53 protein-coding genes and 2 pseudogenes (2 of these 55 running past the window's edge) are annotated in these 55,265 nt (G+C 72.2%); 35 read left to right on the forward strand and 20 right to left on the reverse strand.

The genetic code is table 11. The features are described 5' to 3' along the window. Positions 1-570: the 3' portion of a LacI family DNA-binding transcriptional regulator gene (locus Ade02nite_RS05940; RefSeq protein WP_203760493.1), read on the forward strand. Its footprint begins 441 nt before the window's first position; 570 of the gene's 1,011 nt are visible here — the last part of the coding sequence; its start codon lies beyond the left edge, outside the window; its stop codon occupies positions 568-570. 4 nt (positions 571-574) lie between these two features. On the opposite strand, the gene Ade02nite_RS05945 is transcribed toward Ade02nite_RS05940, so the two are convergent. Both Ade02nite_RS05945 and Ade02nite_RS05950 read right to left on the reverse strand, forming a co-directional pair. Continuing rightward, complete coding sequence (locus Ade02nite_RS05945) at positions 575-1,966, reverse strand: serine/threonine-protein kinase (RefSeq protein WP_239168564.1); 1,392 nt, start codon at positions 1,964-1,966, stop codon at positions 575-577. 63 nt (positions 1,967-2,029) lie between these two features. Further along, positions 2,030-2,743: a laminin G domain-containing protein gene (locus Ade02nite_RS05950; protein ID WP_203760494.1), complete on the reverse strand. Its 714-nt coding sequence runs from the start codon at positions 2,741-2,743 to the stop codon at positions 2,030-2,032. A gap of 135 nt (positions 2,744-2,878) precedes the next feature. Here Ade02nite_RS05950 and Ade02nite_RS05955 point away from each other — a divergent pair, with 135 nt between their 5' ends. Both Ade02nite_RS05955 and Ade02nite_RS05960 read left to right on the forward strand, forming a co-directional pair. Further along, positions 2,879-3,238, forward strand: a complete 360-nt coding sequence (locus Ade02nite_RS05955; protein ID WP_203760495.1) for an STAS domain-containing protein — start codon at positions 2,879-2,881, stop codon at positions 3,236-3,238. After that, positions 3,235-3,624 carry an ATP-binding protein gene (locus tag Ade02nite_RS05960; protein WP_203760496.1) on the forward strand — a complete coding sequence of 130 codons (390 nt, stop codon included), beginning with the start codon at positions 3,235-3,237 and terminating at the stop codon, positions 3,622-3,624. Before Ade02nite_RS05955 ends, Ade02nite_RS05960 begins: the two co-directional genes overlap by 4 nt. Position 3,625: 1 nt before the next feature. Here the strand turns inward: Ade02nite_RS05960 and Ade02nite_RS05965 are convergent, their stop codons facing one another. Beyond that, positions 3,626-5,122, reverse strand: a complete 1,497-nt coding sequence (locus Ade02nite_RS05965; protein ID WP_203760497.1) for a PP2C family protein-serine/threonine phosphatase — start codon at positions 5,120-5,122, stop codon at positions 3,626-3,628. 196 nt (positions 5,123-5,318) lie between these two features. Here Ade02nite_RS05965 and Ade02nite_RS05970 point away from each other — a divergent pair, with 196 nt between their 5' ends. Further along, entirely contained in the window at positions 5,319-6,104 is a 786-nt protein-coding gene (locus tag Ade02nite_RS05970; RefSeq protein WP_203760498.1) for a hypothetical protein, read from the forward strand. A 67-nt stretch (positions 6,105-6,171) separates the two neighbouring features. Next, positions 6,172-8,073 (forward strand): tetratricopeptide repeat protein, encoded by a 1,902-nt coding sequence (locus tag Ade02nite_RS05975; protein ID WP_203760499.1) that lies wholly within the window; start codon positions 6,172-6,174, stop codon positions 8,071-8,073. An 18-nt stretch (positions 8,074-8,091) separates the two neighbouring features. Here Ade02nite_RS05975 and Ade02nite_RS05980 read toward each other — a convergent pair whose 3' ends face one another. Beyond that, on the reverse strand, positions 8,092-10,026 hold the full coding sequence (locus Ade02nite_RS05980; protein ID WP_239168565.1) for a hybrid sensor histidine kinase/response regulator: 1,935 nt from the start codon (positions 10,024-10,026) through the stop codon (positions 8,092-8,094). 66 nt (positions 10,027-10,092) lie between these two features. On the opposite strand from Ade02nite_RS05980, the gene Ade02nite_RS05985 reads away from it, so the two are divergent. The 4 genes from Ade02nite_RS05985 to Ade02nite_RS06000 all read left to right on the forward strand — a co-directional run bounded on the left by Ade02nite_RS05985 (position 10,093) and on the right by Ade02nite_RS06000 (position 14,192). Further along, complete coding sequence (locus Ade02nite_RS05985) at positions 10,093-10,938, forward strand: SAM-dependent methyltransferase (protein ID WP_203760501.1); 846 nt, start codon at positions 10,093-10,095, stop codon at positions 10,936-10,938. Continuing rightward, complete coding sequence (locus Ade02nite_RS05990; RefSeq protein WP_203760502.1) at positions 10,929-11,351, forward strand: response regulator; 423 nt, start codon at positions 10,929-10,931, stop codon at positions 11,349-11,351. The genes Ade02nite_RS05985 and Ade02nite_RS05990 overlap by 10 nt, the downstream gene beginning before the upstream one ends. Next, positions 11,352-12,944 (forward strand): sensor histidine kinase, encoded by a 1,593-nt coding sequence (locus Ade02nite_RS05995; RefSeq protein ID WP_203760503.1) that lies wholly within the window; start codon positions 11,352-11,354, stop codon positions 12,942-12,944. It begins immediately after the preceding gene. A gap of 69 nt (positions 12,945-13,013) precedes the next feature. Next, a complete protein-coding gene (locus Ade02nite_RS06000) occupies positions 13,014-14,192 on the forward strand; it encodes a response regulator (RefSeq protein ID WP_239168566.1) in 1,179 nt (392 codons plus the stop codon). On the opposite strand, the gene Ade02nite_RS06005 is transcribed toward Ade02nite_RS06000, so the two are convergent. Continuing rightward, positions 14,189-14,566 carry an Hpt domain-containing protein gene (locus tag Ade02nite_RS06005; RefSeq protein WP_203760504.1) on the reverse strand — a complete coding sequence of 126 codons (378 nt, stop codon included), beginning with the start codon at positions 14,564-14,566 and terminating at the stop codon, positions 14,189-14,191. The two genes, Ade02nite_RS06000 and Ade02nite_RS06005, sit on opposite strands and share 4 nt — an antisense overlap. 88 nt (positions 14,567-14,654) lie before the next feature. On the opposite strand from Ade02nite_RS06005, the gene Ade02nite_RS06010 reads away from it, so the two are divergent. The 3 genes from Ade02nite_RS06010 (at position 14,655) to Ade02nite_RS06020 (ending at position 18,363) form a co-directional block, all read left to right on the forward strand. Next, the gene (locus Ade02nite_RS06010) at positions 14,655-16,925 is read left to right on the forward strand and encodes a putative bifunctional diguanylate cyclase/phosphodiesterase (RefSeq protein WP_239168567.1); all 2,271 of its coding nucleotides are present in this window, start codon (positions 14,655-14,657) and stop codon (positions 16,923-16,925) included. A gap of 120 nt (positions 16,926-17,045) precedes the next feature. Further along, a complete protein-coding gene (locus tag Ade02nite_RS06015) occupies positions 17,046-17,558 on the forward strand; it encodes a hypothetical protein (RefSeq protein ID WP_203760506.1) in 513 nt (170 codons plus the stop codon). Positions 17,559-17,580: 22 nt separating this feature from the next. Then, positions 17,581-18,363: a hypothetical protein gene (locus Ade02nite_RS06020; RefSeq protein ID WP_239168568.1), complete on the forward strand. Its 783-nt coding sequence runs from the start codon at positions 17,581-17,583 to the stop codon at positions 18,361-18,363. Here the strand turns inward: Ade02nite_RS06020 and Ade02nite_RS06025 are convergent, their stop codons facing one another. The 7 genes from Ade02nite_RS06025 to Ade02nite_RS06055 all read right to left on the reverse strand — a co-directional run bounded on the left by Ade02nite_RS06025 (position 18,364) and on the right by Ade02nite_RS06055 (position 25,610). Then, positions 18,364-19,461, reverse strand: a complete 1,098-nt coding sequence (locus tag Ade02nite_RS06025) for an ABC transporter substrate-binding protein (RefSeq protein ID WP_203760508.1) — start codon at positions 19,459-19,461, stop codon at positions 18,364-18,366. 529 nt (positions 19,462-19,990) lie between these two features. Next, positions 19,991-20,755, reverse strand: a complete 765-nt coding sequence (locus Ade02nite_RS06030) for an ABC transporter permease (RefSeq protein WP_203760509.1) — start codon at positions 20,753-20,755, stop codon at positions 19,991-19,993. Then, entirely contained in the window at positions 20,752-21,531 is a 780-nt protein-coding gene (locus Ade02nite_RS06035) for an ABC transporter ATP-binding protein (protein ID WP_203760510.1), read from the reverse strand. Before Ade02nite_RS06035 ends, Ade02nite_RS06030 begins: the two co-directional genes overlap by 4 nt. Further along, positions 21,528-22,370: an ABC transporter permease gene (locus tag Ade02nite_RS06040; protein WP_203760511.1), complete on the reverse strand. Its 843-nt coding sequence runs from the start codon at positions 22,368-22,370 to the stop codon at positions 21,528-21,530. The genes Ade02nite_RS06035 and Ade02nite_RS06040 overlap by 4 nt, the downstream gene beginning before the upstream one ends. After that, positions 22,367-23,362 (reverse strand): TIGR03842 family LLM class F420-dependent oxidoreductase, encoded by a 996-nt coding sequence (locus tag Ade02nite_RS06045; RefSeq protein WP_203760512.1) that lies wholly within the window; start codon positions 23,360-23,362, stop codon positions 22,367-22,369. Before Ade02nite_RS06045 ends, Ade02nite_RS06040 begins: the two co-directional genes overlap by 4 nt. An 11-nt stretch (positions 23,363-23,373) precedes the next feature. Then, complete coding sequence (hydA, locus tag Ade02nite_RS06050) at positions 23,374-24,774, reverse strand: dihydropyrimidinase (protein WP_203760513.1); 1,401 nt, start codon at positions 24,772-24,774, stop codon at positions 23,374-23,376. After that, entirely contained in the window at positions 24,771-25,610 is an 840-nt protein-coding gene (locus Ade02nite_RS06055; protein ID WP_203760514.1) for a nitrilase-related carbon-nitrogen hydrolase, read from the reverse strand. Before Ade02nite_RS06055 ends, hydA begins: the two co-directional genes overlap by 4 nt. A gap of 215 nt (positions 25,611-25,825) precedes the next feature. On the opposite strand from Ade02nite_RS06055, the gene Ade02nite_RS06060 reads away from it, so the two are divergent. From Ade02nite_RS06060 to Ade02nite_RS50685, 8 genes are all read left to right on the forward strand, one after another. Continuing rightward, positions 25,826-27,166 carry an aminotransferase-like domain-containing protein gene (locus Ade02nite_RS06060; protein ID WP_239168569.1) on the forward strand — a complete coding sequence of 447 codons (1,341 nt, stop codon included), beginning with the start codon at positions 25,826-25,828 and terminating at the stop codon, positions 27,164-27,166. 23 nt (positions 27,167-27,189) lie between these two features. Continuing rightward, a complete protein-coding gene (locus Ade02nite_RS06065) occupies positions 27,190-28,488 on the forward strand; it encodes an aspartate aminotransferase family protein (RefSeq protein WP_203760516.1) in 1,299 nt (432 codons plus the stop codon). A 114-nt stretch (positions 28,489-28,602) separates the two neighbouring features. Further along, complete coding sequence (locus tag Ade02nite_RS06070; RefSeq protein ID WP_203760517.1) at positions 28,603-29,514, forward strand: sugar phosphate isomerase/epimerase family protein; 912 nt, start codon at positions 28,603-28,605, stop codon at positions 29,512-29,514. Continuing rightward, complete coding sequence (locus Ade02nite_RS06075) at positions 29,514-31,586, forward strand: PQQ-dependent sugar dehydrogenase (protein WP_203760518.1); 2,073 nt, start codon at positions 29,514-29,516, stop codon at positions 31,584-31,586. Before Ade02nite_RS06070 ends, Ade02nite_RS06075 begins: the two co-directional genes overlap by 1 nt. Before the next feature lie 187 nt (positions 31,587-31,773). After that, complete coding sequence (locus Ade02nite_RS06080) at positions 31,774-32,997, forward strand: inorganic phosphate transporter (protein WP_203760519.1); 1,224 nt, start codon at positions 31,774-31,776, stop codon at positions 32,995-32,997. 3 nt (positions 32,998-33,000) lie between these two features. Then, complete coding sequence (locus Ade02nite_RS06085; RefSeq protein WP_203760520.1) at positions 33,001-33,297, forward strand: hypothetical protein; 297 nt, start codon at positions 33,001-33,003, stop codon at positions 33,295-33,297. Beyond that, a complete protein-coding gene (locus Ade02nite_RS06090) occupies positions 33,297-33,617 on the forward strand; it encodes a DUF3349 domain-containing protein (protein WP_203760549.1) in 321 nt (106 codons plus the stop codon). The genes Ade02nite_RS06085 and Ade02nite_RS06090 overlap by 1 nt, the downstream gene beginning before the upstream one ends. 30 nt (positions 33,618-33,647) lie before the next feature. Further along, the gene (locus Ade02nite_RS50685; protein ID WP_203760521.1) at positions 33,648-33,806 is read left to right on the forward strand and encodes a DUF488 family protein, N3 subclade; all 159 of its coding nucleotides are present in this window, start codon (positions 33,648-33,650) and stop codon (positions 33,804-33,806) included. A gap of 140 nt (positions 33,807-33,946) precedes the next feature. Here the strand turns inward: Ade02nite_RS50685 and Ade02nite_RS06100 are convergent. Then, positions 33,947-34,783: pseudogene (locus Ade02nite_RS06100) on the reverse strand (SDR family NAD(P)-dependent oxidoreductase); the annotation flags it as partial. A gap of 29 nt (positions 34,784-34,812) precedes the next feature. Here Ade02nite_RS06100 and Ade02nite_RS06105 point away from each other — a divergent pair. After that, entirely contained in the window at positions 34,813-35,193 is a 381-nt protein-coding gene (locus tag Ade02nite_RS06105; RefSeq protein WP_203760522.1) for an acyl-CoA-like ligand-binding transcription factor, read from the forward strand. A gap of 55 nt (positions 35,194-35,248) precedes the next feature. Here Ade02nite_RS06105 and Ade02nite_RS06110 read toward each other — a convergent pair whose 3' ends face one another. Next, complete coding sequence (locus tag Ade02nite_RS06110) at positions 35,249-36,343, reverse strand: glycerophosphodiester phosphodiesterase (RefSeq protein WP_203760523.1); 1,095 nt, start codon at positions 36,341-36,343, stop codon at positions 35,249-35,251. Positions 36,344-36,543: 200 nt separating this feature from the next. On the opposite strand from Ade02nite_RS06110, the gene Ade02nite_RS06115 reads away from it, so the two are divergent. Both Ade02nite_RS06115 and Ade02nite_RS06120 read left to right on the forward strand, forming a co-directional pair. Next, the gene (locus Ade02nite_RS06115) at positions 36,544-36,933 is read left to right on the forward strand and encodes a hypothetical protein (protein ID WP_203760524.1); all 390 of its coding nucleotides are present in this window, start codon (positions 36,544-36,546) and stop codon (positions 36,931-36,933) included. A gap of 13 nt (positions 36,934-36,946) precedes the next feature. Further along, positions 36,947-37,630 carry a class I SAM-dependent methyltransferase gene (locus Ade02nite_RS06120; protein ID WP_203760525.1) on the forward strand — a complete coding sequence of 228 codons (684 nt, stop codon included), beginning with the start codon at positions 36,947-36,949 and terminating at the stop codon, positions 37,628-37,630. On the opposite strand, the gene Ade02nite_RS49080 is transcribed toward Ade02nite_RS06120, so the two are convergent. Next, positions 37,627-37,797, reverse strand: a complete 171-nt coding sequence (locus Ade02nite_RS49080) for a dihydrofolate reductase family protein (RefSeq protein ID WP_307871202.1) — start codon at positions 37,795-37,797, stop codon at positions 37,627-37,629. The two genes, Ade02nite_RS06120 and Ade02nite_RS49080, sit on opposite strands and share 4 nt — an antisense overlap. Beyond that, positions 37,733-38,032: a dihydrofolate reductase family protein gene (locus Ade02nite_RS06125; protein ID WP_239168570.1), complete on the reverse strand. Its 300-nt coding sequence runs from the start codon at positions 38,030-38,032 to the stop codon at positions 37,733-37,735. The genes Ade02nite_RS49080 and Ade02nite_RS06125 overlap by 65 nt, the downstream gene beginning before the upstream one ends. A 63-nt stretch (positions 38,033-38,095) precedes the next feature. Between Ade02nite_RS06125 and Ade02nite_RS06130 the strand changes: the two genes are divergently transcribed. From Ade02nite_RS06130 to Ade02nite_RS06145, 4 genes and pseudogenes are all read left to right on the forward strand, one after another. Next, positions 38,096-38,635 (forward strand): winged helix-turn-helix transcriptional regulator, encoded by a 540-nt coding sequence (locus Ade02nite_RS06130; RefSeq protein WP_203760526.1) that lies wholly within the window; start codon positions 38,096-38,098, stop codon positions 38,633-38,635. Beyond that, positions 38,575-38,721 (forward strand): annotated as a pseudogene (locus Ade02nite_RS50690) (NAD-dependent epimerase/dehydratase family protein); the annotation flags it as partial. The gene Ade02nite_RS06130 and the pseudogene Ade02nite_RS50690, both read left to right, overlap by 61 nt. Positions 38,722-38,840: 119 nt before the next feature. Further along, on the forward strand, positions 38,841-39,410 hold the full coding sequence (locus Ade02nite_RS49085) for an NAD-dependent epimerase/dehydratase family protein (protein WP_275409880.1): 570 nt from the start codon (positions 38,841-38,843) through the stop codon (positions 39,408-39,410). After that, a complete protein-coding gene (locus tag Ade02nite_RS06145; protein ID WP_239168571.1) occupies positions 39,403-40,056 on the forward strand; it encodes a DNA alkylation repair protein in 654 nt (217 codons plus the stop codon). Before Ade02nite_RS49085 ends, Ade02nite_RS06145 begins: the two co-directional genes overlap by 8 nt. Positions 40,057-40,116: 60 nt before the next feature. Here the strand turns inward: Ade02nite_RS06145 and Ade02nite_RS06150 are convergent, their stop codons facing one another. Then, complete coding sequence (locus Ade02nite_RS06150) at positions 40,117-40,626, reverse strand: GNAT family N-acetyltransferase (protein WP_239168572.1); 510 nt, start codon at positions 40,624-40,626, stop codon at positions 40,117-40,119. A 53-nt stretch (positions 40,627-40,679) separates the two neighbouring features. On the opposite strand from Ade02nite_RS06150, the gene Ade02nite_RS06155 reads away from it, so the two are divergent. Both Ade02nite_RS06155 and Ade02nite_RS06160 read left to right on the forward strand, forming a co-directional pair. Beyond that, a complete protein-coding gene (locus Ade02nite_RS06155) occupies positions 40,680-41,453 on the forward strand; it encodes a class I SAM-dependent methyltransferase (RefSeq protein WP_203760530.1) in 774 nt (257 codons plus the stop codon). Positions 41,454-41,477: 24 nt separating this feature from the next. Then, positions 41,478-41,936: a hypothetical protein gene (locus tag Ade02nite_RS06160; protein ID WP_203760531.1), complete on the forward strand. Its 459-nt coding sequence runs from the start codon at positions 41,478-41,480 to the stop codon at positions 41,934-41,936. A gap of 228 nt (positions 41,937-42,164) precedes the next feature. Here the strand turns inward: Ade02nite_RS06160 and Ade02nite_RS06165 are convergent, their stop codons facing one another. Next, on the reverse strand, positions 42,165-42,743 hold the full coding sequence (locus tag Ade02nite_RS06165; RefSeq protein ID WP_203760532.1) for a TetR/AcrR family transcriptional regulator: 579 nt from the start codon (positions 42,741-42,743) through the stop codon (positions 42,165-42,167). Positions 42,744-42,867: 124 nt separating this feature from the next. Here Ade02nite_RS06165 and Ade02nite_RS06170 point away from each other — a divergent pair, with 124 nt between their 5' ends. Both Ade02nite_RS06170 and Ade02nite_RS06175 read left to right on the forward strand, forming a co-directional pair. Then, the gene (locus Ade02nite_RS06170; RefSeq protein ID WP_203760533.1) at positions 42,868-44,205 is read left to right on the forward strand and encodes an FAD-binding oxidoreductase; all 1,338 of its coding nucleotides are present in this window, start codon (positions 42,868-42,870) and stop codon (positions 44,203-44,205) included. Positions 44,206-44,220: 15 nt separating this feature from the next. Continuing rightward, on the forward strand, positions 44,221-44,850 hold the full coding sequence (locus Ade02nite_RS06175; RefSeq protein WP_203760534.1) for an isochorismatase family protein: 630 nt from the start codon (positions 44,221-44,223) through the stop codon (positions 44,848-44,850). 43 nt (positions 44,851-44,893) lie between these two features. On the opposite strand, the gene Ade02nite_RS06180 is transcribed toward Ade02nite_RS06175, so the two are convergent. Continuing rightward, on the reverse strand, positions 44,894-47,833 hold the full coding sequence (locus Ade02nite_RS06180; protein ID WP_203760535.1) for a glycine--tRNA ligase: 2,940 nt from the start codon (positions 47,831-47,833) through the stop codon (positions 44,894-44,896). A gap of 45 nt (positions 47,834-47,878) precedes the next feature. On the opposite strand from Ade02nite_RS06180, the gene Ade02nite_RS06185 reads away from it, so the two are divergent. Genes Ade02nite_RS06185 through Ade02nite_RS06195 form a run of 3 tightly spaced genes read left to right on the forward strand, consistent with a single transcriptional unit; the run spans position 47,879 to position 51,815 of the window. Further along, positions 47,879-49,024, forward strand: a complete 1,146-nt coding sequence (locus Ade02nite_RS06185; RefSeq protein WP_203760536.1) for an acyl-CoA dehydrogenase family protein — start codon at positions 47,879-47,881, stop codon at positions 49,022-49,024. Positions 49,025-49,031: 7 nt separating this feature from the next. After that, on the forward strand, positions 49,032-51,140 hold the full coding sequence (locus tag Ade02nite_RS06190; protein ID WP_203760537.1) for an FUSC family protein: 2,109 nt from the start codon (positions 49,032-49,034) through the stop codon (positions 51,138-51,140). A gap of 51 nt (positions 51,141-51,191) precedes the next feature. After that, positions 51,192-51,815, forward strand: a complete 624-nt coding sequence (locus tag Ade02nite_RS06195; RefSeq protein ID WP_203760538.1) for a hypothetical protein — start codon at positions 51,192-51,194, stop codon at positions 51,813-51,815. Between the two features lie 8 nt (positions 51,816-51,823). Here Ade02nite_RS06195 and Ade02nite_RS06200 read toward each other — a convergent pair whose 3' ends face one another. Next, positions 51,824-53,335, reverse strand: a complete 1,512-nt coding sequence (locus Ade02nite_RS06200; RefSeq protein ID WP_203760539.1) for a diguanylate cyclase domain-containing protein — start codon at positions 53,333-53,335, stop codon at positions 51,824-51,826. 192 nt (positions 53,336-53,527) lie between these two features. Here Ade02nite_RS06200 and Ade02nite_RS06205 point away from each other — a divergent pair, with 192 nt between their 5' ends. After that, on the forward strand, positions 53,528-55,265 hold the 5' portion of the coding sequence (locus Ade02nite_RS06205; protein WP_203760540.1) for a LamG-like jellyroll fold domain-containing protein. The gene runs 698 nt beyond the window's last position; 1,738 of the gene's 2,436 nt are visible here — the first part of the coding sequence; it begins with the start codon at positions 53,528-53,530; its stop codon lies beyond the right edge, outside the window.

Consider the following 55,265-nt stretch of genomic DNA (forward strand, 5'->3'; position numbering starts at 1 on the left):
CTCGAGGAGCGGGGTGTGGCGACGGTACGGGCGGGCAAGCCGACGTACGCGGACCGCGGCACCTACGTCGACGCCGACAACCGGGGCGGCGCGCGCGAGGCCGTGTCCTACCTGTGGTCGCAGGGCCGGCGGCGGATCGCGGCGATCACCGGGCCGCTCGACATGACCGCCGGCATCGGGCGGCTCGAGGGCTACCGCGACGTGGTCGGGGACGGCCCGGTGGCGTTCGGTGACTTCAGCGAGGAGAGCGGCGCCGCGGCGATGTACCGGCTGCTGGAGCAGTACCCGGACCTCGACGCGGTGTTCGCCGCCTCGGACACGATGGCCTCGGGTGCGATGCGGGTCCTGCGCCAGCACGGCCGCCGTGTCCCGCAGGACGTCGCGGTGATCGGATTCGACGACTCGATCGTGGCGCAGCACACCGAGCCTCAGCTCACCAGCGTCGACCAGCCGATCGCCGAGATGGGCCGCGAGATGGTGCGCCTGCTGCTCGCCAAGATCGACGGCGACGATCCGGCGGAGAGCCAGGTCGTCCTGCCGACCCGCCTGGTGATCCGGGGCTCGGCTTGAGAGCTCACATCGTGCGGGACGCCTTGTCGAGGTCGGCGAGGCGGGAGCGGAGCACCGCGGCCTGGGCGGAGGAGACGGTGCCCTCGCCGGCGCGGTCGTCGATCTTCTGACGGAGCTGGCTGACCTGGCTGCTGACGTCGCCGCCGGAGCGGGTCAGCGGCTTGAGCAGGTTGAGCAGGTCGGTGGCCACGTCGGAGCGGATGTCGCCGCCGGCGGCGCCGCGCTCGACGGCCGTGCGGAAGCGGCCCACCGCGTCGTCGAAGCTCAGCGTGGGGGCCGGCTTCGGCGTGGGCGATGTCGACGTGGGCGGCGGCGTCGTGGGCCGGGTCGTCTCGAACGGTGCCGCCGGGGTCGAGGCGACCGCCGGCGGCGGCAGCTCGGGGTTGGCGTCGATCTTCTCTTCGCGCGGCCAGTTGACGGCGGCGATCAGGCCGGCCAGGGCCACGACCAGCGCCGTGACGCTCACGGCGAGGGCGCGGCGGCGCGCCGGCGGCCCGGTGAGGGCGAGCGTGGTGGCCGGAGCCCGCCCACCGGCGGCGCGGCCGGGCACATAAGCCCACGACGCGGCGGCCGGCGAAGGGGGCGCCGGCTTCAGCCACAGCGCCGTCAGGTCGAAGCGCACCTCGGAAGCCGCCGGCCGCGCCTCCGGCGACTCGTCGAGGCACCGGTTCACCAGGTCGCGGAACGCGGCGGGCAGCGTGGGCGGCAGCCGCCGGGGCCCGCCGTTCGAGCGCGCCTCGGCCAGTTCCTCCCACGTGTCGACCGGATAGGGCGGGTCGCCCGTGACCATCTCGAACAGGAGGACGCCGAGCCCGTACACGTCGGTGGCGGGTTCGGCCGGCATGCCGTCGAGGCGTTCCGGCGCCACGTACGCCGGGGTGCCGAAGGTGGAGCCCGACTCGTCGTCGTCCGGTTCGCCCGCCGTCGCGCTGATGCCGAAGTCGAGGATCTTCACGCCGGTGGGGGTGAGCATCACGTTGCCCGGCTTGATGTCCCGGTGGATCACGCCGCTCGCGTGGGCGGCGGCCAGCGCGTCGGCCACCGCCGCTCCGATGCGGGCCGCCTCGGGCAGGCCGATCGTCTCGCGGTCGAGCCGGGCCGCCACCGACTCGCCGGCCAGCAGCTCCATCACCACGAACGGCGTCACCGAGCCGTCCGGCCGCACCGCCTCGCGGTAGTCGTGCACCGCCGCGATGTTCGGGTGCTGCAGCTTGGCCGCCATGCGCGCCTCGCGCCACACCACCTGGGCGCCGAGCGGCAGCTTCACCGCCACGGGGCGGCCCAGCAGGTCGTCGTCGGCGCGCCAGATCTGCGACATGCCGCCGATCTCGAGGAGCTCGACCAGACGGTATCGAGAAGCGAGCAGGGTTCCCGCAATCGGCCAGTCTTCGCTCACGAGGGAACATTCGCCCGGATCGGGACGGGTGTCAACTCCGGCGCCGGCCGGGACCGGTGGCGGTCACCAGGCGTGTTCGTCCACTTCCAGCGCGATGTAGTCGATGTCGCCGGCGAAGTAGTCGCACCCGACGTCGACCTGATCGCAGTCGGTCTTGCCGCCGATCGCGATGGGCCACTCGTTGGCGATCGCCCCGGTGCGGCCGTAGCGGCCGGCGACCGTGCGCCCGTCGATGGCGAGCGACACGCCCTCGTCGGTGCGCTCGCAGCGGATCGTGTGCCAGCTTCCGTCGTTGATCGCTCGCGGGGCCGTCACCAGCAGCGCCGTGGCGGAGCCGCGGAACCAGCACTGCACGCGCCCGTTCGGGATCTGGATCTTGTAGCTGCCGCCGCGGACGGTGGCCTGGCCCTTCTGGATGATGTTGCCGAAGTGCTCGCGGGTGCGCAGCCGCACCGTGATCGCGTAGTCGCGGGTGCCGGGGTCGAGCTCGCCGTCGTCCGGCACGAGCGCCAGGTGCCCGGGGCGGGTGGGCGGCGTGTCCGGCTCCAGGCGTTCGAAGCGGTAGCCGTAGCTGCTGTCGGTGCGCATCCCGACGCCGATGTCGCGGCCGATCCGGCCGTTGAAGCCGTGCCCGCTGCCGTCGCGCATCGTCGACGAGCCGGCCCGTTCGTTCATGCCCCAGAACGCGATCTCGTGTCCGGCCGAGGCTCGGGCCGGTGCCGGCACGAGAAGGGAGGCCACAGCCACGGAGACCATCCACAAACGCCGCTTTTTCATGGTTAATCCCCGTTAGCGCGCTATTTCCATTTTGACGGCTTGAGTGTACGCAGGAGCCGGCCCTCCCGTACGGCGAAGCCTCGGATCGAGTGGACTTCGTTGGGAAGAATGCGCCCGGATGACATGATGTCGGCGATGGGGCGCTTCGAGGCAAGAACCTCCGAGGAAGCCGGCGAGGCGCGAGTGATCCTCTCCGGCGACTGCGACCTTTCCGTGCAGGACGAGCTCGTCACCGTGCTGCTGGCCGCCGTCGACGGCCACGAGCGGGTCGTGGTCGACCTCGCCGCGGTCGGTTTCCTCGACTCCAGCGGCGTGCACAGCCTGGTCACCGCCCACCACACCGCCCGCGAGCGGGGTGGCCGGGTGATCGTCGCGGGGGCCACGGGCGCGGTCGCGACCGTCCTCGACATCACCGGCGTCGCCACGCTCCTCGGCGAGGGCGCGGCCGTCGCGGCCGAGGAGCCGCCGGCCGCCGAGCGCGGGACGGGCGGATGAACGCCGAGCCCGCCACCGCCCCGTACGAGGCCACCTATGCCGAACCCGGTGACCTTGCCCCGCTGCGCGACTTCGTCCGGTTGCACGCCACCGCGCTCGGCCTGCCGGGCTCCCGCGCCGACCTGCTCACGCTCGCCGTCAGCGAGCTCGCCACCAACACGCTCCAGCACACGGACAGCGGTGGCGTCGTGCGTCTCTGGGCCGAGGACGGCCACGTCGTCTGCGACGTGATCGACAGCGGTCCGATGCGGACGCTCGGCCGCGCGATGCCCGCCGCCGACGCGCCACGCGGCCGCGGCCTGGCGATCGTCGAGCGGATCTGCGACCAGGTGGGCGTCGAGGAGTCGCCCGAGGGCACCCGCGTACGGCTGGCCCTCGCCCTCTAGATCAGAGCACCCGCACCAGGACGGTGCAGGTGTCGTCGTCCGGGCTGGCCCGGTGCGCGGCCGTCACCGCGTGCAGCGGCACCTCCGGGCCGGACGACGCCTCGGCCAGTCCCTCCAGGACGCGGGGCAGGAGCGCCGGCGCGCCGCGCCGTTCCACCAGGCCGTCGGTGTAGAGCAACAGGAGGTCGCCGGCGGCCAGGACCGGCTTCGAGATCTCGTACGCGGCCGCGTCGTCCGCGCCGAGCAGCAGCCCCTCCGGCAGCTCGAGCGGCCGGGCCGCACCCGATCGGGCCAGCAGCGGCGCCGCGTGCCCGGCCCGTCCCCAGGCCAGCTCGCGGGTGGCCGGGTCGAAGACGCCGAGCACCGCCGTCCCGGTCAGCCGCAGCTGCCCGCAGAGCCGGTTGAGGTGCCGCAGCAGCAGCGCCGGGTCGTGCACGCCGATCGACAGCCAGGCGATCAGCGCGAACCGCAGATGGGCCATGCCGTTCGCCGCGGCCAGACCGTGCCCGGCCACGTCGCCGACGGCCAGCAGCACCCGCCCGTCGGCGAGCTCCTGCGCGCAGTACCAGTCGCCGCCCACCCGGACGGTGTTCTCCGCGGGCGTGTAGCGGACCAGCACCCGCAGGCCGGGCAGCGGGAACGGCTCCCGGGGAATCGGCTGGATCATGTGCTGGAGCTGGCCGGCGAGCCGGTGCTCGGCGAGCGCGGTCATCTCCCGGGTGCGCAGCTGGTCGCGGAGCCGGTCGATGGCGGTGCGCGAGCTCTCCCGCGCGGTCACGTCCTGCACCACCGCGTTGATCTTCAGTGGACGGCCGTCGGCGTCGGTGCTCACGTCGGAGAGGATCCGCAGGTGCTTCACACCGCCGCCGACGGCGAAGCGGACGGTCACGTCGGCGGGGCTCCCGCTGTCCATGGTCTGCCAGGCCGTCTCGGCGATGCCGCGGTCGCCGGGGTCCATCGCGGCGGCCTGCTCGGCGCGCGACATCGGCCCGAGCGCCGGGTCGCGCTCGAAGATCCGGTACATCCCCGGTGACCAGTCGCTCGCCCCGGTGACCAGGTCGAGCTCGGTCCAGCCCAGGCTGCCGAGCAGCTCGGTGTTCGCCATCCGGCGGCGGTCCTCGTCGACGCGCTGCCACCAGACGAGCAGGCCGCCGAGCGCCGGCTGCACGGTGACGTCGAAGAGCGTGTGCGCCTCCACGCCGGCCTGCTTCTCGTCGTACCGGAAGTCCTTGAGCTCGCAGGGCTCGCCCGTGCGTACCGCCTCGAGGTAGATCTGCCAGAGGTCGCCCCCGACGATGCTCGGGTAGAGCTCGCTCAGCAGGCGGTCGACCCGGCTGGTGCCGCGGCGGTAGATGTCCTTGCCGCGCCCGCTCGTCGCGGCCACCCGGAAGTCACGCACCGTGCCGTCGGCGGCGTGCACGGGCAGCAACCAGGAGCAGCCCGCCGGGATGACGGACAGCATCTCACGGACGACCCGGGCCACCTCGTCGCCGGCCATGCGCACAGCGTAGTGGGCGCCATCGCACGCCCGGTGCGGCCGGTGCATCACCGAGTGACAACACCTCGCTAAGTCGCTGTTCAGCTTGGTAGCATCCCGCGGATCACGCCAGCGCCGTGCGAGTGGTCCTACCCCGCGACTCGCAGGTTCGGAGGTCTTTCCCGTGTCCGACAACCGTATGAAGGATCGTGTCAAAGTGCTGCTCAATGGGACGTCAACGGAGAGCCAGACCTCGGAGCACGCCCTCGTCGCGCCGACGCAGCAGGCCGGCTCGGCCCAGTCCGGCCCGGCACAGTCCGCACAGGGCGCCCAGCCCGGCCAGCCCGGTCAGCACCCCAACCAGGCGCTCCAGGTCCTGACCCTCGCGCAGCGCACCGCCGAGGAGCACGTCGCCCGGGCCCACCACCAGGCCGACAAGATCCGTACGGACGCGCTGGCCGCCGCCGAGCAGATCGCCCGCGACGCCCAGGTGCACGCCCACAACGTGCGCCGCGAGGCCGAGAAGATCCTCTCCGACGCCCGCGCCGCCGCCGAGCAGATCGCCCGCGACTCGCACGCCCGCACCGAGGAGGCGCGCCGCAACGCGGAGAAGATCGTCACCGACGCCCGCACGCAGGCCGAGCAGATCGCCCAGGACGCCCAGGCCAACGCCGACCACCTCAACCAGCAGGCCCGCCAGCGCTACGACGACGTGGTGGGCAGCCTCGGCAGCAAGCGCGAGGCGCTCCAGCAGCAGATCGAGGCGCTCGAGTCGTTCGACCGCGAATACCGGTCCCGCCTCACCACGTTCATGCAGGGCCAGCTGCGCGCCCTCTGGGTCGACCAGCCCCAGGTCACCGGCGACCTGCCCGAGGCCGGCCCGGTGGCCGAGCCCGGTCCTCGCCACGGCGCTCCCGACGACCGCGACGACGCGGTGCCCGCCCAGCGCCACAGCGAAGAGGACGAGGTGGACGAAGAGGACGAAGCGGTCGCCGAGCGCTGAGGTCTGACCGTTAGGTCTGACCGTTCGGGGTGCGCCCGCGCCGGTCCACGGGGTTACCGTGACCGATATGGACGAGCCGGAGAGGTTCGCCGGGCGCCGCGACGACCTGCGAACCCTGCTGGAGGCCCTGCGCCGGCCCGAGCATGCCGGCGTGGTCCTGCACGGCCTGAGCGGCTCCGGCCGGGGCAGCCTCGCCACCGAGCTGGTGCGCCGGCTGGGCGCCGAGGCCGGGCTCGTGGTGCGGGTCAGCGGCGCCGACACCGGCGAGCAGGTCCTCGACACGTTCGGCCGGCTCCTCGGCGCCGAGCCGTCCTGGCCGGACCGGGCCGCCGACGACCGCCGCCGGCGGCTCGCGGCCTACCTGCGCACCCCCGACGAGTTCTGGCGTGACCGGCTCGCCACCGCCTTCGCCGTGCTCGGCGAGCGGCCGGTCACCCTGGTCGTCGACGACTTCGCGACCGATCACCGGGGCGAGCCCGCCGATCGGGGACTGGCGGCGTTCCTCGCCCGCTGGATCCGTGAGCCCGGCTCGCATCGGGTGCTGATCACCAGCCGCCGCCCGTTCACCCTCCCGGACGGCCTGCACGAGCGGCTCACCGAGCACCACGTCGGGCCGCTGACCGAGGCCGAGGCCCGGATGCTGGGCTCGCGGCTGCCGGCTCTCGGCGCGCTCACCGCGGCCGAGCACCGAAGGGCCTGGCTCGGGACCGGCGGCCATCCCCGCACTCTGGAGCATCTGGACGCGCTGCTGCGCCGCAGCACCGCCGGGTTCGCCGCGGTGGCCGAGCGTCTCGACCGGGTGCTCGCGGCCGAGGGGACGCCCGATCCCGGCCGCTGGGCCGAGGAGCTGCGATCCGCGAGCGCCGGCGACCGCCGGGCGGGCCTGGCGCTGGCCGAGGCGATCGCGACCACAGTGAACGAAGCGGTGCTCGACGACCTGCTCGCGCTGCTCGACGACGACACCCGGCGGCTGCTCGTGGGCGCGGCCGTCTATCGCCGGCCGGCCGACGAGCCCGCGCTGATCCGGCACGCCGCGGTGCCCGGCGCGCCGCCCGACCTGTCGGCCGGGCTCGACCTGCTCACCGGGCTGGGCCTGGTCGCCGAGGTGCCGGCGCCGGCCGGGCCGGGGGTGGGCGAGGACGACGTACGCCATCTCGTGCACCGCTGGACCGCCGAGGCGATCGCCCGGCTCTGTCCCGAGGAGACGACCCGCGAGCACCGGCGGGCGGCGGAGTACTACCGTCACCGCGTACGACCGAGGGACAGCGACCCGGTCGCCGACCTGGGCGACCTGATCGAGGCCCGGCAGCACCTCTTCCTCGCCGGGCGGGTGGACGAGGCGATCCGGCTCAGCTTCCTGGTGCGCGAGCGCCTCGACATGTGGTCGGCGTGGGACTGGGCGCGCGCGGTCTGCGAGGAGACGCTCGGCTGGGTCGCGCCGGACAGCCGCGACGCCGGCAGCCTCCTGCACTACCTGGGCCTGCTCGCGCACCGGCGGGGCGAGACGGCCGAGGCCGAACGGCTGCTCGGCCGCGCCGTGTCGGTCAGCGAAGCGGCCGGCGACCGTGCCCAGCTGGCGTCGATCTGCCACAAGCTGGCCCGCCTCGCCGAGGACCGGGGCGACCACGCCACCGCCGAGCGCCGCCTGCGGCAGGCCCTGCTGGTCGACGCCGAGACCGGCAACCGGGCCGGCCTGGCCGCGGGCCAGCACCGGCTGGGCCTGCTCTGCGCGCTCGGCGGCCGGCTGAGCGAGGCGGTCGCCCTGCACTGCCAGGCGCTCGCCATCGAGATCGCGCTGGGCCTGCCCGACGCCCGCGTCGAGGTCGCCGACCTGGCCCGGCTGCGCGCCGCCCTGGGCGAGCGGGAGTTCCACCGCGCCGTCACCGCCGTCCTGCCCGAGGAGTCGGTCGGTGGCCTGGCCCGCCTCCTCGACGACTTCGCCACCGCCGCCGAGAACCGCCAGAACTGAGTCGCCGGCCGCGGCGGATCAGCGCTCCAGGGACTTCTGCACGGCGGTGAGCAGCTGGGCCTTGCTGAAGGGCTTCTCGACCAGGGTGACGTCGGGGTCGAGGGTGCCCTGCGAGGCGAGGACCGGGCGGGCGTAGCCGGACATGAAGAGGACGGCGCTGTCCGGCCGGATCTCGGCGAAGCGCTCGGCCAGGTCCTTGCCGAGCATGTGCGGCATCACCACGTCGGTGAGCAGCAGGTCGATCGGGCCCTCGTGGGCCTCGGCCAGGGCGAGGGCGGACGGGCCGTCGGGCGCGATCAGCACCTGGTGGCCGACGCCGGTGAGGATGCGCAGCAGCACGTCGCGCAGGGCGGGCTCGTCCTCGACGGCCAGGATCGTGCCGTGGCGGTGGACGTCGTCCGGGGACTCGGCCGGGGCCTCGGTGTCGACGGGTGCGGCGTCGGTGGTGGGCAGCAGGATCGTGAACGTGGTGCCCATGCCGGGCTCGGAATAGACGTTGAGGTCGCCGCCCGCCGCGGTGACGATGCCGTAGACGGTGGCGAGGCCCAAGCCGGTGCCCTGGCCGGCGGGCTTGGTGGTGTAGAAGGGCTCGAAGGCGCGCTCGATCACCTCGGGCGGCATGCCGGTGCCGGTGTCGCTGACCCGCATCCGCACGTAGCGGCCGGGGTTGAGGTGCGGGCGTCCGGCCGCGTAGTTCTCGTCGACGTCCTGGAGCTCGGTCTCGATCGTCAGCGCGCCGCCGCGGGGCATGGCGTCGCGGGCGTTGACGGCGAGGTTCACCAGCACCTGGTCGATCTGGCCGGGGTCGGCCGTCACCGACGGGATGTTGCCGGCCAGGCGTACGTCCAGGGTGATGTGCTCGCCGATCGAGCGCCGCAGCATCTGCTCGATGTCGGTGACCACGTCGTTGAGGTTGAGCGGGCGCGGGCGTATCACCTCGCGGCGGGCGAAGGCGAGCAGCTGGTGGGTCAGGTCGGCGCCGCGCTGGGCCGCCTTGCTGATCTGCTCGGCGTCCCCGGCGATCTCGGTAAGGCCGGCGTCGGCCGCCGCCTCGGCGATGAAGGTGGCGTAGTTGGCGATCACCGCGATGAGGTTGTTGAAGTCGTGCGCCACCCCGCCGGCGAGCTGGCCCAGGCCCTCGAGCCGCTGGGTGCGCTGCAGCTGCGCCTCCACCCGGGCGCGGTCGGCCTCGGCCTGGAGCTGGCGGAACCGGTCGTCGGCGCGGATCCGCTCGGTGATGTCGCGGATGACGGCGCAGCGCACGCGTCCCTGCTCGGTGGGGAGCACGCTCATCGACACCTCGACCGGCACGGTGCTGCCGTCGAGGCGGTGGGCCAGGGTCGGCGTGGGCGGCGCGCCGGGCGCGAGCAGCTCGGCGGGGGACTCCTCGCCGTTCAGCGTGGGCGCCGGGTCGTCCGGCAGCGTGGGCGAGAGCAGCGCGTCGACCTTGCGCCCGATGAGCCCGTTGCGGGTGAGGCCGAAGAGCAGCTCGGCCTGGGTGTTGGAGAGCATGACCCGGCCGTCGTCGCCGACGCCCACGAACGCGTCGGGTGCCGCTTCCAGCAGTGCCTGGAGGTTCGCCTCGATCCGTTCCCGGGCGCTGGTGGCCCGGGCCATCACGGTGAAGCCCAGCAGTTCGCCGTCGTCACTGGCGAGCGGCGACATCGAGAGGGTGACGGCGATCCACCGGCCGTCGCGGTGCCGCCGCCGGGTGCGCAGCCGTTCCAGGCGGCCGCCGGCGCCCAGGAGGCTGAACATCTCGCGCTGGTCGGCGTGCCGGTCGGGCGCCACGAGCACGTCGAGACTGCGGCCGACGATCTCCTCGGGCGGGTAGCCGAGCAGCGCCTCGGCGGCCGGGTTCCACGTCAGGATGGTGAAGTCGCGGCCGACCGTGTAGATCGCGTCGTGGGCCGAGCGCACGATGCACCGGAGCAGGTCCCCCTGCTCGGACAACCCGGAAATAGCACGCGATCCGCCCATATGACATCCACGTTAACGATCCGGGCCTACGCTCGCATCATGATCGGTGAGGCCGAGGCGCAGGCCGTGCCGGAAGTGGACATGCAGCGGCCCAGCGTGGCTCGCATGTACAACTACTTCCTCGGCGGCGCGCACAACTTCGCCGCCGATCGGGAGGCCGCGGCCGCGGCGCTGACCGCCATGCCCGAGCTGCCGGCGATCGTCCGGCTCAACCGGCGGGTGCTGCGCCGGGCGATCACCCTGGCCCACGAGGCCGGCGTACGCCAGTTTCTCGACCTCGGCTGCGGGATCCCGTCCCCGGGCGACACGCGCGAGGTGGTCCGTGAGCTCGATCCGCGGGCGCCGGTCGTGGGCGTCGACTTCGAGGCGTCCGCCTTCCTGCACGGGCGCTGCGCGACGGCCGGCGACCCGTACGCGGAGGTGCTGCTCGCCGATCTCACCGACTCGGACGCCGTGCTCGGCGCGCCGGCGGTCCGCGACCTGATCGACTTCGACCGGCCGGTCTGCCTGCTGCTGATCGCGGTGGCCCACTTCATCCCCGACACCGAGCGCCTTGGCAGCGCGCTGGAGGACTACCGTCGCGCGGTGCCGCCGGGCAGCGTGCTGGCGCTGACGCACGGGTGCCGCAAGGGCGCCTCCGACCGGATCGAGCGGGTCCGGCGGATCTACAACAACACGACGGCGCCCATGGTCATGCGCGACGAGCACGACGTCCGCACCTTCTTCGGCGACTGGCCGCTGCTGGGGCCGGGCGTCGCCGGTGCCGGCGAGTGGATGGCCGAGGAGGGGCTGGACGAGGTCGCCCGGCGGGCCTTCGTCGTCGGCATGTCCCGAAAATCGGGACATGAAGGACTTATTGGGCGCATGCTTGGTGAATGGCCGTAGTACTCATCGCCGAGGACGACGAAGATATCGCCCTGATCCTGTCCCGGCTCCTCACCCGCGCCGGCCACACCGTGCGCCACGCCCCCGACGGCGTTCGCGCGCTGGAGCTGGCGGAGGCCGAGCGGCCCGATGTCGTGCTGACCGATCTCGGCATGCCCCGGATGGACGGCCTCGAGCTGACCCGGGCCATCCGCGAGCACAGCGAGCTGCGCGACATCCCGATCGTCATGCTCAGCGGGCACCTGCACCCCGGCGACAACGCCCCCATCGCCGCCGGCGTCTGCTCCGTCCTGCTCAAACCGTGCCCCAACGACAAGCTGCGCGAGGTGATCGGCGACCTCGTGGACCTCGGCCCGCACGGCCACCACGGCGCCGACGTGGGCTGCCCCGCCCGCTGGCCCGTCTCCGCGTAGGTGGACCGCGACGCCTTCCTCGACGCGCTGCTGGAGAGCCTGACGGTCGGTGTGATCGCCTGCGACGCGGACGGCGAGGTCGTCCTCGTCAACCGGCCGGTCCGCGAGCTGATGAGCCTCAGCGAGCAGACCGCGCTCCGCGAGTACCCGGCGCGCGCCGACGGCGTCCTCTTCGACACCGACGGCACGCCGATCCCCTGGTCCCAGGCGCCGGTGCAGCGGGCCCTGCGCGGCGAGGTGATCGACGCCGACATGGTGGTCCGCGTCCCCGGGCGCCGGGAACGGATCGTGGCCGTCATCGCCCGGCCGATCCTCGGCGGCGCCGGCCGGCGCCTGGGCGCGGTGGCGATCGCCCAGGAGGTGACCGCCCTGCGCCGGGCCGAGCGGTTCCGGGCCTGCCACCGGGCCGTGGAGCGGGCCCTGCGAGCCACCAAAGAGATCGTCGAGGCGGCGCCGGGGGTGCTCGCCGCGCTCGGCGAGACGCTCGGCTGGCCGGCCACCGAGCTGTGGCTCACCGACGAGGACGGTGAGCTGGGCTTCGGCGGCCGCTGGTGCGCGCCGGGCAGCGGGCTCGAGGCGGTGCTCGACTTCGCGCCGATCCGCGGCGCCGGCATCACCGGGCGGGTCTGGGCCACCGGCAAGCCGCTCTGGGTGCCGGACATCGCCCACACGGTGACCCTGCGCAGCCCGCTGGAGCGCACCCGGGCCGCCGTCTGCCTGCGCCACGGCATCCGGTCGGTGCTGGCGGTGCCGGTCCGCGACGGCGGCACCGTGCTCGGCGTGCTGACCTGCTACGCCGCCGCGCCGGAACCGCACGAGGACCTGCTCGCCGTGCTGCTCGACGGGGTGGCCGCGCAGATCGGCGTCTATCTGGCGCTGCGCCGGGCCGAGGCGTTGGCCTGCGAGCTCACCCGGGCCAAGGACGACTTCATCGCGCTGGTGGGCCACGAGCTGCGCACCCCGCTCACCTCGATCGTGGCGAACGCGTCGATGCTCGACGAGGAGCCCGGGCTCGGCGACGACACCCGCGCGATGGTGGAGGTCGTGCAGCGCAACGCCACCGCGCTGCGCGGCGTCGTCGACAGCCTCCTCGACCTCGCCGGGCTCGACTCCGGGCATCTCGCCCTGGCGATCGGCCCGGTGGACCTCGCCGCCGTCGTCGCCGAGGCGATCGCGGCCGCCACGCCCGAGGCGGCCGCGGCCGGGGTGCGGCTCGGCACCGCCCGGGCCGCGCCGCTGCCGGTCGAGGGTGACGCGCACCGCCTGCGCCAGGTGGTCGACGACCTGCTGGCGAACGCGATCAAGTACAGCCCGCAGGGCGGCGACGTGCACGTCGGGCTGTGCGAGCAGGGCGGCATCGTCGAGCTGACCGTCACCGACCACGGCATCGGCACCCCGGCCGAGGAGCGCGAGCGGGTCTTCGACCGCTTCTACCGCGGCAGCAACGTGCGCCACCAGGGCATCGCCGGCCGGGGCCTGGGACTGAGCCTTGCCCGGGCGATCGTCGGGCTGCACGGCGGCACCATCCGCCTCACCGGTCATCTGCCGCACGGCACCACCGTGCACGTGCGCCTGCCCGCCCGCAGACCCTAAGGGCCTCGCCGAGCGGTGCCGATAGAGGCGATATCAGGGACGACACTGCTCCGACGGGTGGACGAAGAAATGACTGACACGCTGGCACGCCCGACCGTGCTGCTCGTGGACGACGAGTCCACCATCCTCGAGACGCTCGCACTCCAGCTGCGCCGCGACCACAAGGTCCTGATCGCCGAGAGCGGCGCCGAGGCGCTGCGCCTGCTCGCCGAGAACGGCCCCGTCGCCGCGGTCATCAGCGACCTGCGCATGCCGGAGATGGACGGCGTCGAGCTGCTGCGCCGCGTCCAGCTCGAATACCCCGACACCACCCGGGTGCTGCACACCGCGCAGAGCGACCTCAACTCGGCCATCGCCGCCATCAACGACGGCGGCGTCTACCGCTACCTCGCGAAGCCGGTGCGGACCGACGAGCTGCGCTCGACCGTGCAGGAGGCGGTGGAGCTGCACGGCCGCTCGACCGCCGACCGCCAGCTGCTGGACAAGACCCTCAAGAGCAGCCTGGAGGCACTCTTCGGCTGTCTGGAGCTGGCCAGCCCGCTCGCCTTCGCCCGCGGCGGCCGCATCCGCACGCTGGTCGGCGAGCTCTGCCACGAGCTCCAGCTCGACGCGCTGTGGGAGATCGAGGTCGCCGCGATGGCGTCGCAGCTCGGCGCGGTGACCCTGCCGCCCAGCGTGCTCGCGAAGCTCGACAAGGGCATGCCCTGCACCTCCGACGAGCAGCAGATGGTCGACCGCATGCCCGAGGTCGCGGTGCAGCTGCTGGCGAACATCCCGATGCTCGAGGACGTCATCGAGATCGTCCGCGGGCTCGGCACGAAGCCGCCGCGCAACCCCAGCCCGCTGGTCGAGGCGGCCGTCGCCGTGGTGCGCACCGCCATCGACTACGAGACGCTGGAGAGCCGCGGTATCGAGGTCGACAGCGCGATCGCCGTGCTCGAATGCCGCGAGGACAGCGCGTTGCAGGTCCTCACCGCCCTGCGCAAGCTCAAGGGCGTCGAGCACGTCGCCGAGACGGTCCGCGGCCTGCGCGTCGTCGACCTCGAGGTCAACATGCGGGTGGCCGAGGACATCGTCGCCGTCAACGGCCTCGTGCTGATCGGCCGCGGCATGATCGTCACCGACCTGCTGCTCGACCGGCTCACCAACTTCGCCCGCACCATCGAGATCGTCGAGCCGGTGCTGGCCATCCCGGGCGGCCGCCGCTTCGACCCCGACATGCTGCTGCCCGTCGAGGTGGCCGGCTAGGACTTCTCCAGCTCGGCCGCGTACCGCTCCAGGACCGCCGAGGCGAGGGCCTGCTCGGCGGCGACGCGGCCGAGCGTCACGTCGGGGTCGGGCACGTGGCCCTCGCGGGCCGAGTCCTCGACCTCGGCCAGGATCCCCGCCAGCGTGCCGGCGCCGATGTTCGCCGCCGAGCCCTTCATCGTGTGCGCGTGGTCCCGCACTTGCGCGGGATCGCCGCCGCGCAGCAACTCACCGAGCCGGTCCACACCGCCGGGCGTCTTCGCCAGGAACGAGCGGATGAGCCGGCTCATCAGCGCGCGCTCGGCCGGGCCGGGGTCGTCGCCGCCGATGTCCCGCAGGCGGTCACGGACCTCGTCCTCCCGGCTCCGCTCCATGCGCACAATCCTGCTCGCTTCCCGGGGAAGGAGGTGCCCTCTCGTGAAAAGTCCTATGATTTCCGGCCGATCCGCCGATGGTTCCGGGGTGGCCACCGAATCCCGCACGCCGATCCGCTACGTCGCGGCGGCCACCCTCGTCACCCTGCTGGGCGCGCTCTGGTTCGTGACCCGTCCCGGGCCGGACGCCATCGGGTACGTCTTCATGCCCGCCGCCGGCGTGCCGTCGGTGCTCGCCGTCCGCGCCCTGCTCCGCCGCCTGCCGTCCGACCCGGTCGCCCGGCGCTTCTGGCGGCTGGTCCTGACCGGCACGGCCGTGCTGAGCCTCGGCTACCTGATCCTCGCCGGGCAGGCCTTCGCCGCGATGCCGGAGCTGCCCACCATCTCGCTGCCCGCCGCGATCCTCGCCGCCGGCGGCATGCTGACGGCGCTCGGCGCGGTCGCCCGGGTGCCGCTCGGCGCCGGGCCGGCGGACCGCCGCAAGCGCCTCATCGACCGGACCATCGGCTTCGTCGGCGGCGGCACGCTGCTGTGGAGCTTCGGGCTCGCCCCGATGATCACCTCGAGCAGCGGCTGGAGCACCCAGGCGCTCGTGCTCGTGGCCCTCTCGCTGGTGCTCGGGCTCGGCGCGGTCACCAAGGTGTCGTACATCGTCGGCGGCCCGGTGGACCGGGCCGCGATCCGGCTGGTCGCGTCGTCGTCGCTGACCGCCGTCGGCGTGGCCCTGCTGTCGCTCAGCGGCAGCGACGACAACACGCTGCTCGCCCAGGCGGTCGTCATGCCCACCGCGCACATCCTCGTCGCGCTCGCCGCGCACCGGCAGTGGAACTCCCCGGGCGCCCGGCGGCGCCGGTCGGGGACCTGGCTGCCGTACATCGCCCTCTTCGCGGTCGACGTGGCCCTGCTCTCCGTACTGCACAACGGCCTGACCTGGTCCGACCGCGTCGTGGTGCTCGCCGCGGTGGCGCTCACCGGTCTCGTCGCGGTGCGCCAGCTGATGTCGGCCCGCGAGAACGGCCGCCTCCTGCGCGCTCAGCGCGCCTCCGAGGAGCGGCTGCGCCACGAGGTCACCCACGACGGGCTCACCGGCCTGGCCAACCGCGGCCTGTTCCGCACGCGGGTGACCGAGGCCCTCGAGGCCGGCGACACCACCGTGCTCCTGGTCGACCTCGACGACTTCAAGACCGTGAACGACTCGCTCGGCCACGACGTGGGCGACCAACTGCTGATCGCCGTGGCGGCCGCGCTGGGCGAGGCCGTCGGCCCGGACGGCCTGCCCGTCCGGCTGGCCGGCGACGAGTTCGCCGTGCTGCTGACCGGCGGCGCCGACGGCGAGGAGGTGGCCCGCCGCGTCCTGGACCGGTTCGCCGAACCGATGAGCGAGCACCGCCTGCTGGCGCACGCCAGCATCGGCATCGCCACCGCCCGCGCCGGCGACGGCCTGGACCCGCTGCTGTGCCACGCCGACGTGGCCATGTACGCGGCCAAGCAGCGCGGCAAGGGCAACTGGGTCCGCTACCACGACGGCATGGAACAGCCGGTGCTCGCGCACGCCCAGATCGGCGGCGAGCTGCGCCGGGCGCTCGACGCCGGCGAGTTCCGCGTGCACTACCAGCCGCTGATGGACCTGGCCACCGGCCGCGTCGTCGGCGTGGAGCCGCTGGTGCGCTGGGAGCACCCGACGCGGGGCCTGGTGCCGCCGGGCGAGTTCGTCCCGGCCGCCGAGGGCACCGGCCTGATCGTGCCGCTGGGCCGCTTCGTGCTGCGCGAGTCGTGCCGGCAGGCCGCCGCGTGGCTGGCCGAGTTCGGGCCCGCCTGCATGCAGAAGCTCGGCCCGAACGTGTCCGTGCGGCAGCTGCACGACCCGGACTTCGTCGCCGACGTGCGCGCGGCGCTGGCCGACACCGGCCTGCCCGCCGACCGGCTGGTGCTGGAGCTGACCGAGTCGGCGGTGCTGCGCGGGCCGCAGGTCTCGCGGACGTTGCACGAGTTGCACGAGATGGGCGTACGGCTGGCGCTCGACGACTTCGGCACCGGCGAGTCGTCGCTGAGCCTGCTGCGCTCGTTCCCCGCGTCGATCATCAAGCTGGACAAATCGTTCGTCGACGGCATCGAACTCGACGAGATGGGAACGCCGGAGGCGGAGGCACGGCAAGCTGTGGCACGGGCGGTCATCCAGCTCGCCGGCGCGCTCGGCCTGGACACGGTGGCCGAGGGCATCGAGAACCAGGAGCAGGCCGACCGGCTGATGCGGCTGGGATACACGCTCGGCCAGGGCTACCACCTGGCCCGGCCGATGCCGGCCGAGGCGATGACGCGGTTGCTCGCCGCCCGGGCCGGTCTGGCCGTGGCGGCGTGACGGGTTGCTCGCCGCCCGGGCCGGCCTGGCCGTGGCGGCGCGACGGGTTGCTCGCCGCCCGGGCCGGCCTGGCCGTGGCGGCGCGACGGGGGAGGGACGAGATGGGCTTAGGGTACGGCGATGGACACCGCGGACGACGGCACCCGGACGGCGCGATCCCTCGCGGAGTGGCTGGGCGAGGTGCGTTTCGCCGAGTTGAGCGCCGAGAAGGCGACGGCCCGGATCATCGACGCGATCGCGGACTGGGGCGCCTCCCTCGGATGGCGGGTATACCGGCGGGCGCCGAGCGTCTTCCCGCTGCCGCCACCGCTGAAGGGCAACTCGGTGCTCGACGTGGCGTGCGCCCGGCCGGGCGCGCCCCCGATCGCGATCGAGGTGGACCGCCTCGACCGGCCGCGCACGGTCGACAAGCTGCTCGCGGAGGCGGCCGCCGGGCGGGTGGCGATCTGGGTCCGCTGGGGCGCCGGGCCGTTCACGCCGCCGCCGATGCCGGTGCACATGGTGACCCGGCCGGCAGCCCGCAAGTCGGGCGCCTGGCACACGGTGGCCGAGCTGCCGCCACCGCGGCACTCCGCCGCGCCGATCGAGCCTGCCGACCCCGAGGAGCTACCGCTGGGGACGGATGGGGACTGAAGGTACAAGTGGGAGGACGAAAGTGAGCACGGGGGTCGTGACCGCGAGCCACCCCGCGTCGTGGTGGGGGCAGTTCCAGGAGGTATCCGAGCGCTTCGACGCCGCCACCGCGGCCGAGGGCCTCGCCGACGTGATCACGCCGAAGATCGCGTCGCCGCTGCTGCGCCGCGAGGCGGAGATCGCCGCCGAGGTGGTGGTGCGGCACCTCAACAAGCCGGCGAGCGAGGAGCTCGCGGCCCGTGCGGCGAAGGGCACCGAGCGGCTGGTGGCGACGGTAGACCGGCTCAACGAGCGGGCCACCGGCGACGCCGGCACGACGGAGGCGTACGCGCTGGTCCATGCGCTCGAAGGCCGGTTCCCCGAGGCGGCGGCCGAGATCGAGCCGGTGGTCGGCACGCCGGCGCTGATGAAGGTCTTCCTGAAGGCGCTGCGCCTGGAGCAGTTCGACTCGGAGCTGGCCCTGCGGCTGCTCCGCGCCGGTCAGCGGCCCGAGATGGCCGTGCGCTCCGGGCTGGCGGTCGGCAAGTACGGCTGGTGGCCGACCTGGCTGCTCAAGGTCGTCACGGAGCGGGCCATCGCCGGCACGCTGGACCAGGCGACCATCACCGCGCTCGACCAGTGCGCGTACGCCGACCTCAGCCCCGCCCAGGCGCGGATCGCGAAGCGGCTGCTCGCCGACGACGAGCAGCTGGTCGACGCGTCCGCGCACCGGCTGGAGAACCTCGGCGAGCACGACGCGGCCACGAAGCTGCGCCAGGGCGACCTGACCGCGGTCGCCCTGGCTGCCCGCCTCATCACGGAGTGACTACGCGCCGCCCTCGTTGAGGGTCACGGCGGCCGGCTGGAACGACGACCCGTTGACGTCCACGCCGGCCGCCTTGGCGGCGGTGATCGCCTGGTTGATGTAGTCGTTGGTGTAGGCCAGCCCCTCCGGCGCCTTGGTCAGCACGGTGTCGCCGGTCTGGTTCTTGGTGGTCATCGAGATGTCCACGGTCTGCTTCCAGTCCGCGTCGTCGACCACGCCGATGCCGCCCTCGGCCGGCCAGATCAGCTTGTTCACCTCGTTCATCTGCCACAGCTGGTGGCTCTTGCCGAGCTTCGAGCCCTTGGCCACGACCAGGTCACGGCACTTCTCGGCGTTGTCCCGGCAGAACGCCCAGCCCTTGATCGTGGCGGTCAGGAACTTCACGGTCTGCTGCTGGTACGCCGGATCGCTGAGCTTCTCGGTGTTCGCCCACACCGCGTCCTGCAGCATCGACGAACCCTCACTCTTCCAATCGATGATCGAGAAGTCGTCGGCGGTGTACAGCTTGCCGGTCTGCGGGTTCTTGGCCTCCAGCAGCTGCGCGTACTCGTTGTAGCTCATCGCCTGGGCGGCGTCGATCTCCTTCTTGAGCAGCGCCTGCATGTCGAACTGCTGCTGCACGAGGGTGACATCCTTGCCCGGGTCGAGGCCCGCCTTGGTCATGCCGGCGAACAGCTCGAACTCGTTGCCGAACCCCCAGTTGCCGACCTTCTTGCCCTTGAGATCGGCGGCGGTCCGGATGCCGCTGTCCTTCCAGGCGACCTGGTACGTGCCGGAACGCCCGAAGATCTGCCCCACATCGGTGATGCCGGCGCCCTGCTCGCGGGAGGCGAGCGCCTTGGGCACCCAGGCGACGGCATAGTCGGCCTTGCCCTGAGCGAGAACGGTCTGCGGCACGATGTCGACGCCGCCTTCGAGGAGCTGCACGTCGAGCCCCTGCTCCTTGTAGAAGCCCTGCTCCACGGCGGCGATGTAGCCGGCGAACTGCGCCTGGTAGAACCACTGGAGCTGAAGCTTGATGGGGGTGAGTGTCCCGCTGGCGCCGGGCGCGGGAGTCGCGGAGTCCTGATCGGCCGTCCCGCACCCGGCAACCACCATCAAGGACACGGCAGCAAGCGCGGCGGCCGTACGCCCCGCACCGCGGCGACGGGATCGCGCGCCGCCGCGCCCAGAGCGTGCGCCCTCGCGGCGAGAAGGCGCGACTCCCTGGCTGGACCGCGTGTCCCCGTTGCGGGAGAGCGCGCCCTCGTGGCCAATGCGCGCGCCGTCGTGATCAGAGCGCATGCCTCCCTGATCAGGTCGCGCGTCCCCCTGACCAGATCGCACCCCAGAGCGAGAAAATATCCGTATTTGTCGCATCGATACCTCCGAAAGTGGGCTGTGGAAAAGGGCGAACAGGCTGTCCACAGGCCTCCCGCAAGATCGGCCCATGTGCGGCAGGCTCACTGTGTTGGATGGCGGCCCCCTTGGGAGGGCGGGTGCTGGGTGGGCGGGTGCTGGGTGGGCGGGTGCTGGGTGGGCGGGTGCTGGGTGGCCGGGTGCTGGGTGGCCGGGTGCTGCGTGGGCGGGTGCAGCGCGACCCACTCCCGACAAGACACCGCGCCGGCGTCGCGGTGCCGGGGCACAATCAGGCGATCAACCGAGTGCGCCAAGGCATAGCCACCCGCTCCAGCACCAGCGTGGTCAGGTAGAAGACGAGGCCGAGCAGGCACGCACCCACCACGAAGGCCCAAGCTCGTGGATAGGCCGTGAAGGCCGCCGCACTGGTGATGCGGGAGCCGAGCCCGGTTTGGAGGCCGCCGAAGTACTCGGCGACGACGGCGGCGATGACGGCGAGGGACGAGGCCTGGCGCAATCCGGTGAAGACGTAGGGGAGGGCGCCGGGCAGGCGCACCTTGCGGGCGAAGGTCCAGCCGCTCGCCGCGTAGGTGTGCATGAGCTCCTGGTGGATGGGGTTGACTTCGCGTAGGCCGCGCAGGGTGTTCACGAAGATCGGGAAGAACACGATGATGGCGGTGACGAGGCGGCGGGGGATGCTGCTCGTCGACTCGAACATGTTGTTGAGGATCGGGGCGAGCGCGATGATCGGCAGCGCGTTGAGCACCGCGGCGAACGGGATGGAGACTTCGGTGAGCGGGCGGAAGCGGCTTGCCGCCATCGCCGCGAGGATGCCGAGGGCCGCGCCGGCGGCGAGGCCGATCAGCGCGTTCTCGCCGCTCGCGAGCGCGGCCTCCCAGACGTTCTGGCGCTGGGCGACCAGCTCGTCCCAGATCGCCGACGGGGCGGGCAGGATGAACGGGGCTATCCGGCCGAGCGAGACCGTCAGCTCCCACAGGACGATCGCGGCGACGCCGACGAGCACCGGGGGCAGGACGTTGCGCACCCACCTCATGGCGCGGCCTTGACGGGTGTGCCGCGCAGCGCCTGGCGTACCTCGGTGATTTTGTCGAAGAAGGCGGGGGACTGGCGGCCGGCGTCGTCGCGGCTGGGCAGGTCGACGGTGATCGACGCGGTGATCCGGCCCGGTCGTGCCGACATCACGACCACCCGGTCGGACAGGAAGACGGCCTCCGAGATGGAGTGGGTGACGAAGACCGTGCTGGTGCCCGTCTTGGCGCAGATGCCGAGCAGCTCCGACTGGAGTCGCTCGCGCGTCATCTCGTCGAGCGCCCCGAACGGCTCGTCCATCAACAGCAGCGGCGGCTGTACGGCGAGCGCCCGCGCGATCGCCACCCGCTGCTGCATGCCGCCGGAGAGCTGGGCCGGATAGTGCCCGGCGAAGTCGGCGAGGCCGACCAGGGCCAGCATCTGTTCGGCGCGGGCCCGGCGCTCGGCCTTCGCCGTGCCGCGCAGCTCCAGCGGCAGTTCGACGTTGCGCAGCACGGTCCGCCACTCGAAGAGCCCGGCCTGCTGGAACGCGATGCCGTACGCCTGCTCCTTGCGGGCCTTGCCGGCGCCCTTGCCGGCGACCGTGACCGTGCCCGTGGTGGGCGGGATGAGGTCGGCGATGAGCCGCAGCAGCGTGCTCTTGCCGCAGCCGGACGGGCCGATGAGCGACACGAACTCACCGTCGCCCACGGTCAGGTCGACATCGGACAGTGCTGCCACCTCGTCCGGGCGTCCCTTGTTGAAGATCTTTGTCACGGACGAAACGACGACCGCGCTCATAGTGTCACCACCTCCACGTGCCGGCGGTGCCGCATCAGCGGCAGCTCCAGCAGGCTGACGAGACCGGCGACGACGAGGCCGAGCAGGGCGGCGCCGAGCATCGCGGTGTAGACCTTCGCGGGGTCCGAGGTGGCCTCGCGGGAATATTCGATGATCAGGCGGCCGACGCCGCCGCGGGTGCCGGTCGAGATCTCGCCGACCACCGCGCCGACCACCGCGGCCGCGCCGGCCAGCCGCAGCGCCGGGAAGAGGTAGGGCAGCGCGGACGGCAGCCGCAGCTTGACCAGGGTGCGCCACCACCCGGCGGCGTAGCTGCGCATCAGCTCCACGCCGCTCGCCGGCGGCGACTGGAGCCCCCGGAGCATGCCGACGGCGACCGGGAAGAAGGCCAGGTACGCGGCGATCACCGACACCACCGCCCAGGCCGGCATGATCGTGCCGCCCCAGCCCGCCACCAGCGGCGCGAGCGCGACCAGCGGCACGGTCTGGCTGAGGATCACGTACGGCAGCAGCCCGCGCTCGACGATGCGGAACCGCTCCATCGCGACCGCCAGCAGCAGCCCCACCAGCGCCCCGATGACGAAGCCGGCGGCCGTGATGCCGAGCGTGAACAGGCACGCGTTCAGCACCACGATCCACACCGGCCGGCCGCCGGTGATCTCGGGGCGGCCGAGCCGTTCGGCCACCGTCCACAGGTGCGGCATCGACAGGTCGTCGGCGCGGGGCAGGACCCGGACGCCGAACAGCACCGTGCCGTCCGGGCTGCCGACCGCCTTGTAGCCCTCCCACAGCGCGGCGGCGACCGCGAGGCCGAGGAGGGCGTAGAGCGCCTTCCTCACGAGAGCGCCGGAATGATGTGCTCGCCGTAGGCGCGCAGGGTTTCCTCCTTGGCGTCGTGCTGGAGGTAGACGGCGAACTGGTCGACGCCGAGCGCGCGCAGCTCCTCCAGCCGCTTCAGGTGGTTCTCGACCGGGCCGAGGATGCAGAACCGGTCGACGATCTCGTCGGGCACGAACGTGGTGTGCGTGTTGCCGGCCCGGCCGTGCTCGGCGTAGTCGTAGCCCTGCCGGCCCTTGATGTAGTCGGTGAGGACCTGCGGGACCGTGCCGTCCGAGCCGTACCGCGCGACGATGTCGGCCACGTGGTTGCCGACCATCCCGCCGAACCACCGGGTCTGCTCGCGCTGGTGCGCCAGGTCGTCGCCGACGTACGCCGGCGCGGCCACGCAGAACTTGATCGCCATCGGGTCGCGGCCGGCCGCCTCGGCCGCCGTGCGCACCGCGTTGATCATCCAGGCCGCGATGTCGGGGTCGGCGAGCTGGAGGATGTAGCCGTCGCCCACCTCGCCGGTCAGGGCCAGCGCCTTCGGGCCGTAGGCGGCGACCCAGACGTCCAGCCGGCTGTCCGCGGCCCAGGCGAGCTGCTGCTCCTTGCCGCGCAACAGCACCTTCTCGCCGTTGGCGAGACCTCGGATCACCTGGACGGACTCGCGCAGCTGCCCGAGGGTCTGCGGCGTCGCGCCGAGCACCCGCAGCGCGGAGTCGCCCCGGCCGATGCCGCAGATCGTGCGGTTGCCGTACATCTCGTTGAGGGTGGCGAACAGCGAGGCCAGGACCGTCCAGTCCCGGGTGCCCGGGTTGGTGACCATCGGGCCGACGATCACGCGCTCGGTCTCGTCGAGGATCTTCGAGTAGACGACGAACGGCTCCTGCCACAGCACGTGCGAGTCGAACGTCCAGACGTGGCTGAACCCGGCCGCCTCGGCCCGCTTGGCCAGCTCCACGACCTGCATGGCCGGGGGGTTGTTCTGGAGTACCACTCCGATGTCCATGGGCGCCTCCCTCAGACCAGGTAGTCGGAGAGCGAACGGGGAACGTACTTGCCGCGGCCGGCCCGGCCCCGGTACTCGCCGCCGGAGACGAGGACCTCGCCGCGGGACAGGACGGTGTCGACCCGGCCGTCGATCTCCCAGCCCTCCCAGGCCGAGTGGTCCATGTTCATGTGGTGGGTCTCGACGCTGATCCGGGTCCGCCCGTGCGGGTCGTAGAGCACGATGTCGGCGTCCGAGCCGGGTGCGATGACGCCCTTCCTGGGGTACATGCCGAACATGCGCGCCGGCGTGGTCGCGATCGTCTCCACCCAGCGGGCCAGCGACAGCTTGCCGTCGACCACGCCCTGGTAGAGCAGGTCGACGCGGTGCTCGACGCTGCCGATGCCGTTCGGGATCTTCGAGAAGTCGCCGAGGCCCAGTTCCTTCTGGTCCTTCATGCAGAACGGGCAGTGGTCGGTCGAGACCACGGACAGGTCGTTGGTGCGCAGGCCCTGCCACAGGTCGGCGCGGTGGCTCTCGTGCTTGCTGCGCAGCGGTGTGGAGCAGACCCACTTGGCGCCCTCGAAGCCGGGCGTGCCGAGCTGGTCCTCCAGGGTCAGGTAGAGGTATTGCGGGCAGGTCTCGGCGAACACGTTGCGGCCCAGGTCGCGGGCGGCCTTCACCTGCTCGAGGGCCTTCGAGGCGCTCAGGTGCACGATGTAGAGCGGGCAGTCGGCGGCCACGCTCGCCAGCCAGATCGCCCGGCTGGTCGCCTCGGCCTCCAGCTCCTGCGGCCGGGTGAGGCCGTGGTGGATCGGGTCGGTCTCGCCGCGTTCGAGGGCCTGCTTGACCAGCACGTCGATCGCCGGCCCGTTCTCGGCGTGCATCATGATCATCGCGCCGTTGTCGCGCGCCTTCTGCATGGCCCGCAGGATCTGCCCGTCGTCGGAGTAGAAGACGCCCGGGTACGCCATGAAGAGCTTGAAGCTGGTGATGCCCTCGGCCGTGACGAGCTGGTCCATGGCCTTGAGCGCGTCGTCGTCCACGCCGCCGAGGATCATGTGGAAGCCGTAGTCGATGTGGCAGTTGCCGCCGGCCTTGGCGTGCCAGGCGGCCAGCCCGTCCTGCACGACCTCGCCGTAGCGCTGCACCGCGAAGTCGATGATCGTGGTGGTGCCGCCGATCGCCGCGGCCCGGGTGCCGGTGTCGAAGGTGTCGCTGGCCGCGGTGCCGCCGAACGGCAGCTCCATGTGGGTGTGCGCGTCGACGGCGCCCGGGATCACGTACTTGCCGGTGGCGTCGATGACGTCGGGGCCCTCGGGTGCCCGGCCGGGCGCGAAGATCGCCGCGATGGTCTCGCCGTCGATCAGGACATCGGCGGGGTACGGGCCGGTGGTCCCGATGACCGTCCCGCCCTTGATCAGCGTGCTCACAGCTCCACCGTCCTGGTGTAGCTCTCCGGCCGCCGGTCGCGGTAGAACTGCCAGCGTTCCCGGACGGTCTTGATCAGGCCCAGGTCGAGGTCGCGGACGATCAGCTCGGGGTTGTGCGTGTCGCCGACCTCGCCGACGAACTTGCCCTCCGGGTCGACGAAGTAGCTCTGGCCGTAGAAGTCGTCGTCGCCGAGCTCCTCGATGCCGACCCGGTTGATCGCGCCGATGTAGTACTCGTTGGCGACCGCGCTGGCGGGTTGTTCGAGCTGCCAGAGGTACGAGCTCAGGCCGCGGCTCGTGGCCGACGGGTTGAAGACGATCTGCGCGCCGCCCAGGCCCAGCTCGCGCCAGCCCTCGGGGAAGTGCCGGTCGTAGCAGATGTAGACGCCGACCTTGCCGACGGCGGTGTCGAAGACCGGGTAGCCCAGGTTGCCGGGACGGAAGTAGAACTTCTCCCAGAAGCCGTTGACCTGCGGAATGTGGTGCTTGCGGTACTTGCCGAGGTAGGAGCCGTCCGCGTCGACCACCGCGGCGGTGTTGTAGAGGACGCCCTCCTGCTCCTTCTCGTACATCGGCAGCACCATCACCATGCCCAGCTCGGCGGCGAGGGCCTGGAAGCGCTCGGTGGTGGGGCCGGGGATCGACTCGGCGTACTCGTAGTAGGCCGCGTCCTGGACCTGGCAGAAGTACGGCCCGTAGAAGAGCTCCTGGAAGCAGATCACCTTGGCGCCCTGTGCTGCGGCGTCGCGGGCATAGTCCTCGTGGGCCTTGATCATCGATTCCTTGTCACCCGTCCAATTCGTCTGGACGAGGGCGGCACGAACGACGTCGGACATGACTGCTGCCCCTCTCAATTGATCTTTATGAGCGTTCACAACCCGGAAACAAGGCTGTGAGCGTGTGTCTACTCCCCGTCATAGCCCCAGCGCTAGGGCTTGCTTGTGGCGGCCGGATGCCGTAGGACACTAACGACACAGATTCATGCGAACAATTGCCCGTACGTAACCAAATGTTTCTGAGAGGTAATTTGATCGGGCCAATAGTGGACGCTGTGGACGACCGCAGCGCCCGGGGGATCGCTGCGGCCATCAGCCGGATGATCACGGCCGGAACCCTGCCGCAGGGCGCCCGGCTGCCGACGGTTCGCGACGTCGCGCGGTCGCTCGGGGTCAGCCCGACGACCGTCAGCGAGGCGTGGCGCAGCCTGACGCGGGCCGGGGTTCTCCAGACGCGGGGTCGGTCCGGCACGTTCGTCGCGGCCCCGGCGGTGCCCCGGCAGCGCTGGCGCTATTCGCAGATGGGCGCGGTGGGCCCGGTGTCACGCGACCTCTCCACCGGCGTACCCGACCATGATCTTTTGCCGGATCTGACGGACGCGCTCAAGCGCATCGGGGACGGGCGGCTGACGACGAGCTATCTCGACGCGCCGGTGCTGCCCGCGCTCGAGGAGCTGCTGCGGTCGCGATGGCCGTGCGAGGTGGAGTCGCTGACCGTTGTGGACGGCGCGATGGACGCGCTCGATCGGATCATCGGGGCGGTCGTCCGCTTCGGCGATCACGTGATCGTGGAGAACCCGGCCTTCCCGCCGCTGCTCGACCTGCTCCAGACGGTCGGCGCGACGGTGATCGGGGTGCCGCTGGACGGCGCGGGGATGATGCCGGACCGGCTGCACGCCTGCCTCGCGGACCATCCGGCGGCCGCCGTCTTCCTCCAGCCGAGGGCGCACAACCCGACCGGGGTGAGCATGACGCCGGCGCGGGCCGCGCAGCTCGCCGAGATCCTCGACGGCTTCCCGGGCGTGCTGGTGGTCGAGGACGACCACGCCGGCGACATCGCCTCGGCGCCGCCCGTCAGCCTGGGCACGCCGCGGACCGTCCACGTGGCCGGATTCTCCAAGTCGCACGGCCCCGACCTGCGCCTCGCGGCGGTCGGCGGCCCGGCCCGGGTGATCGCGGCGGTGGCCGACCGGCGGCTGCTCGGCCCCGGGTGGTCGAGCCGCCTGCTCCAGGCGGTGCTGCTCGACCTGCTCACCGACCCGGCCGCCGTCGCCCAGGTGTCCGCCGCCCGCGAGGCCTACGCGTCGCGGCGCCGGGAGCTGCTCGCCGCCCTGCGCGAACGCGGCGTCACCGCCACCGGCGACGACGGCATCAACCTGTGGATGGCGGTCGACGATCAGCAGATGGCGATGGTGTCCCTGGCCGCGCACGGCATCGCGGTGGCGCCCGGCGCCCCGTTCTGCGTGACGCCCCTGCCCGCCGACCACGTCCGCGTCACCGCCGGCCTGGTCGCCGCCGGCTTCGACACCCTCGCCGACGTCCTCGCCGGCGCCGCCCTCCTGACCAGCCGCGGCAGCGGCCCCCGAACCCGCCCCCACCCCCGTGGCTGGCGATGACCCCGCACCCCAAGGAGCCCCTCATGAGCGACGATCTGCTGGCCCGGCACCGCGCGGTGCTGCCGAGCTGGATGCCGACCTACTACGGCGACGACGCCCTCGAGATCGTCGAGGGGGACGGGCGCCGCGTCACCGGCAGCGACGGCCGCACCTACCTCGACTTCTTCGGCGGCGTGCTGACCACGATGATCGGCTACAACATCCCGGAGATCGCCGAGGCGGTCCGGCGCCAGCTGGCCACCGGCGTCGTGCACACGTCGACGCTCTATCTGATCCGGCAGCAGGTCGAGCTGGCCGAGAAGATCGCGCGCGTCTCCGGCATCCCGGACGCGCGGGTCTTCTTCACCAACTCGGGCACCGAGGCCAACGAGACCGCGCTGCTGATGGCCACCAACCTGCGCCGCTCCAACCAGATCCTGGCGATCAAGAACAGCTACCACGGCCGGACGTTCGCCACCATGGCGATCACCGGGCACCGCAGCTGGTCGTCGAGCGCGCTCACCCCGCTCAACGTCTCGTGGCTGGCCTCCGGCGACCGGCTGCGGGGCCGGATGGCCGGCCTGTCCGACGACGCGATCCTCGACGCGGCCGTCGACGACCTGCGCGAGGTGCTCGCCACGGTCACCGCCGGGGACGTGGCGGCGCTGATCGCCGAGCCGATCCAGGGTGTCGGCGGGTTCGTGGCGGGCCCTGACGGCCTGCTCGGCGCGTACCACAAAGTCCTGTCGGAGCACGGGATCCTGCTCATCGCCGACGAGGTGCAGACGGGGTGGGGCCGCACCGGCGAGCACTTCTGGGGCTATCAGGCGCACGGCGTCACCCCCGACCTGATCACCTTCGCCAAGGGCATCGGCAACGGCTTCGCCCTCGGCGGCGTGGTGGGCCGCGCGGACGTGATGAACGCGGTGCCGGCGATCAGCTTCTCCACCTTCGGCGGCAATCCGCTCTCGGCGGCGGCCGGCAACGCCGTCCTGGACTACGTGCTCGACCGCGACCTCCAGGCCAACGCCGCCCGGGTCGGCGCGATCCTGCTCGACGGCCTGCGCGCGCTCGACCTGGCGATCGTGGGGGAGGTGCGCGGCAAGGGCCTGATGATCGGCGTCGAGATCGTCCACCCGGGAACGTCCGAACCGGACCCGGCAAGCACCCTGCGCGTCTTCGACGAGTGCCGCGCCGGTGGCCTGCTGGTGGGCAAGGGCGGGCTCTACGGCAACGTGCTGCGGATGGGGCCCGCGCTGACCCTCACCGAGGACGAGGCGCGCGAGGGCCTGCGCATCCTCGTCGATGCGCTGTCCCGTGTCGACACTGAAAGCCGCATCTAAACCCTGTTTTGTCCGGACAGCGAGAACTTTTGCTTGATCTGAAGAAACTTAGCTTCACTTTCGACGAAACAGATCGGTAACCTATCGAGCGACGTCGTTCGATAGGAGATCGCAATGCCGCAGTCACTGAACCGTCGTCAACTCCTCGGCGCCGCTGCGGCGGCCGGCGCCGCGGCCACCATCGCCGTTCCCGGGGCCGCCCACGCGGGCGGCTCCCACGGCGGCAGTCTGCACCGCGTACCGCTTGACCAGATCAGCGTGCAGCTCTACACGCTGCGCAACCAGCTCGCGATCGACCTCGACGCGAGCCTCGCCGAGCTCGCCGAGATCGGCTACAAGCGCGTCGAGCACGCCGGGTTCGTCAACCGCACCGCCGCGCAGTTCCGGGCGGCTCTCGACCGGGCCGGCATCAGGGCCACCTCCGGCCACGTCGGCATCCCGCAGCCGTGGAACGCCGACACGTGGAAGCGCGCCCTCGACGACGCGGCCATCGTCGGCAACAAGTACATCGTCCACCCGTTCTTCGGCCAGGGCCCGAACGGCCCGATCCGCGACGCCGCCGTCTACCGGGCGTTCGCGGCCGACCTCAACAAGGCCGGCGCGCTGGCCCGCAGGGCCGGGCTCCAGTTCGGCTACCACAACCACCACGCCGAGTTCTTCCGGCAGAACGGGACCAGCCTGACCGGCATGGACATCCTGTTCCGCGAGACGGACCCGCGCCTGGTGCACTTCGAGGTCGACCTCTACTGGGCCTTCCGCGGCGCCCACGACCCGGTCGACCTCATCAAGGAAAATCGCGGCCGCATCAAGCAGGTGCACGTCAAGGACCTCGACGTGAACGCGAGCTTCGCCGACCCCGGCGACGGGCTCATCGACTTCGGCCGCATCTTCGAGCACTCCAAGGAGGCCGGACTGATCGAGTACATCGTCGAGCGCGACGACGCCGGCTCCCCGCCGCGCACGCCCGAGCAGGCCCTCGTGACCGCGGAGCGCGGTTACGACTACCTCGCCGGATTGAGGTTCTGATGATCCGTAAGCTGTCCATCCTGGGTGCCGTCGGCGTTGCCGTGCTGCTGACGCCCTCCGTGGCGGTGGCGGGTGGGTCCACCGCCCCGCTGCCACCCTCGTCCGACTTCCAGAAGGTCACCCTCAACGACTTCCCGGGCGAGCCCATCGCGATCGCCGTCCTGCCGGACCGGCGGGTGCTGCACACGGCCCGCACGGGACAGGTGCGCATCCACGAGCCCGCCACCGGGCGCAACGTGCTGGCCGCGACCATCCCGGTCTACCTGCACGACGAGGAAGGCGTGCAGGGCATCGCGATCGACCCCGACTTCCAGCACAACAAGTGGGTCTACGTCTACTACTCGCCGGTGCTGAACACGCCGGCCGACGACCCGGCGACCCCGACGGTCAACGAGGGCGACGCGCCGACCGAGGGCACCCCGGCCGACTTCGCGCCGTTCAAGGGCCACCTCCAGCTGTCGCGCTTCAAGCTGATCGGCAGCACGCTGCGCCTCGACACCGAGCAAAAGATCATCCAGGTGCCGGTGGACCGTGGCCAGTGCTGCCACGTCGGCGGCAAGATCGACTTCGACAGCAAGGGCAACCTGCTCCTGTCGACCGGTGACGACTCCAACCCGTTCGCCTCCGACGGCTACGCGCCCATCGACGAGCGGGCCAACCGCAACCCGGTCTTCGACGCCCAGCGCAGCGCGGCCAACACCAACGACCTGCGCGGCAAGGTGCTCCGGATCAAGGTCGGCCAGAACGGCGGCTACACGATCCCCAAGGGCAACCTCTTCAAGCCGGGCACGCCCAAGACCAAGCCCGAGATCTACGCGATGGGCCTGCGCAACCCGTTCCGCTTCACCGTCGACCCCGAGACCGACGTGATCTACCTGGGCGACTACTCGCCGGACGCGCAGAACGCGAACCCGGCGCGCGGTCCCGCGGGTCAGGGCCGCTGGCTCGCGATCGACAAGCCGGCGAACTACGGCTGGCCGTACTGCGCCGACGCCGACAAGCCGTACGTGGACTACGACTTCGCCACCGGCACGTCCGGCGCGCCGTTCAACTGCGCGGCGCCGGTCAACGAGTCGCCGCGCAACACGGGCCTGCGCAACCTGCCGCCGGTCGAGAAGGCCGAGATCGCCTACTCGTACGGTCCCAGCGCGCAGTTCCCCGAGCTCGGCACCGGCGGCATCGGCCCGATGGGCGGTCCGGCGTACGACTACGACAAGCGGCTGCGCTCCGCGATCAAGTGGCCCGAGGCGTTCGACGGCAAGCCGCTGTTCGCCGAGTGGACCCGCGACTGGGTCAAGGCGCTCACGCTCGACCGCCGCAACCAGGTCACGAAGATCGAGTCGGTGCTGCCCGAGCTCGTCTTCGACAACCCGATGGACCTCGAGTTCGGCCCGGACGGCGCGCTCTACGTCCTGGAGTACGGCGACGGGTACTTCGCCGAGAACCCCGACGCCCAGCTCTCCCGGTTCGACTACGTCCGCGGCAACCGCACGCCGATCGCGAAGGCCTCGGCCACGCCGACCTCCGGGCAGGCGCCGCTGATAGTGCAGTTCTCCAGCGCCGGCACGGTGGACCCGGACGGCGACGCGATCCGGTACGAGTGGTACCTGGACAACGACAACCGGGTCGACTCGCGCTCGCCGAACCCGACGTTCACCTACACCCAGAACGGCAACTACCGGCCGACCCTCAAGGTCACCGACCGGACCGGCCGCTCCTCGTCCGCCGAGGTGATCCTGCCGGTCGGCACGGCGGCGCCGGTGGTCACCTTCACCACGCCGCAGGAGGGCCAGCCCTTCCAGTTCGGTGACACGGTGAACTTCCAGGTGCAGGTGACCGACGACCAGCCGGTCGACTGCTCCCGGGTGACGGTGACCTACATCCTCGGGCACGACGAGCACGGGCACCCGCTCTCCACGGCGTCCGGCTGCACCGGCTCGATCACCACGTTCGTCGACCCCGGCCACGCCGGCGCCGGCAACCTGACGGCGGTGTTCGTGGCGTCGTACACCGACACCGGCACCCCGGCGCAGACGGGCACGGCGACCGTCGTGCTCGAACCCACCTCCTGATAACCCCGCGTTCACCCGGCCGGTCCCTCCGGGGCCCGGCCGGGTGCCGCTTTCTACCCACTACGGCGCATTCGTACGCTGTCGGAACCGGAAACCCTTCATGTTCTCTCCCGTAATCGGGGTGGAACATTAAGATGCTGGTCACACGGCACTGTTGAGATCGCCTCGCACGGGTGACAGTGACCTCGTGACAGAGACAACGGTCATCCTCGTGCTGGTGGTCGTCACAGCCCTCGGCTTCGACTTCACCAACGGGTTCCACGACACGGCCAACGCGATGGCCACCTCCATCGCGACCAAGGCCCTTCGGCCCAAGACGGCCGTCGCCCTCTCCGGCGTCCTCAACCTGATCGGCGCCTTCCTCTCCGTCGAGGTCGCCCTCACGGTCAGCAACGCGGTCGTCAAGATCCAAAACTCCGACGGTACGCCGAAAGAGGCGCTCACCGCGGACGGCGGAGAGGCGCTGCTGCTCATCATCCTCGCGGGGCTCATCGGAGGCATCGTCTGGAACCTGCTCACCTGGCTGCTCGGCCTGCCCTCGAGCTCGTCGCACGCGCTCTTCGGCGGCCTGATCGGCGCCACCGTGGCCGGCCTCGGCTGGGCCGGCGTCAACTGGAACGGCGACGGCTCGAAGCTGGACGGCGTGGTCGGCAAGGTGATCCTCCCGGCCGTGCTGTCCCCGGTGATCGCCGGCGTGGTGGCGGCGGTCGGCACCTGGCTGATCTACCGCATCACGGTCGGCGTCGCGAAACGCTTCACCGAGAACGGCTTCCGCTGGGGTCAGATCGGCAGCGCCTCGCTCGTCTCGCTCGCGCACGGCACCAACGACGCCCAGAAGACGATGGGTGTCATCACGCTCGCGCTGATCGCCGCCGGCGACTGGACCGACACCAAGAACATCCCGTTCTGGGTGAAGGCGTCCTGCGCGCTCGCCATCGCGCTCGGCACCTACCTCGGCGGCTGGCGCATCATCCGTACGCTGGGCAAAGGTCTCGTGGAGATCGCCCCGCCGCAGGGTCTCGCCGCGGAGAGCTCGTCGGCCGCGGTCATCCTCGCGTCGAGCCACCTCGGCTTCGCGCTGTCCACCACCCACGTGGCGACCGGCTCGATCCTCGGCTCCGGCGTCGGCAAGCCGGGCGCCCAGGTGCGCTGGCGGGTGGCCGGCCGCATGGTCACCGCCTGGCTGATCACGCTCCCGGCGGCCGGTGTCGTCGGCGCCCTCATGTGGTACCTCGGCGACCTGATCGGCGGCCTCGCCGGCGCCATCGCCATCTTCGTGGTCCTGCTCGCCTGCGCCGCCGGCATGTACCTGCGCTCGCGCCGCACCCCGGTCGACCACAACAACGTCAACGAGGAGTGGGACGCGACGACCGCGGACACCCCGCGCGAGCCCGCCGGAACGGGAGTCTGACCCATGAGCAACCTGGGATTCGCGCTCGAGGGCGCCTGGAAGGTCCTGCTCGCCGGCCTGCTGCTCGGCGCCGGCCTGCCCGCCCTGTTCGCCCTCGGCATCCGCTCCCTCGCCTGGGGCGCGGGCGGCGACGCGGAGGTCAGCCACGCCCGCCCCAACCCGCTCGGCACGGTCCTCGGTTACGCCCTGTTCGCGATCGTGATCCTCGGCGTCCTGCTGGGCATCACCTTCATCGTGGCGAGCGGCTTCGGCAAGACGATCAGCTTCGACCACATCTACCCGACGATCGTGGACAAGTGATGACGGACAGCCGCTCCAACTTCCTCACCCGAGCCCTCGACTGGTTGCGCGCCGGCTACCCGACCGGCGTGCCCCGCCAGGACTACGTGGCCCTGCTGGGCCTGCTCCGCCGCAAACTGACCGAGGACGAGGTCCGCAAGATAGCCGCCGAACTGGCCACCCAGGCCCAGCAGACCGGCGGCGACCCGATCACCCCCGCCGACATCGAAGCCATGATCAACGACGCCGCCCTCCAGGAGGCCACTCCCGAGGACATCGTCCGGGTTTCCGCCCACCTCGCCGCGGGCGGCTGGCCCCTGGCCGACCCACCCCGCGACTGATCCGCACGCCGCCGCTCATGGCTCCGGCACATGCTGATCGGCCTACCGGCGTCTCGAGCCCCGGCGCCTCCCAGGCACTCGAGGACATCGCGCGTCGCGCTCCTGTGTTTCGAAGCGGACGAGCGCCGCTGCCACCGCGACGTGATCCTGCGCGAGCTGCACGGCCGAGCGGGAGCAGCGCAGGACTGAGGCGATCTCCAGAAGATCGGCCGCCTCCTCGGCAAGGCGGTCGATGGTGTCAACGGGCATCAGGAAAGGCGATGTGCCAGGTCTCGTCGTCGTGACCGATCAACGCGGAGACGGTGTCTCGGGCGTTGGTGCGAGACCCTTCAGGTGGGGAACCCAGCGATCTCGGGGTTGTCGTCGCCGTCGGGCTGGGGAAGGGGGAAGCGCACCCCCGTGATCTCCTCCGAGACGGTCCACAGGCGTGTGGCCGTCTGAGGGTCGAGCGCCGCGGGCGCCGGCCGCAGCTCGGTGGGGGCGCCTCGCAGCTCGCCCGGGCCGCCGGGGCCGATCAGCCGGCCCGAGGTGGCTGTGGGGCTGGTGGCGGCGTGCAGGGTCGGGCGGGCGCCCTGGGCGGCGGGGACCGCCAGCAGCCGGTTGCCGAGCTTGGTGAGGATCAGGCGGTTGAGGCTGGGCCTCATGGCGGCCTGCAGGCCCGTGGCGGCGTAGCCGGGGTGGGCCATCAGGCTGCGGACGGGTGAGGCGGCGGCGGTCAGGCGGCGGTGGAGTTCGAGGGCGAACAGGGCGTTGGCGAGCTTCGAGCCGTTGTAGAGGCCGGCGCCCAGGTCGGCGAAGTCGATGCGGCCCTTCTTGTGCAGGACCGAGGTCACGGTGACCACCCGGTCGGTGAGGCGGTCGAGCAGCAGGCCGGTCAGGGCGAAGTGGGCGAGGTGGTTCACGGCGAACTGGATCTCGTGGCCCTGGGCGCTTCGCCGGGTGGGTGGGTCCATGACACCGGCGTTGTTGATGAGGACGTCGGCGTGGGTGACGGTGGCGGCGAAGGCGCGGACCGAGTCGAGGTCGGCCAGGTCGGCGTGGCGCAGGTCCACGGACGCCGCGGGCAGGGCGGCGGTGGCTTCGCGGGCCTTGCGCTCGTTGCGGACGGGGAGGATGACGTGGGCGCCGCGGCGGGTCAGGGCCTCGGTGGCGGCCAGGCCCAGGCCGCCGGCGGCGCCGGACGCTGGGCGATCAGATGCGGGCCGAGCTGGAGAGCAGGCCCGCGGGGGAGCCGACCGCGGTGGCGCTGCGGCACGCGGTGGAGGTGGCGATCCTCGACTGCGCCGGCAACACGGAGCGGGCGCTGCCGGTCGTGCAGTTGGTGCTGCGCACGCCGTCGCTCTACGCGCGGTCCCTCGGGCAGCAGGCGGGCTGGCGGGAGGCGCTGGCCGACGTGCTCGCGCGGCGGCTCGGGCGGGACCGGGCGAGCGACCTCTTTCCGGGGCTCGCGGCGGGGATCGCGCTGACCGCGCTGGAGGACGTGCTGCGGCGGTGGGCCGCGAGCGAAGGGTCGGCCGATCCGCTGGCGCTCACCGAGCGCGCCTTCGACGTGATCGCGCCGGCCCTGGATCGCTGAGCCGGTAGGCGGGGACGCGCGCCCGCGGTTGGTGCGCGCGTCCCCCCGTACGAAATCAGTTTGTGAGGGTCCGGGAAAGCACGCCGATGTCGGGCTGATCGGTGAAGAGGCCGTCGATGCCGGTCTTCAGGAAGGTGATCTGCTCGTCGATGGCGCGGCCGTAGGCGTTGGGGTCGGTGCCCACGCGGTAGTCGGCCGGGAGGAACTGGTTCTCGGCGCGGAAGGTGTACGGGATGACCTTGAGGCCGGCCGCGTGCGCGTCCTTGACCAGCGACGACGGGGTGCCCAGCGTGCCGTCGGCGTTGCGCGGGATGACCTGGCTCTTGTCGGGGCCGATGCCGTCCACGTAGGACGACAGCTCCTTGAGGCCGGCGGGGGTCAGATACTGGGCGTACGTCTTGGGGTCGTTGAACGGGGAGCCGCTCGCCGAGGTCAGGAAGACCAGGTTGACCTGGACGCGGAACTTGGTGTTGAGGTCCTTGAGGTTGACCGCCTCGAACGACTGGATCCACACCTTCGCGCCGCGCTTGTTGAGGCGGGCCCGGTCGAGAGCGCGCACCAGCGGCGTCTCCAGGTCCAGGCCGAGCCGGCGGAAATAGGTGGGGTGCTTCGTCTCGGGGATGACGCCGATGTCGCGGCCCAGCTCCTTGGAGAGGCGTGCGCGCAGCTCCAGCACCTCGGTGAAGGTGGGCACCTCGAAGAGCTTGTCGTAGAGCGTGTTCTCCTGGCGCACGGCGGGGAGCCGCTCGATCGCCCGCAGCGTCTTGAGCTCGGCGAGGGTGAAGTCGTTGGTCCACCAGCCGGTCACGCTGACGCCGTCGAGCACGACGGTCCTCTTGCGGTCGGCGAACTCGGGACGCGACGCCACGTCGGTGGTGCCGCTGATCTCGGGCTCGTGCCGGCAGACGAGGACGTGGTCCTTGGTCGAGACCAGGTCGGGCTCGATGTAGTCGGCGCCCATGCGGGCGGCGAGCTCGTACGACGCGAGCGTGTGCTCCGGGCGGTACCCGGAGGCGCCGCGGTGCCCGAAGATCTCCGGCTGCCTGCGGCTGGTGGTGTGCGCTGCCGCGGGTGCGGCGACGGCCCCGGCGAGTGCGGGCGCAGCGGCGGCGACGGCGCCCATGCGCAGCACCTGACGTCGGTCGGCCACGAGGTCCTCCACGGGACTCGGCGCCGGCGACCGTCGCCGGTGGGTCCCTCGGCAAAGTCGATGCGACGCGATCAACGTCGCGGCAACCTCGACGTGGCGATCACGGAAACTGCACGAAAAGGGCGGGGCGTTCACCCTGGGTTCACGCTGAGTTGGTGCCTTGCGGTTACGTTGCGCTCCTGGACTGGGGAGAGGTCGCGATGCCGACGAACGGTGACCTGACGCAACTGCTCGGCCACAACCTGCTCGAGGGCCGCGCGCTGGCCACGAGTCGCGAATACGGGCTGATGGCCCGGCCCGGCGCCCGCGCCTATGAGTCCCGCGAGGCCGGCGTCGAGGTTCTCGTGGACGACGCCGACCGGGTGACCACCGTCGTTCTGCACTTCACCGGCGACAACGGCTTCAAGCCGTTCCAGGGCATGATTCCGGGGCGCGGCGGAACGATCGGGCGGCGCAGCAAACTGTGGGCGGCCCTGGGCCGGCCGGTCAGCAGCGGCGACGTCGACGAATGGCCGTTCCCCTCGTTCGTGATGCGGGCACAGTACGCACCGGACGGCGAGACATTGCTTCGCCTGGTGCTCGGCCGGTAGGTACGCTCGGGCGATGTTCTCGCCCCAAGGCCCGTCGCTGCGCGAGCTGACCGTCCAGGCGCTGTCCTCGGTCGAGCGCGGCTACGACCTGCTGGCGCCCAAATTCGACCACACGCCGTTCCGGACGCCCGCCGGCGTGTTGTCCGCTTCCGCCGAGGCGCTGGGCGGGCCGTACGAAAGTGGCCTCGACGTCTGCTGCGGCACCGGGGCGGGCCTCGGCGTTCTCACGTCGCTGTGCTCGTCGCGGGTGACCGGGGTCGATTTCAGCGAGGGCATGCTCGCCGAGGCGCGCCGCGCTTTCCCGTCGGCCACATTGGTGCGAGCCGATGCTCGGGCGCTGCCCTTCACCGAGGGCTTCGACCTGGCCGTCTCGTTCGGCGCGCTCGGGCACTTCCTGCCCGGGGAGCGGCCGGCGCTTTTCGAGGGCGTGCATCGGTCCTTGCGCCCGGGCGGGCTCTTCGCCTTCGCGATCGGCGAGCCGCCGCCGGTCACCTCGGTCGCCCACTGGGCCACTGTCGGTTTCGACGTCGTCATGCGGGTGCGCAACGCGGTCTGGCGGCCGCCGTTCGTGATGTATTACCGCACCACGCCGCTGCCCGCGCTGCGTGACGACCTCACCGCCGCCGGATTCACCGTCAGTGAGGTCGCCCTCGAGACGGTCGGTTGCCGCCTCGTTCTGGCGCGCAAGGAGCGTTAGCCTTCCGCCCTCGCCAGCGCGTACGTGACGTGGGTGACCAGCGACGCGGCCCGCGAGGACACCTGCCGCAGCTGCCGCGCCGGCACCCCGTCGAAGAGCCGCTCACCCGCGCCGAGGACCACCGGGGCGATGTGCAGCCGCAGCTCGTCGATCAGGCCGGCGGCCAGGAACTGCGCCCAGGTCCCAGGCGCCGCGGCCGGGACCGAACATGTTGCGCCCCATGATGAACGCGTCGGCGGCCGTGATGGCCGCGATCTCCTCGGCGTTCTCCTCGGGGGTCTCGAACATCCACTGGTGCAGCACGTCGGTGGGGCCGTCGCCGAACGGCTTCTCCCGCGTCTGGTTCACGCCCGCGGCATATCCGTCGGCAGAGATCGCCAGGTCGCACGTGATGTAGGCCATGGCTCCGCACCCTAGGCGAAACCGGTTGTAAACTGCAAGCGGTACGGCGGAAGGACGTGTGACATGGCCGGCGAGCACCGCTCCGGGTGCCCCATCAACCTCTCCCTCGAGGTCCTGGGCGACAAGTGGTCCCTGCTGATCATCCGGGACATGATGTTCGGCAACCGGCGCCACTTCCGCGCCCTGCTCACCGAGTCGGAGGAGGGCATCGCCTCCAACATCCTGGCCGACCGGCTCGCCCGCCTCACCGAGCTCGGCATGATCACGTCGGCCCCCGACCCGTCGCACAAGCAGCGCATCCGGCTCAGCCTCACCGAGCCCGCCATCCAGCTGGTGCCCGTGCTCGCCCACCTCGGCGCGTGGGGCCGCCGTCACCTGCCGGTCAGCCCCGAGCTCGCCATCCGCGCCGAGCTGCTGGAGGCCGGCGGCCCGCCGCTCTGGGACGACTTCATGGACGAGCTGCGCGAGCTGCACCTCGGCACGCCGCGCCCGCCCGGCACGCCGTCCGTGCTCGGCCGCCTCACCGAGGCGTACAGTGCGATGTGCTCGCAGCGATCACCGGAACCTCAGGCCGCGTCGGCGCCGCCGTCGCCCAAGCCCTGACCGCCGCCGGCTGGCTGGTCAGAGGCGTCGACCGCGCGCCGGGCCGGCACACCACCGTCCTCGGCGACCTCCGCGACGAGCGGGTGCGAGCCGAGGCGGTGCGCGACGCCGACGTCATCGTGCACTCGGCGGCCCTGCACGCCCCGCACGTCGGTGTCCCGCCGACGCGCTGTTCCGCGCGGTCAACGTCGATGCCACCGCCGCCCTGCTCGACGCCGCCGGCCCGCGGCGGTTCGTCTACATCAGCAGCACCAGCGTGTACGGCCACGCGCTGGTCCCCACGGACCGGGCGGTGTGGGTCGACGAGAGCGTGCGGCCCCGCCCGCGCGACATCTACGACGAGACAAAGGCGGCGGCCGAACGCCTCGTCGGCGCCGGCCCCGCGCCGATCGTGCTGCGCATCGCGCGCTGCTTCCCGGAGCCGCCACCCGTCCTGGCGAGCCGCCTCCTCCACCGGGCCGTCGCGCTGAGCGACGTGGCGGCCGCCGTGGTCAGCGCCTGCGCCGACAGCTCCGTGACCGGCACGTACAACATCGCCGGCGACTACCCCTTCACCCGCGCCGACTGGGTGGCCCTGCACCACGACGCCGCGGCGGTCATCGAGTCGCGCGCCCCGTCGATCGCCGCCGTCTTCCGCGACCGGGGATGGCCGCTGCCCCGCACGATCGACCGCGTCTACGACTCCAGCGCCGCGGCCCACGCGCTCGGCTACCGTCCCCTAGGCTGGCACGCGTCCCTCTCGTCCGCGATCGCCGCCGGAGGCCCGGGTGCATGACGTGATGGCCAAGCTGGACGCGATGGCCGACCCCAAGATCCTCGAAGTCAACCAGCGCCACGGCGACGACCACGCCGTCAACCTGACCAAGCTGCGTGCCCTCGCCAAGGAGCTGAAGACCCAGCAGGACCTGGCCCGCGAGCTGTGGCAGACCGACGACTCCGCGGCGCGGCTGCTGGCCCTGCTGATCTGCCGTCCCAAGGAGTTCAGCCGCGACGAGCTCGACACCATGCTGCGCTCGTCCCGCACCCCCAAGGTCCACGACTGGCTGGTCAACTACGTCGTCAAGAAGAGCCCGTACGCCGAGGAGCTGCGCCAGGCATGGCTCGCCGACCCGGACCCCGTGGTCGCCAGTGCCGGCTGGGCCCTCACCACCGAGCGCGTCTCGCGCAAACCGGCGGGCCTCGACCTGCCCGGCCTCCTCGACGTGATCGAGGCCGAGATGAGGGACGCGCCCGACCGCCTCCAGTGGGCCATGAACCACTGCCTCGCCCAGATCGGCATCGACCACCCGGCACACCGGGCCCGCGCCCTCGACATCGGCGAGCGCCTCGAGGTCCTCAAGGACTACCCGACCCCGCCCAACTGCACGTCGCCGTACGCCCCGATCTGGATCAACGAGATGGTCAGCCGCCAGAACGCGTAGCCCACACGAGCACGCCCCGCTTGCGCCGGCCCGCACGCAGGCGACCGGCGCCGGCCGCCGTCAGACTCCGAAGGCCGGCGGGTATTCGACCCGCCCGCTCGGACAGGGCCGGGTCTCGTCGAGCCGCAGCGCCATGAACGCCTCGTCGGGCACGTCGAACGGAGCGGTGATGCCGAAGCGGGAGGCCGGGACGAACCCGAAACGCGGGTAGTACCCGGCATGCCCCAACACGACGACCAGGCTCTCCCCGTCGAGCCGGGCGGCGGCCAGCCCCGCGGTGATCGCCGCGGTGCCGGCTCCCGTCCGCTGACAGGCGGGCACCACAGCGCAGGGCGCGAGCGCGAGAGCGGCCTCCCCGCCGACGTGACACCGGGTCAACAGCGCATGCCCGACCGGTGTCCCGTCCGGCGCCACCGCCACCACCGAGAGCCCGTCGATCCACGCCTTCGGGTCGGCCCGCAGGGCCTCGACCAGATCGGCCTCGAACGACGTCGGGAACGCGGCACGGTTGATCGCCCGAACGGCCGCGACGTCCGCCGGCGTCTCGGCGCGAGTGGTCCACGTGGTCATGCCGCCGATTCTGCCCCGCGGCTCATCGCCTGGCCGCATACCATCGGTGACCGATGAGCGCCGTGTTCGATGCCGTCGAAGCCTACGAGGCAGCTTTCAGCTACCGCGACGTCCCGGCCGAGGTCGATCTCCTCGGTGCCTGGTTCGAGCGTCACCACGGCGGCGCGCCCCGGCGCGTGCTGGAACTGGCCGCCGGCCCCGGCGACCACACGCTCGAGTTCGCCCGGCGCGGCGTCGCGGCCACGGCGCTGGACAGCTCCGCGGCGATGTGTGCCCGCGTCCGCGACCGTGCCGTGCGATCCGCCCTGCCGGTGGAGGTCGTCGAGGCCGACATGACCGGCTTCGTTCTCGGCTCCCGCTTCGATCTCGTCCTGCTGCCGCTCGACTCGGCCTCGCTGCTGCTGACCGACGCGGCGATGGCGGCCCTCCTGCGCTGCGCCCACGAGCACCTGACGCCGGGCGGCCTGCTCATCACCGACCTGGCCGCGGGCGGGGGAGCCAAGCCGGAGTGGACCGTCGAGACACCCGGCGCGACGGTCCGGACCCGGTGGGGCTCACCGGACGATGTGTACGATCCCGCCACCCGGATCGAGCAGGTCCACGTGCGCATCACGGTCACCCCGCACGGCCACGGCAGCCCCGAGACCGTGGTCGACGAGGTCGTCGCCGCGCGCGCCTGGACCAGTGACCATCTCGTGCGGCTGGCGCCGGCGGGCGGCTTCGACCTGCTCGCCCGCTACGGTTCGATGACCGGCGACATCCCGGCCACCGACCGCCACGCCTCGCGCGACATCCCCGTCCTGCGCCGCGCCCACGTCTCAGCATGACCCGGCGCGACTACTCTCTGGCCGATGGAGCGTCAGACGCGGGCCCTGCCTCAAGAAGACCTCGCGGCCCTGTTGGGCCTGGTCGTGGTCGTGGACGGCGAGCTGCTCGCCGGCCGGCTGCCGCCCGAGCTGACCGAGCGCCTGATCAGCCGCCTGCTGCCCGCCGGCGCGTCGGCCGGCGAGCTCAACGCCGCGCTCAGCGACCTCGCTCAGCGCCTGCACTGGGCGGCCGGTCACGGCGTGGACCATCCGCCGCCGATGCGTCACACCGGCCACGAGCTCGCCGTCCCGGCCGGTGCCGTCGCCGCGTGTGTGGCCGCGCTGCGGGAGATGGGCGCGGAGTCCGTGCGCGAGGAACCCGGCCCGATGATCGTCGCGGCCTTCCCCGAGCTCGCTCCGGACCCGGCCTACGAGCGGCGCGTCGAGCAGCTCACCGCCCTGGCGGCGACGTGCGGGGGTGAATACCGGGGCGCGAGCTGGTAGAGACCTTGTCGGCCTGATGGGCGAGCCACGTGTTCAGGGCCAGGACCGCGCCGCCGCACAGCAGGATGACGACGATGAGGATGCCGAGCATCCAGTGCCAGACCGCGGAGGGGGTGTCCGCTTCCGTGGCTTCGAATGGCCACGGGGAATCGTCGTCCGGAGAGTCCACAATGACGGACGCTACCGAGTGCCGTTGCGTATTGGCGCTGTTTTTGGCCAATGGCTTTCTCAGTTCAGCAGGATGGTGCGGATGGTGGCGGTCAGCCGGTCGATGAGCTCGCCGGCCGGCATCGCTGCGAGGGGGCCGTCGGCGAGGACGTAGCGGCTGAAGGCCACCCCGATCAGGTGGGCGCCCATCGTGTCGACGCGGGCGGCCAGGTCGGGGGAGTCGAGGACCTTGGCGTAGCCGTCGGTGGCGGTGCGGCGCAGCGTGTGCAGCAGGGCCTTGGCCGCCTGCTGGTCGCCGGCGGCGCTGCGGATGAGCGCGATGACCGGGTCGGCGCCCTGTGACGACTCGAGGCGGTGGACGAAGGAGGTGGCGATGCGGCGGGGAAGCCCGTCGATGTCGTCGTCGAGAACGCCCTGGAAGAGGGTGTCTTGGTCGGGGGTCATGGCGGTGGCGAAGAGCTGCTCCTTGGTGGCGAAGTGCAGGACCACGAGGCCGTGGGTGACGCCGGCGCGGCGGGCGATCTCGCGGATGGTGGCCTTTTCGTAGCCGCGCTCGGCGAAGACCGCGCGGGCGGCGGTGAGGATGGCGGCCTGTTTGCGCGCGGGGTCGCGGGTGCGCTTGGGGGCGGGGTGTGACATACCTCCTACTGTACACGTGGTTAGTAGTGGTTGTGGCCGTTTTTCGCCGCCCGTTGGTCGCGCACGCAAACAATTTCCCTTTCCGGCTGAGTACTGTCGCCGCCGAATGGAAGGGAAGGCGAAAATGGGCGACAAAGAATTGCGCGCGGCCGCGCGGATCGTGCACCTGCCGGGCGACGAGGGATACGACCGCGCCCGCACCACCTGGTCCCTCAGCGCGGACTTGCACCCGGCGGCCGTGGTCTATCCGGAGAGCACCGACGAGATCGGCGCGGTGCTGCGGGCCGCCGGCGAGACCGGCCTGCGGGTCACCCCGGTCGGCACCGGCCACAACGCGCACCCGCTGCGCGACCTCAGCCGTACGATCATGCTGCGCACCGAGAGGCTGAACGGCGTCACGATCGACGCGCCCGCGCGCCGGGCCCGGGTGCAGGCCGGCACGACGTGGATGCCGGTGGTCGAGCAGGCGGCCGGGCACGGCTTCTCCGCGCTGCACGGCTCCGCGCCTGACGTCGGCGTCGTCGGCTACACCGCCGGCGGCGGGCTGAGCTGGTACGGCCGCAAGTACGGCCTCGCCGCCAACCACGTGCGCGCGGCCGAGCTGGTGCTCGCCGACGGCTCGTGGCTGCGGGTCGACAAGGACAACGACCCGGACCTGTTCTGGGCGGTCCGTGGCGGCGGCGGCAACTTCGGTGTGATCACGGCGCTCGAGTTCGACCTGCTGGACTTCGCCACCTCGTACGCGGGAATGCTCGCCTGGGATCTGAGCAAGGCGCCCCAGGTGCTCCAGCGCTGGCTGGAGTGGACCGCCGAGGTGCCCGACGAGGTCACCACCGCGTACCGGCACCTGCGTTTCCCGCCCATCCCCGACCTGCCCGAGCCGTTCCGCGGCCGCGACTGGGTGATGATCGACGGCGCGCTGCTCACCGGCGACGAGGAGGCCGAACGGCTGCTCGCGCCGCTGCGCGAGCTCAAGCCCGAGCTGGACACGTTCGCCCGGGTGCCGTCGCCCGTGGTCTCGCGCATCCACATGGACCCGGAGGAGCCGACGCCCGGCGACGGCACCGCGGGCCTGCTCGACGCGCTCCCGGCGGAGGCCGCCGGCAAGCTGCTCGAGGCGGACGCCACGAACCGGCTCTTCTCGACCGAGCTGCGTCACCTCGGCGGCGCGCTGAGCCGCACCCGGCCCGACGGCGGCGCCGTGTCCAGCCTGGACGGCCAGTTCCTGATCTCCGTCGTGGGCGTCGTCGTCAACCCGGAGATGCAGCGGGCGGTCGTCGCCGAGTCGGAGCGCATGGTCGCGTCGCTGAGCGACTACTCGCGCGACCGCATCTACATCAACTTCCAGCAGACCCAGGGCGACACGTCGCGGGCCTTCGCCCCGGCGGCCTGGAAGCGGATCGAGGAGATCCGCCGCCGCGTCGACCCGAACAAGACCCTGCAAGCCAACCACGAGATCTAGAGGGGTACGCCGGCCATGAGCCTTGAGCGCAGGACACCGCAGAACACCGCCATCGTGCTGGTCGACTACGTCACCAGCTTCAAGAACACGGTCAAGACCCAGTCGCCCGACGCGAACGTCACGGGCGCCGTCGCCCTCGCCAAGATGGCCCTCGGGTTCGACGTGCCACTGGTCGTCACCGCCGGGCCGGAGGGCGACCCGCGCGGCCCGATGTACCCCGAGCTGATCGCCGAGCTGAACGGCCACCCGGTCGTGGCCCGCTGGGACGCGTTCAACGCCTTCGACGCGCCCGGCTTCCCCGAGGCGATCGAGGCCACCGAGCGCAAGCACCTGGCCATCGCGGGGCTCACCACCGACGTGTGCGTGCTGCACACCGCGATGGGCGCGCTGCGCCGCGGCTACGAGGTCTCGATCGTCGTGGACGCCACGGGCGGCACCGACCAGGCCACCCACGACGCGGCGATCGGCCGCCTCGTGCAGGCGGGCGCGACCACCACGAGCTGGATGTCGCTCGCCACCGAGCTGGTCGGCCTCTACGCCAACGACACCAAGGGCACCCTGCCGCAGCTGCTGGCCCTGGACGCGGGCTTGTCGGCGGCCGGCCTCAACGAGGTGCTCGCCGACCTCTCGCCCACCCAGGGGTGACCGGGGCCCGGGGCCGCGCCGGACGGCGCGGCCCCGGAGCGGATCAGAGGCGCAGCTCCGGCCAGTCGAGCAGGCCCGCGCCGAGGTCGCGGACCGTGGCGAGCAGGCCCAGGCGAGCCGCGCGCAGCGACGGGTCCTCGGCCATGACGAAGACCTCGTCGAAGAAGCGGGCCAGCGGGGCGACCAGCGGGCCCACGGCCGCGGTGAAGGCGAGCAGGTCGGCGCCGAAGTCGGCCTTCACGGCGGAGACCGCCTCGTGCAGCGCGACCTCGGCCGGCTCCTGGAGGACGGCCGGGTCGTAGCCGGCGGTGGTGTCGGCGGGGACGATGCGGCGGGCCCGCTGGATGGCCGCGGCGACCGCCACGAAGTCGGGATTGCTCACCAGGCCGTCGAGCTGGCTCAGCAGGGCGTCCACCACCGACGGACGGTCGTAGTGGACCAGCGCGGCGCGCACCCGGTCGACCGGCCGGCCCTCCTCGACCAGCGCCTGCTCGAGACGCCGGGCCAGGAACTCGCCCGCGGCGGACAGCACCTCGGCGGAGACCGGCACGGGCTGCTGCTCGGCCGCCGTCGCGAGGCCGGAGACCAGCGAGAAGTCCGCGAGGGCCGGGTGCGCCCGGTGCACCGCGAGCAGGCCGAGCACGGCACGGCGCACCGCGAAGGGGTCGCTGCTGCCCGTGGGCAGGCCGACGGTGGCGGCGAGGCCGGTGACCAGGTCGAGCCGGTCGGCCAGCGACAGCAGCGCGCCCGGGATCGAGGCCGGCAGCGCGTCGCCGGTGTGGCGGGGCAGCTCGGCCTCGTAGATCGCCGCGGCCACGTCCCGGGGCTCGCCGGCGTGCAGCGCGTAGTCCTGCGCCATCACGCCCGCGAGCGAGGTCATCTCGGTGACCAGCTGCGAGCCCAGGTCGAACTTCACCAGCCGGGCGGCGCGGTTGAGGGTCGCCGACGAGAGGCCGAGCGACGACGCCACCGAGGAGGCCAGCGTGGCGATCCGCGCGGCGCGGTCGGCCATCGAGCCCAGCTTGTCGGTGAACGTGAGCCGGGTCAGGCGCTCGCGCATGTCGGCCGGGGACGTCGACCGGTCGGCCCGGTAGAAGAAGGCGGCGTCCTCGTACCGCGCGCGCAGCACCGCCTCGTTGCCCGCCCGCACCAGCTCGACGTCGACCGGGCCGTTCGCCACGGTCACGAACATCGGCAGCAGCTGTCCCGACGCGTCGCGCACCGGAAGGTAGCGCTGGTGCTTGCGCATCACGGTGGTCAGCACGGCGTCGGGCAGCGACAGATAGCTCTCGTCGAACGTGCCGAGCAGCGGCGTCGGCGACTCCACCAGGAAGCTGATCTGCTCGATCAGCGCGGCCTCGCCCCGCACGTCGACGCGGCCCTCCGGGTAGACGTGGTCCTGCGCGCCGGTGACGATCAGGTCGTGCCGGTCCTCCGGGTCGGCCACGATGCCGGCGAGCGCCAGCGTCTCCATGAAGGTCTCGGCCGACGCGATCTCGACGACCGGCGTCTCGGAGGTGCGCAGCAGCCGCGTCTGCCGTCCCGCCGCGAGCGTGCCCAGTGCCACCGGCACCACGTCGTCGCCCCACAGCGCGGTCAGCCAGCGGATCGGCCGGCTGAAGGAGAGCTGCGGGTCGTTCCACCGCATGTTCTTCGCGCCGCGCAGGCCGGACACGACCTTCGCGAGCACGCCGGCCAGCACGGTCGCTGCCGCGCCACCCGCTTCGTGCTTCTCCACCACATGATGCTGTACGCCGTTGAGCACGGCGGTCGTGAGCGCGTCGACGGTGACGCCCTGACCGCGCGCGAACCCCTCGACGGCCTTCTCGGGGGAGCCGACCTTGGGACCCTTCACCGTGCGTACGTGATCGGCCTCGCGCGCCGCGACCGAGGCGACCACCGCGATCAGCCGGCGCGGCGTGGCGAAGGTGCGCACCTCGTCGTGCTCGAGGCGGGTGCCGGCGAGCCCCTCGGTGAGCGCCCGCTCCAGGTAGGCGCGGGCGGCGCGGGCCTCGGCGGGCGGCAGCTCCTCGGTGCCGATCTCGAAGACCAGCGTGCGCGCGGCGGTCCGCTCGGCCGGCGTGGAGTAGGCCGCGGCCGGGGGCAGCGGCGAGACCAGGCCCAGCGGGTGGCCGAGCTCGTCGCGGCGGGCCACCCACAGCTTGGCGACGTCGCCGGCGAGGCGGCGCATGCGGCCGAACTCGGCGGCCCGGTCGGCGGTGGAGACCGCGCCGCGGGCGTCGAGCACGTTGAACGCCTGCGAGCACTTCAGCACGTACGTGTGGGCCGGCACCGGGAGGCCGGCGTCGATGAGCCGCTGCGCCTCGGCCGCGTAGATCTCCAGGAGCTGGCGGTTCGCGGCCACGTCCGCGTCGTCGAGGTAGTAGCGCGACATCTCGTACTCGCTCTGGCCGAACACCTCGCCGTAGGAGATGCCGTCGCCGTACTCGATGTCCTTGAAGTGCGTCTTGTCCTGCAGCGCCATGATGATGCGCTCGATGCCGTAGGTGATCTCGACCGACACCGGGTCGAGGTTGAGGCCGCCGGCCTGCTGGAAGTAGGTGAACTGGGTGATCTCGAGGCCGTCGAGCCAGACCTCCCAGCCCAGGCCCCAGGCGCCGAGCGCGGGGGAGGCCCAGTTGTCCTCGACGAAGCGCACGTCGTGCGCCTTCACGTCGATGCCGAGCGCTTCGAGGCTGCCCAGGTAGAGCTCCTGCGGGTTGCCCGGGTCGGGCTTGAGGATCACCTGGAGCTGGGTGTGTGTCTGCAGGCGGTTCGGATTTTCGCCGTAGCGCGAGTCGTCGGGCCGCACGGAGGGCTCGACGTAGACGACCCGCCACGGCTCGGGACCGAGCACCCGCAGGAAGGTCGCCGGGTTCAGCGTCCCCGCACCGACCTCCGTGTTCATCGGCTGGACCGTCAGGCATCCCTGAGCGGTCCAGTACGCGGTCAACCGGGCCAGCGCGTCCTGCATGGTGAGCATGGGACCGAAGTCTAGGACTCGCCGGATGAGGGTAGTGAGGCAATTATGCTCGACGGTGATCTTTACGCCTTTCAGGACCTGCTTTCGGAGGACGAGGCCGCCGTCGTGCGGCGGGTCCACGACTTCCTCGACGCCGAGGTCGTGCCGATCGCGAACGACCACTGGGCCCGCGCCGACTTCCCGCACCATCTGATCAAGCGGTACGCGGACCTCGACATCGCCGACCGGCAGGGCTCGAACCTGCTGAACGGCTGGCTGGCGCTCGAGATGGCCCGCGCCGACGCGTCGATGGCCACCTTCTACGGCGTGCACGCCGGCCTGGCGATGGGCAGCATCCGCACCTGCGGCTCCGAGGAGCAGAAGGCCCGGTGGCTGCCGCAGATGGCGGCGTTCGACAAGATCGGCGCCTTCGCGCTGACCGAGCCGACCGGCGGCTCGGACGTGGCCGCCGGGCTGCGGACGACCGCCCGCCGCGACGGGGACACGTGGGTCCTCGACGGCAACAAGCGCTGGATCGGCAACGCCACCTTCGCCGACCTGATCGTGGTGTGGGCGCGCTCCGTGGATGACGATCAAGTCAAGGGCTTCGTGGTGCCGCGCGAGACGCCCGGCCTGACCGCCACGAAGATCGAGAACAAGATCGCGCTGCGCACCGTGCAGAACGCCGACATCGTGCTGGACGGCGTCCGGGTTCCCGAGGCGGACCGGCTCCAGAACGCCAACTCCTTCAAGGACACGGCGAAGGTGCTGCGCCAGACCCGCAGCGGCGTGGCGTGGGAGGCCGTGGGGGTCATGCTCGCCGCGTACGAGATCGCCTTGAAGTATGCGAAGGAACGCCGGCAGTTCGGCAGGCCGATCGCGTCCTTCCAGCTGGTGCAGGATCTGCTGGTGCGGATGGTCGGCAACCTGACCGGGTCGCTCGGCATGTGCGTGCGGCTGGCCCAGCTCCAGGACGCGGGACAGTATCGCGACGAGCACTCGGCGCTGGCGAAGGCGTACTGCACGACCCGGATGCGCGAGGTGGTCGGCTGGGCGCGGGAGATCCTCGCGGGCAACGGCATCGTGCTCGACTACGACATCGGGCGCTTCGTGGCCGACTCCGAGGCGCTCTACTCGTACGAGGGCACGCGCGAGATCAACACGCTTATTGTGGGCCGCGCCATCACGGGCGAGAGCGCGTTCGTCTCATAATCGCCCGATGACGTGGTTGGGGGTTCCCGCGGTGCGGCGCGCGGCGCGCGTCACGCTCGTTGCCTGCCTCGGCTTCTATCTCTGCCGGTACGTCTTCGGCCTGCCGGCCATGGCGCCGTACGCGCTCTTCGGCGCCGTGGCCCTCGGCGCGCTCTCGACCATCCCGGGCAGCCCGCGCCAGCGGTCGGCGACCCTGATCGCCGTGCTGCCCGTCGGGTGGGCGCTGGTCACGGCCGGCACGCTGCTGTCGGTGAGCGACTGGGCGGCGGCCGCCGGCATGTTCGTGCTCGGCTTCGCGGTCAGCTTCGTCGGCGTCGGCGGGCCCCGGCTGGTCGGGCTCGCCGCCGGGATGCAGCTGCTCTACATCCTGCCGTGCTTCCCGCCGTACGACCCGGGGTCGCTCCCGCAGCGGCTGGCCGGCCTCACGCTCGCCGTCGTGCTGCTCGCCGCGGCGGAACTGCTGCTGTGGCCCGACCGGACGCCGGAGCCGTACCGGGAACGGCTGGCCAAGGCGGTCTCGCTGCTGGCGGCGTGCTTCGACGCGCTCGCCGACGACTGGTCGGGCAGGGAGGGCCGGTCCCGGCTCGCGGCGCTGCTGCCCGAGGCCACGGAGGCGGCCGAGGCGCTGCGGCCCTCCCGGCTGCCGCCCGAGCTGCGTCCCGCGTCGGCGGGCCGGCGCGACCGGGCGCTCAGCTCGGCGGCGGGCACGGCCCGGCTGCTGGTGGGCCGCGCGGCCGACCTCTACTTCCTGGAGGATCGCGAGGCGGTCACCCTGCCCGCGTCGGCACGGCTGCTGCGGGCGGCGGCCGGCTGCACCGACACGGTCGCGGCCTGGCTGTACGGCAAAGGCCCGCTGCCCGACACCGACCGGCTGCGGGCGGCGCTCACCGAGTTCCGCGCGGCGCGCGCCGCGACGGACCCGAGCGGGCTGCCACCGGAACGGCTGGAGCTCGGGGCGCTCGCGCTGTCGCTGGGCGAGTGGACGAAGTCGCTCGTGTTCGCGACGCGCATCGCGGCGGGGGAGCGGCCGCGGACCCCGGTCGGCGAGGGCATGTTCTGGTACGCGTACCGCGGCACCCCGTACCTCTGGTGGCACCGCCTGCGCGAGAACCTGACACCCCGGTCCGTCGCCTTCCAGGGCGCGCTGCGGCTGGCGGCGGCGCTCGCGGTGGCCCGCCTGGTCGCCGGCGTCTTCGACCTGTCGCACGGCTTCTGGGTGCTGCTCACGATCCTGACGGTGCTGCGGGCGTCGGCCGCGGAGACCCGCTCGGCGCTGAAACCGGCGGTGATCGGCACCATCGCCGGCTCGGTGGTGGCCGCCGGCGTGCTGCTGCTGGGCCTCGACCCGACGGTGTACGCCGTGGTGCTGCCCGTGGTGATGCTGACCGGCCTGGCGGCCGGCCCGCTGCTCGGCCTCGGCTGGTCGCAGGCCCTGTTCACGCTGGTCATCACGTTCGTCTTCGCCCAGGTCACGCCGGTCGACTGGCGCCTGGCCGAGGTCCGCGTCCTCGACGTGGTGATCGGCGCCGCGGTGGGCCTGCTGATCGGCCTGTTCGCCTGGCCCCGAGGCGGCGCCGGCGAGCTGCAGCGCGCCGCGGCGAACTTCATGGCCGCGTCCGCGCCGGTGGTCCGCGAGACGGTGGCCGTCATGGCGAGGGGCGCCCAGCCGGCCGGCGCCCTCCCGTCGGCCCGCAGGGCGAGCCTGCTTGCGGAGGCGTCCTACGCGCTTTACCAGTCCGAACGCCACCCCGGCGCCAAGGTCGACTGGCAGGCCACCCTGCTGGCCGGCCACCATGCCGTCCGCGGCGCCGAGGCCCTGATCCGCTCCTGCCCCGCGGGTGGCCTGCTGCCCTGCGAGACCCAGCTGACGGCCGCCGCCGAGGACGTGGCCGCCTGCTACACCCGGGCCGCGGCGGCCCTCCGCCGGGGCGACCCGATGCCCGACGTGCCGCCGCCGGTCCCGGTCCCGTGGCCCAACGACCTCGGGCAGGACCTCTACATCATCGCCGACCTGCGCGTCTGGCTGCTCGCGCTGCGCGACGACCTCGCCGGCCGCCGAGAGCCCGTCGGCACCGCAGAGGCCAAAGCCACCCAACCCGCCGACGGCGCCGTGTAACGCCCTTCGATTTCACCGCATTACGGGTGAAAGGCTGGCATCGTCTCTCAGGTGAAGGGACTCAGCCGCGCCGAAGCGACCCGCGGCGTCGAACAGCGCCTGGACGCGACCCTTCACGCGCACGCCGGCCTGCGGCTGGCCCCGATCCCGCCCGCCCTGCTGCGCCCGCCGCCCGGCCCCGGCGCGCGGATTCTTCGTGGCGGCCACCTTCCGCATCTGGGCGAGACGGCCGGCGACGTCTACGACGACATCCGGCACCTGTGGGAGGAGTCCGGCTGCCGCGTCGAGGACCGGGCCGGCCCGGACGGCCGCGTGCTCGTCGTGCACGATCCCGCCGGCTACGTGATCACGCTGACGCACCCGCCCGGCGACGCGGATCCGACGCTGACCGTGGCCTCGCCGCGCGTACCCGCCGAGATGATCGATCGCGGCCTGCTGGCCGGTCTGCTCTCCGGGATCGCGCTGGGCTGCGGCGGGCCGTGCCTGTTCTCGGCCGGCCCGATGACCGCGTTCCCGTCGCTCGCCGGGCTCGCCGCCCCGTTCTGGGGCTGGATCCCGCTCTACCTGCTCGTCGGTGTCGGCTCGGCCTGGCTGCCCGAGAGCCGCAAGTTCGGCCTGGGCCTGCTGGCCGGCGGCGCCGTCGTCGGCATCTCGGTGGCCGGCATCTTCGCCTGAGACGAGGGCTAGGGCTGAGGCGTCGCGCGGCGCCGGCCGCCGCCGAGGTGCTTCGTGTCGCGCTTGGCCTCGTACATGGCGGCGTCGGCGCCCTTCATCAGCGCCTCGTAGTCGGTGGCGTCCTCCGGGTAGAGGGCGATGCCCACGCTTCCGCCCACGGTGACCTGCTGGCCGTCGATGGTGAACGGCTCGCGCAGCCGGTCGCAGATCCGGTCGGCGACGGCTGACGCCACCGCGTCGTCGGGGTCGCGGGTCAGCAGGATGGCGAACTCGTCGCCGCCGAGGCGGGAGACCACGTCGTCGTCGCGTACGGCTCCCAGCAGTCGCTTTGCCACCTGCTGGAGCAGGACGTCGCCGGCCTGGTGGCCCTCCGTGTCGTTGACCTGTTTGAAGCCGTTGAGGTCGAGCAGCATGAGCGCCACGCGGCCGCCCCCGACCGCCGCGTCGGAGACCGCGCGCTCCGCCCGCTCGATCAGGAACGAGCGGTTGGGCAGGCCGGTCAGCGAGTCGTGGAACGCCTGGTGGCTGAGTTGCGCGACGTGCGCCTGGGCCGCCTGGCGCATGCCGGCGCTGTCGACGATCAGGGTGCCCTCGACGGAGAGCTGCTCGGCGAAGATGCGGTCGCGGAAGGTCCATTCCCGCTGCGCCGTGGAGTCGCCGCACAGGATCAGCCCGACCGGCCCGGCCGCCGACATCAGGGGCATGGCGATGTACGACTTGAGGCCGATCGTGCGTACCGGGCCGCCGGGGAGCACGTCCGCGGTCGCCGCGTCGTTGATGAGCGACACCTTGCCGTCCTTGATCGCCTGCCACACCGGCGTCTGGGAGATCGCCTGGCCGAGCGCCGACGTGAGCGCGGCACCCTCGTCCGGCAGGTTGAAGCCGTGCACGTAGTTGACCGTGCCGGTTGCGTCGATCAAGCACACGGCGGCGTGCTCGGTGCGGAAGCCGTCCGCCGCGGCGCCGGCCAGGATGTGCCCGGCCGCCTCGACGGTGGTCGCCGCCATGCCCTCCTCGAAGAGGCGGCGGATGATCGTGGTGTTGTGCGTGACCCACTGCCGCTGCTTCTCGGCGGCGAGGCCCTGCAGCGTGGTCGCGAAGTGCAGGGCCAGCGCGGCGAGCACGTCGGGGCGCAGCGCGTCCAGGTCGCCGCCGGTGAGCAGGAGCACGCCGACGGTCTGCCCGCCGATGCGCAGGCGGATCGGCATCTGCTCGCCGGTGACCTTCGGCGCGGCGCCGGCGGCCAGGCGGAACACCTTGCCGGCGACGAGCGTGTCGCGCCGGCCCGGCTCGCCGAACTGCGCGGTCGGGCAGAGCATGCCGGTCTCGGAGTCGAGCTCGAAGACGGTGGCGGCGGTGAGCCCGGCCGCCCGCACGAGGTGCGGCACCGTCAGGTCGAGCACGTGCTGCACCGACGGGGTGTCCTTGGTCATGAACGCCACCAGGTCGGCGAGCAGCGCGTCCTGCGGCTCGTCGACGGTGTCCGGGCCCACGGGCCGGATCTGGCTGCTCACGCTCATGGCCCTATGAGTCGGCACCGCGCGCCCGGTTGTGAGCCCTCCGCGTGTGATCCCAGGCGCTGTTCGGGTGCGGGAAAGTTCGGCCCCTTCGGGCAAACATCGACGCCCATGAGTCCTTGACGCTCCCTGTGAAACATTGTTGAAATGTGTTGGCTCATGGCGTAACACGAGCGACCGAAAGGACTTTCGCGCGTGAAAAGACATGCCCTGTCCGCCGTCCTCCTGATCGCGAGCGTCGTCGGCATCGCCGCACCGGCGCACGCGGAGCCCACCTGGCATCCCGGGATCCCGCCGCTGGCCACCCCGTGGACGAGCAAGGTCGGCCCCGGCAACGCGCTTCCCGAATATCCCCGTCCGCAGCTCACCCGCGACAAGTGGCAGAACCTCAACGGCGTCTGGGAGTTCGCCAAGGCGGAGACCGGCGAGGCGGTGCCGGCCGGCCGGAGCCTCGGCGAGCGCGTGCTCGTGCCGTACCCGATCGAATCGGCCCTCAGCGGGATCCAGCGGCACGAGGACCGCATGTGGTACCGCCGCACCTTCACGGTGCCGGCGACCTGGAAGATCGGGCAGGGCAACCGCCTGCGCCTCAACTTCGCCGCCGTCGACTACGACGCGAAGGTCTACGTCAACGGCACGCAGGTCGCCACCCACCGCGGCGGGTACGACGGCTTCGACGTCGACGTGACCGACGCGCTGAACGGCACCGGGCCGCAGGAGCTGATCGTCTGGGCCGAGGATCTGACCGACGCCACCGGCCAGCCGATCGGCAAGCAGCGCCGCACCGGCGACCGCGGCATCTTCTACCAGGGCAGCTCGGGCATCTGGCGTACGGTCTGGATGGAGCCCGTGCCCGCCGCCTCGATCACCGACCTGGTCGTCACGCCGTCGCTGACCTCGCTGCAACTCAAGGTCAACACGACGGCCGGGAGCGGCCTGACGGTCAAGGCGGTGGCGCGCGACGGCTCCCGCACGGCCGGCACGGTGACGGGCGCCGCCGGGACGACGCTGACGCTGCCGATCAGCAGGCCCAAGCTGTGGTCACCCGACAATCCTTTCCTGTACGACCTGACGGTCACCCTGCAGAGCGGCGGCAAGACGGTCGACACGGTCGGGTCGTACTTCGGCCTGCGCACCGTCGGCACGGCCAAGGGCGCCGACGGCAAGCTCCGGATCACGCTGAACGGCAAGATCCAGTTCAACATGGCCAACCTCGACCAGGGCTTCTGGCCCGACGGCCTGCACACCGCGCCCACCGACGCGGCCCTCAAGTGGGACCTGCAGCAGGACAAGGCGATGGGCTTCAACGCGGTCCGCAAGCACATCAAGGTCGAGCCCGACCGCTGGTACTACTGGGCCGACAGGCTGGGCCTGCTCGTCTGGCAGGACATGCCGTCCGCGAACACCGGCCCGATCCCGCCGGAGTGGCGCGACCAGTTCGAGGCGGAGCTGCACGAGATGGTTCGTGAGCACGCGTCCTGGACGTCGATCGTCGCCTGGGTGCCGTTCAACGAGGGCTGGGGCGAGTGGGACCGGGCCGCGACCGGCCGGATCGCCGACGCGGTGCGGGCGCAGGACCCGTCCCGCCTGGTGAACGCGCACAGCGGCGTCAACTGCTGCAACTCCAAGGGCGACTCCGGCCGCGGCGACGTGATCGACTTCCACCAGTACCTCGGCCCGGCCTCCCCGGCGCCGTCGGAGACCCGCGTGTCGATCGACGGCGAGCACGGCGGCTACGGCCTCAAGACCTCCAACCACATGTGGTTCGGCGACGGTCAGGCGTACGAGATGACGCCCGACTCGGCGACGCTGACCGCCAAGTACGTGAGCAACCAGGAGGACGTGCTCACCTCGGCGCAGTACTGCGGCATCAGCGCGGCCGTCTACACCCAGCTGTCGGACGTGGAGGGCGAGCTCAACGGCTTCTTCACCT

This window comes from Paractinoplanes deccanensis, from assembly GCF_016862115.1.
Classification (GTDB): Bacteria; Actinomycetota; Actinomycetes; order Mycobacteriales; family Micromonosporaceae; genus Actinoplanes; species Actinoplanes deccanensis.

Excerpts from the sequence above, each read along its gene's own strand:
- Ade02nite_RS05950 (WP_203760494.1), bottom strand. The coding sequence starts at position 2,743 with ATGAAAAAGCGGCGTTTGTGGATGGTCTCCGTGGCTGTGGCCTCCCTT.
- Ade02nite_RS05955 (WP_203760495.1), top strand. The coding sequence starts at position 2,879 with ATGGGGCGCTTCGAGGCAAGAACCTCCGAGGAAGCCGGCGAGGCGCGA.
- Ade02nite_RS05960 (WP_203760496.1), top strand. The coding sequence starts at position 3,235 with ATGAACGCCGAGCCCGCCACCGCCCCGTACGAGGCCACCTATGCCGAA.
- Ade02nite_RS05965 (WP_203760497.1), bottom strand. The coding sequence starts at position 5,122 with ATGGCCGGCGACGAGGTGGCCCGGGTCGTCCGTGAGATGCTGTCCGTC.
- Ade02nite_RS05975 (WP_203760499.1), top strand. The coding sequence starts at position 6,172 with ATGGACGAGCCGGAGAGGTTCGCCGGGCGCCGCGACGACCTGCGAACC.
- Ade02nite_RS05985 (WP_203760501.1), top strand. The coding sequence starts at position 10,093 with ATGATCGGTGAGGCCGAGGCGCAGGCCGTGCCGGAAGTGGACATGCAG.
- Ade02nite_RS05990 (WP_203760502.1), top strand. The coding sequence starts at position 10,929 with ATGGCCGTAGTACTCATCGCCGAGGACGACGAAGATATCGCCCTGATC.
- Ade02nite_RS06000 (WP_239168566.1), top strand. The coding sequence starts at position 13,014 with ATGACTGACACGCTGGCACGCCCGACCGTGCTGCTCGTGGACGACGAG.
- Ade02nite_RS06005 (WP_203760504.1), bottom strand. The coding sequence starts at position 14,566 with ATGGAGCGGAGCCGGGAGGACGAGGTCCGTGACCGCCTGCGGGACATC.
- Ade02nite_RS06015 (WP_203760506.1), top strand. The coding sequence starts at position 17,046 with ATGGACACCGCGGACGACGGCACCCGGACGGCGCGATCCCTCGCGGAG.
- Ade02nite_RS06025 (WP_203760508.1), bottom strand. The coding sequence starts at position 19,461 with ATGGTGGTTGCCGGGTGCGGGACGGCCGATCAGGACTCCGCGACTCCC.
- Ade02nite_RS06030 (WP_203760509.1), bottom strand. The coding sequence starts at position 20,755 with ATGAGGTGGGTGCGCAACGTCCTGCCCCCGGTGCTCGTCGGCGTCGCC.
- Ade02nite_RS06035 (WP_203760510.1), bottom strand. The coding sequence starts at position 21,531 with ATGAGCGCGGTCGTCGTTTCGTCCGTGACAAAGATCTTCAACAAGGGA.
- Ade02nite_RS06045 (WP_203760512.1), bottom strand. The coding sequence starts at position 23,362 with ATGGACATCGGAGTGGTACTCCAGAACAACCCCCCGGCCATGCAGGTC.
- Ade02nite_RS06055 (WP_203760514.1), bottom strand. The coding sequence starts at position 25,610 with ATGTCCGACGTCGTTCGTGCCGCCCTCGTCCAGACGAATTGGACGGGT.
- Ade02nite_RS06065 (WP_203760516.1), top strand. The coding sequence starts at position 27,190 with ATGAGCGACGATCTGCTGGCCCGGCACCGCGCGGTGCTGCCGAGCTGG.
- Ade02nite_RS06070 (WP_203760517.1), top strand. The coding sequence starts at position 28,603 with ATGCCGCAGTCACTGAACCGTCGTCAACTCCTCGGCGCCGCTGCGGCG.
- Ade02nite_RS06075 (WP_203760518.1), top strand. The coding sequence starts at position 29,514 with ATGATCCGTAAGCTGTCCATCCTGGGTGCCGTCGGCGTTGCCGTGCTG.
- Ade02nite_RS06085 (WP_203760520.1), top strand. The coding sequence starts at position 33,001 with ATGAGCAACCTGGGATTCGCGCTCGAGGGCGCCTGGAAGGTCCTGCTC.
- Ade02nite_RS06090 (WP_203760549.1), top strand. The coding sequence starts at position 33,297 with ATGACGGACAGCCGCTCCAACTTCCTCACCCGAGCCCTCGACTGGTTG.
- Ade02nite_RS50685 (WP_203760521.1), top strand. The coding sequence starts at position 33,648 with ATGCTGATCGGCCTACCGGCGTCTCGAGCCCCGGCGCCTCCCAGGCAC.
- Ade02nite_RS06105 (WP_203760522.1), top strand. The coding sequence starts at position 34,813 with ATGCGGGCCGAGCTGGAGAGCAGGCCCGCGGGGGAGCCGACCGCGGTG.
- Ade02nite_RS06115 (WP_203760524.1), top strand. The coding sequence starts at position 36,544 with ATGCCGACGAACGGTGACCTGACGCAACTGCTCGGCCACAACCTGCTC.
- Ade02nite_RS06120 (WP_203760525.1), top strand. The coding sequence starts at position 36,947 with ATGTTCTCGCCCCAAGGCCCGTCGCTGCGCGAGCTGACCGTCCAGGCG.
- Ade02nite_RS06125 (WP_239168570.1), bottom strand. The coding sequence starts at position 38,032 with ATGGCCTACATCACGTGCGACCTGGCGATCTCTGCCGACGGATATGCC.
- Ade02nite_RS06130 (WP_203760526.1), top strand. The coding sequence starts at position 38,096 with ATGGCCGGCGAGCACCGCTCCGGGTGCCCCATCAACCTCTCCCTCGAG.
- Ade02nite_RS06150 (WP_239168572.1), bottom strand. The coding sequence starts at position 40,626 with ATGACCACGTGGACCACTCGCGCCGAGACGCCGGCGGACGTCGCGGCC.
- Ade02nite_RS06155 (WP_203760530.1), top strand. The coding sequence starts at position 40,680 with ATGAGCGCCGTGTTCGATGCCGTCGAAGCCTACGAGGCAGCTTTCAGC.
- Ade02nite_RS06160 (WP_203760531.1), top strand. The coding sequence starts at position 41,478 with ATGGAGCGTCAGACGCGGGCCCTGCCTCAAGAAGACCTCGCGGCCCTG.
- Ade02nite_RS06165 (WP_203760532.1), bottom strand. The coding sequence starts at position 42,743 with ATGTCACACCCCGCCCCCAAGCGCACCCGCGACCCCGCGCGCAAACAG.
- Ade02nite_RS06170 (WP_203760533.1), top strand. The coding sequence starts at position 42,868 with ATGGGCGACAAAGAATTGCGCGCGGCCGCGCGGATCGTGCACCTGCCG.
- Ade02nite_RS06175 (WP_203760534.1), top strand. The coding sequence starts at position 44,221 with ATGAGCCTTGAGCGCAGGACACCGCAGAACACCGCCATCGTGCTGGTC.
- Ade02nite_RS06180 (WP_203760535.1), bottom strand. The coding sequence starts at position 47,833 with ATGCTCACCATGCAGGACGCGCTGGCCCGGTTGACCGCGTACTGGACC.
- Ade02nite_RS06185 (WP_203760536.1), top strand. The coding sequence starts at position 47,879 with ATGCTCGACGGTGATCTTTACGCCTTTCAGGACCTGCTTTCGGAGGAC.
- Ade02nite_RS06190 (WP_203760537.1), top strand. The coding sequence starts at position 49,032 with ATGACGTGGTTGGGGGTTCCCGCGGTGCGGCGCGCGGCGCGCGTCACG.
- Ade02nite_RS06200 (WP_203760539.1), bottom strand. The coding sequence starts at position 53,335 with ATGAGCGTGAGCAGCCAGATCCGGCCCGTGGGCCCGGACACCGTCGAC.